Here is a 54,619-nt window from a genome sequence, read left to right on the forward strand (position 1 = left end):
GCACCCTGTTGCTGTCGCGTCTGGGACAGGCGTCGACGCTGCTGGCCCTCGTCGGCTGGGCGGTCGTCGCGGTGCAGGCCATGTCGTTCGCCGAGGTGTCGGCCGTCACCCTGCGGGTCCTCCAGGGGCTGCAGCTGCTCGGCGTCGTCGCGATCGTGCCGGCCGCCCTGGTCGCCTGGCGGGCCGTGCGCGACCGTCGCGGCTGGGCCGTGGTGACCGGACGCGTGCTCGTCCTCGCGTCGCTCGTCGTGCTCGCCGGCTTCGCCTTCGGCTTCCGCCTCATCGCCCCGAGCGTGAGCTTCTGATGACCCGCTCCCAGCGCGACACCCGGGCCGACGGTGCACAGCCGTCGTCGGCCCGGGGCCGGGAGGCCCGCGGCACCTGGCATGCTCGGACGGTGACCACGACCCCCGACACCTCGCCCGCTCCGGGCGGTCCGCGCGGCCAAGCCGGTTCGGCCGGGCAGGCCGGCCAAGCCGGTTCGGCCGGGCAGGCCGGGCAGGCCGGGCAGGCCGGGCAGGCCGGGCAGGCCGGTTCGGCCGGGCCCGGGATGGCGACGGTGCGCCGCGTCCTCGACCGGCTGGGCGTGCACACGGTGCTCGGCCGCGACGTCGCCCTCGCCGCCGTCTGGGCGCTCGTCACGATCGCCTTCCTCGCCACGCTGCTGGCCGCGGGCGAGTTCTACGGCGCGAACCGCAGCATCCCGACCGCCCAGATCGTCGCCGTGATCGTGCTGGCGCTCGTCCAGCACGTGCCCCTGGCACTCCAGCGCGTCCGCCCCGTCACGGCCCTGCTCGCGGTCGCCGTCCTGCAGGCCGCCCTGCTCACCGTGCTGCCGACCGGCCTCGCCCTGTGGACGGCCGCCCCCGTCGTCACGGCCTACACGGTCGCCACCCTGCGGCCGACCCGGGACGTCGTCGGGGCGGTGCTCGCCGCCGTGGGCATCGAGGCCGTCGGTGCCGCCGTCGGGGCGTCGGCGATCGTCAAGGACCAGCTGGGCGCCCCCGCCGGGCTCGGCGAGGTCGGCGTCGTGGTCGAGGCGCTCGCCCTCGTGGCCAGCGCCGTGCTGATCAACGGCGTGAGCGCCGCCGTCGGCTCGTGGGTGGCCCTGCGCCGCGCCCACGACCGCGACGCGCGGGCCCGCGCGGCCGAGAGCGTCGAGCACCAGGCGACGCTCACCCGGGCCGCGGTCGCCGCCGAGCGCACCCGCATGGCCCGTGAGTTGCACGACGTCGCCGCGCACCACCTCACCGGGCTCGTGGTGCAGGCCGGTGCCGCCGAACGCCTCGTCGACGGCGACCCCGAGCGCGCCAAGGAGTCCCTCCGCAGCGTCCGGGCCCAGGGCCGCGAGACCCTCGACGCGCTGCGGTCGATCGTGGGCATCCTCCGCGAGACCGGCGACGGACCGAGCGGCACCGTGCCGGTCCCCGGTCTCGGCGACGTGGCCGACCTCGTCGACCAGGCCCGCGCCTCCGGGGCCGTCGTCGCGTCGCACGTCGACGGGACGCTGCCCTCGCTGGCCCCGCTCGCCGACGTCACGGCCTACCGCACCGTGCAAGAGGCGCTCGTCAACGCCCGTCGGCACGCGCCGGGGGCGACGGTCGAGCTGCACCTGACCGCGACGGCCGGGTCCCTCGTGATCGTCGTCGAGAACGACCTGCCCGTGGCTCGCGACACGTCGGGGGGCGGCGGCTTCGGACTGGTCGGCATGCGTGAGCGGGCCGACCTGGTCGGTGGGCGGCTCGACACCGGAGCGACCGCCGAGGGGCAATGGCGGGTGCGGCTCGAGCTGCCGGTCGAGGCAGACGCCTCGGCGGCCGGGCCGTCGGCACCCGCTGCGGCGCCGTCTGCGACCACCGCGGCGACGCCCGGGCCCGGTGCGGGGCTCGCCGGCGGGGGTGCCGAGTGATCCGGGTCGTGCTGGTCGACGACCAGGCGATCGTGCGCACCGGCTTCCGGGTCGTGCTCGAGACGGCGGGTGGCATCGAGGTCGTCGGCGAGGCGTCCGGCGGGCGCGAGGCGGTCGAGGTCGTGCGACGCACCCGCCCCGACGTCGTCGTGATGGACGTGCGCATGCCCGGCGGCGACGGCATCGAGGCGACGCGGGCGATCGTCGACGCCCGGGTAGGGCCCGGTGCCGCCGGAACGGCCGCTGCCGGCGGCCTCGGCTCGTCAGCGCCCCTCGGCGGCGGTCCGGCTCTCGGCGGCGGTCCGGCTCCCGGCGGCGATGCGACCCTGGGCGGCGATGCCGTCGACAGGCAGGAGGCGCGGGTCGGGTCGGCGAGCACCCCCGCGGTCCTCGTCGCCACGACCTTCGACCTCGACGAGTACGTGTTCGGTGCCCTCGAGGCGGGCGCGAGCGGGTTCGTGCTCAAGGACGTCGAGCCCGACGAGTTCGTCGGTGCCGTCCGCGCCCTGGCCTCGGGCCGCGCGGCGATCGACGGCGCCACCACGCGGCGGGTGATCGCCGAGTTCACCCGACGCCGGCGGGCATCGGCGGTCGAGCCGTCGCCCGACGTCCTGACGGAGCGCGAGCGCGAGCTCGTCCGTCTGCTCGGCGAGGGGCTCTCGAACGACGAGATCGGCGAGCGCCTGGTGGTCGAGACGAGCACGGTCAAGTCACACCTCACCCGCATCACGACCAAGCTCGGCACCCGAGACCGCCTGCAGACCGTCGTCTGGGCCTACCGCTCGGGCCTGCTGCCCTGAGCCCGGGGCCGAGGCCGATCGGCCTCCCGTCATCGGCCCGGGTCGCACCACGAACCGGACGTCGCACCGCCGATCTCGACGGTGCGACGTCCGGTCCGCGGTGCGACGCGCGGGCCCGAGCAGCATCACGACCCGCTGGTAGCCTCGGGGCGTCGCGGGACCACGGGGGTGCCCGGACGGAGGGGACGACATGTCGATCAGGACCACGCTGCCCGTCGGGGCCGCCACTCTCGTGTTGCTGTTGACCGGGTGCTCAGGGGGTGCCGGCGACGAGCCGACCACGACGCCGAGCGCCACCACCACGGCGAGTCCGTCGGCCACGGCGACTGCCGACGCCTCGTCGGCCGCCCTCTCGGACGCCGAACTGGCGTCCGTCTTCACGGGCATCCAGTTCGTGCCCGACGAGTTCGACACGACCGACCAGCTGCTCGACTCGGTCTACCCGGGGCTGACCGCGAGCGACCCGAGCTGCCTCGCCCCGTTCGGCGTCGGCTGGGACGACGCCGCCCCCGACGGCGCGCTCGAGTTCGGCACGAGCAACGACCGCTCGATGACCACCGTCGTCGCGAGCACGGGTGACGACGACGCGGCTTCGGCCCTGGTCGCCGAGGCGTCCGACGCCCTGACCCGCTGCGCGGACGGAACCGCCCTCTTCACGATGCAGGGCCAGCCCGTGCAGACCACGGTCGAGACCACCGAGCCGACCCTCACGGGCACCGACGAGTCGCTCGGCTGGCGCGTCACGGGCACCGTCGGCGGCGGCAGCTTCACCCTGGTCGGCCTGACCGCCCGCGTCAGCGGGGAGGCCGTCGCGGTCGTCGGCTGGGACCCGTCGTCGAACGCCACGAACGTGCCGCTCGCGACCCAGATGTTCGTCGACGCCCTCTAGTCGGGCCTGCCCGGAGCCGTCACCGCACCGACGTCGGCCGTGCTGACGAGGCACCGCCGAGTGGACAGGACGCCGCGGCGTTCGGCGGTGTCCTGTCCACTCGGCGGTGTCGCAGGGGCGGGGCGGTCAGGCGACGGGCTCGACGAGCGTGACGTGCTGCGTCGCCACCCGCACGGGCTGGCCGGCGAACGCCGCGGCCCGCGCCTCGGACTGCAGGTAGGCGGCCTCGACCTCGGCGAACCGTGCAGCGTCGCCGGGGGTGCTGACGGCCCAGACGAACTGGTTGGCGTCACGGTCCGCGTAGGCGAACTCGATCGCGAAGCCCTCGGACAGCCGGGCGGGGATCAGCGTCGAGGTGAACCAGGCGACGAAGTCGTCGAGCACCCCCTCGACGAGCTCGTAGCGGCGCAACTGGACGGTCTTCGACGAGTCGGTCATGCCGCCACCCTACTGACGCCGCCCCTCTGCCCTGCCCCAGCCCCAGCCCCAGCCCCAGCCCCCACAGCACCACGAGATGGCCACCGCACCACGACTAGTCCTGGCGCTGTGGCCATCTCCTGGCGCCATGCCGACCCGGCCCGGCACGCCCGGCACAGCCCGGCACGGCGCAGCCCGGCCCGGCACGCCGGGTAGCGTGGCGGCGTGACCCCGCTGACGCTCGCCCTCGCCGCCGCGGCCATCGTGGTCGGCGCCCTCACGCAGCGCATGGCGGGCATCGGCTTCGCGCTCACCGCCGCACCCCTCCTCGTGGTGGTGCTCGGCCCCGAGGCCGGCGTCTCGGTCGGCAACGCCCTCGCCGCCGTGCTCGCGCTGGTCGTGCTGGCGAGCACCTGGCGCACGGTGCGGTGGCGGACGGCGGCCCTCCTCGTCCTGCCCGCCCTCGTGACGATCCCGATCGGCGCGTGGGTCGTGCAGACCGCCCCGACCGGTCCGCTGACCATCGCGGTGGGCGCCCTGGCCCTGGTCGGGGTGCTCGTGATGGCGTTCTCGAGCCGCGCGCGCCTCCTGCCCGGCCGCGTCGGCGCCGTGGCCGCGGGCGCCCTCGGCGGCTTCATGAACGTCACGGCCGGCGTCGGCGGTCCGGCGCTGACGGTGCACGCCACCAGCGACCGCTGGCCCCGGGAGGTCTTCGTCGGCACCGGCCAGGTGTTCCTGCTGGCGATCAACCTGACCTCGGTGCTGACGAAGGGCATCCCGTCCGAGCCGGTCCCCGTCTGGGCGGGAGCCCTCGGCCTGCTGTTCGTCGGCGCCTTCGTCGGACACCACCTCAGCAAGGTCGTCCCGGCCCGGGTCGGCCGCATCCTCGTCCTGACGCTCGCGGCCGTCGGCAGCGCCCTCGCCCTCGTGCGCGGCATCACCCAGCTCTGACCCGGCCGCACCCAGCCGAGGAGGCGCGGGTCGCCACCCCACGCCCCTCGCCTAGACTCGGCCCGCCATGCAGTGCGACTACTTCGACGCGGGGCTGTGCCGTTCGTGCACGCTCCTCGACCGCCCCTACCCGGTCCAGGTCGCCGAGAAGGAGGCGCGCGTCCGCGACCTCCTCGGCGAGAGCCATGCGCCCTCGGCCTGGCTGCCGACGCTGACCGGCCCCGAGTCGGGGTTCCGCAACAAGGCGAAGATGGTCGTCGGCGGCACGATCGACGAGCCGACGCTCGGCATCCTCGACGGCCGCGGGCAGGGCGTCGACCTGCGCGGCTGCGGGCTGCACACGTCAGGAATCCAGGAGGCGCTGCCGACGCTGGCGGCGTTCGTGACCCGGGCGCGCCTCCTGCCCTACGACGTCCCGCGACGCCGCGGCGAGGCGAAGTACGTGCACGTCACCGAGTCGCCCTCGGGCGAGCTGATGGTGCGCTTCGTGCTGCGCAGCGAGCAGGCCCTGCCCCGGCTGCGGTCCGAACTGCCCTGGCTGCTCGAGGCCCTGCCCCGGGTCGCGGTCGTGTCGGTCAACCTGCTGCCCGAGCACAAGGCCGTGCTCGAGGGCACCGACGAGATCGTGCTGACCGACCGCGAGACGCTCACCATGCACCTCGGCGGGGTCGACCTCGAGCTGCGCCCCCAGAGCTTCTTCCAGACGAACACGGCGATCGCGGCCGGGCTGTACGCGCAGGCCGCCGAATGGGTCGACGCGATCGACCCGGCCACCGTGTGGGACCTCTACTGCGGCGTCGGAGGCTTCGCCCTGCACGTCGCGCGCCCGGGCGCCGGCCGCTCGAGTCGACACGCGTACCGCGAGGTCGTCGGCATCGAGACCAGCGAGGAGGCGGTGGCCAGCGCCCGGGGCAGCGCCCGTCGCGCAGGCCTCGAGCACGTGCGCTTCGCGGCGGACGACGCGACCCGGTTCGCGACGGGCGCGTCCGCGGGGGCGGGGCCCTCGGGTACCGGCACCGCGCCTCCGGAGCTCGTGATCGTCAACCCGCCGCGACGCGGCATCGGGGCGACGCTGGCCGGCTGGCTCGAGGGGTCGGACGTCGAGCACGTCGTCTACTCGAGCTGCAACCCCGTCACCCTGGCGAGCGATCTCGACGCGATGCCGTCGTTCGACGTGGTCGCCGCGCGCGTGTTCGACATGTTCCCGCAGACGCCGCACCTCGAGGCGATGGCCCTGCTGCGCCGCCGCTGAGCGCTCCCCGCCTCCCGACGACGAACCCCGTTCACGAAGATGAACCCTGCTTGAACCGGGTTCGTCTTCGTGAACGGGGTTCGCGGCGGACGCCCTGCCGGGCCGGGGCTCAGAGCACGACGGTGCTGCTGCGCCAGCCGAGCGAGTCGTCGCCCGTCTGCCACACGACGGTGAGGCCGCGGCCGGCCCCGCTCGACTCGCCGATCTCGGTCGTGAAGCGCTTGCCCGATCCGGCCGACACGGCCTCGATCGACGGCAGCTGCTGACCGTCGAGGAAGGCCCAGAGCGTGTCGGGGTAGCCGACGACGCTCGGCTCGGTCTGGTCCTGGCTCAACGGGCTGGCGAACGAGATCGACGCGGGGGCCGTGGTGTCGTACACCGCGCCTCCTGCGCTCTGGTCCTCGGCCCCGACGGCCGGGTTGTCCCACTCGTAGACCGAGTCGCCGGTCGGCGGCACGCCGGCGTCGTCGACGCGCAGGCCGTCGGCCGTCTCGCGCACGATCCAGGCGTCGGCGAGGTCGTCGGTCGTGGCGCTCACCAGCGTGAACGCGCCCTCGGGCCCCTCGGCCACGGCCAGGTCGGCGTCGACCAGGACCGAGGCCTCGTCGGGCGTCACCGTGCCGTCCACCGGCGAGTACTCGGCGAAGGTCCGCTCGGCGCCGTAGAACTGCTGCGCCTCGGGGGTCAGCAGGGCCCAGGCCGCCGCCGTGTCGCCGCCCGAGATCGCGTCGAGGTAGCGGACGACGAGCGCCTGCTCGGCCGAGTCCTGTTCGGAACCGGCGGGGGTCGCGCTCGTCGCGGGGGCGCTCGGCACGCCGGTCGCCGCGGCGGTCGGGGCCGTCACGGCGGGGTCGGAGGTGCATCCGGTGGCGGCGACCAGCGCACCGACGGCGAGGGTCGAGGTCATGAGTAGCTCTCGTGTCTTAGCCATGCGTGGCACGGTAGCGACGGCCCGCCCGGGTTCGTCGCGACTCCCAGGGGATGCCCACGAGCGTCGGAGGGACCCCGGAGGCGCGGGCCGGGTCAGGCGCGCGCGACGACCGCCCAGCCGTGCGGCCCCACCGACAGGACGTCGCCGTCGAGGCCCGCGTCCCGACCGGCCACCCACTCGCCCGGGGCCGGGTCGGCCACGCGCAGCTCGTCGTCGCCGAGGTTCAGCGCGACGACGAGCGACCGGCCCGCCCCGGCGCCCGTGACCTCGAGCACGAGCGACTCGTTCGCGACCGACACGGTGCGGCTGCGGGCGGTGTGCAGCCACGGGTGCCGACGTCGCACGCCGATCAGCTCCTGGTGCAAGGCGAGGACCTCGGGGAGGGCGTCCGGGACGCCGGCACCCGGAGCCTCGGCCGGCGCCGAGGGGAACGCCGGACGCACCGCGTCGTCGCCGCCGACCCGCGCCTCCTTGACGGCCCGCAGGCCGAACTCGTCCCCGTAGTAGACCGAGGGCGTACCGCCGAGGGTGAGGAGCAGCACGATCGCGTGGGCGTGGTGGCGGTCGTCGTCGATCTGGCTGGCGATGCGCGTGACGTCGTGGTTGCCGACGAAGGTCAGCGGCACGAAGTCGTCGAGGAACCCGTCGTGGCGCTGCAGCGCCCACTCGAGCTCGAACAGGTTGACCTCGGCCAGGGCGTGCCAGACGCCCTGCCACAGTTCGTACTGGGTCACCGAGTCGAGGCCTCCGTCACGGACGGCCGCCGCGTAGTCGCCGTGCAGCACCTCGCCCACGACGTACACGTCGGGGTGCCGTTCGCGGAGCGGCGGCAGCACGGTCGCCCAGAACGACGACGGCACCGAGTAGGCGGCGTCGAGCCGCCAGGCGTCGGCACCACGGTCGGCCCAGTACGTCAGGACGTCCGTGACCGTGCGGGCGACCTCGGGCGACGAGTGGTCGAGGGCGATGAGCCCGCCGTGCCCCTCGAAGGTGCCCAGGCTGCCGTCGTCCTCGCGCCGGAACAGGGAGGCCGCGCTCGAGTCGGGGTCGCGACGTGCCTCGACCAGCGCGGGGAACTCGGGGCCGACGTGGTTGAAGACGCCGTCGAGCATGACCTTGACGCCCTTCGCGTGGGCGGCCTCGATCAGGGTGACGAGGTCGGCCTCGGTGCCGAGGCGCGGGTCGACCGCGAACCAGTCGATGGTGTCGTAACCGTGGGTAGACGACGCGAAGACCGGCCCGAGGGCCAGGCCGTTGGCGCCGAGGGCCACCAGGTGGTCGAGCCACGGCACGAGATCGAGGAGGCGCGGTGCCGGCGAGCGGTCCGCTCCCGTCGTGTCCGCCCCGACGAACCCGAGGGGGTACACGTGCCACCACACGACGTGCTCGGTCCAGGAGGGGCCCGGCAGGGCGGTGGCCGTCGTCGGGGACTCGTGTTCGCTCATTCGCGCCACCCTAGTGACGGGCGGTCGTGAGGTGTCCCCCGCTCAACTCGCGAGGCTCAGCTCGCGGGGCGTCGGCGTCAGCTCGCGGGGCCGAGGAGGACGGCGAGCAGGGCGGCCGCGCCGCCGACGATGAAGAGCATCGTGCCGGCCTGCATCGTGCGGGTCTTGTTGCGGTCGGCCGTGGGGACGTCGACCTCGAGGATCGGGCAGCCCGACCACCCGATGAGCCCGACGCTCAGGGCGACCAACGCGGCACCGACCCAGAACAACGTCGCGAGCCCGGCCGAGAGGAGGGCGGGACGCCAGCCGGTCGCGAGCAGCAGCCCCATGGCCACCGCCACGCTGCCGACCGCGGCGACGAACCAGATCGTGCCGGTCCACATGATGCGTTGGACGTTCTTCTCGGGGGTCATCAGGTCGTGCAGCTCGTGGGTCACCAGAACATCTTTCACCCTCTGCAGCGATTCGGCCCGCACGGGTGCGGCGACTACTCCGTGGCGCCCTCGAGCAGCGGCACCAGCTGGTCGAGCGCGTACTGGCGCGAGAGCGCCGAACCGAGCGAGTACGCCGCGGCGACGTCGCCGTCGATGACGACGGCGTGGCCGTCCTGCACCGCCGACAGGGCCTTCCACTGCGGGTCGTCCGTGATCTCGGTGGTGTCGATGTAGATCGGGAAGGCCACGATGACGTCCGCGTCGATCTGGTCGAGCTGCTCGCTCGAGATCGACACCGAGAAGCCACCGGCGTTCGGGGACAGCGCCGAGATGGCGGGGTTCTGCTCGAAGCCGAGCTCCTCGAGCTGCTCGACCCGCTCGCTGTCCTCGACGTAGGCACCCCAGCCCTCGCTGGTCTTCGTGGCGGCGGTGATCGTCTTGCCCTTCCACTCGGGGTGGGCGTCGGCGACGGCCTCGACGGCCTTCTCGTTCTCGTCGACGAGCTGCTCACCCTTGGCCTCTTCACCGAGAGCCTTCGAGACGAGCTCCATCTGGTCCTCGAAGTCGGTCAGGTAGCTGTCGCCTCCCTCGGGCACGCCCACGGTCGGGGCGATGCTCGACAGACGGTCGTAGCGCTCCTGGTCGCCCGAGCTCTTCGTGTCGAGGATGACGTCGGGCTCGAGGGCCGCGATGGCCTCGTAGGAGGGCTCGAGGGTGCCGATGATCTCGGGGGCCTGGTCGTAGAGACCCTGTGCCCAGGGGCCGACGCCGTCGGCCTCGTCACCGAAGGCGAGCCAGTCCGAGGCCCCCACGGGTTGCACGCCCAGCGCGAGCGCCGTCTCGGCGTCGCCCCAGCCGAGCGCGACGACGCGCGTCGGCTTCTGGTCGATGGTGACCTCGCCGAACTTCGTGTCGATCGAGACGGGGAACGCGCCCGATCCGCCCGAGGCTCCGCCGCCGGCGGCGTCGTCCGGGTCGGCGTCGGCCGAGCAGCCGGCCAGGGCGAGGGTGGCTACCGCGACGGCGGCGGCGATCGAGAGTGACTTGCGCATGTGTTCCTCAGGGCTGTGACGTCGGTGCTGTGACGTGGTGTCGGGCGGAAGGTCGGGTGCGGGGGCGGGCCTGGACGGCGACGTGCGCCACTCGGCCGGACTCCAAGTGAGGGTAGCCTAAGCTAATCGTCATGGCGATGCCCCGAGCGCTCACGGTCGGCCGTGCCCCGCGACCGACGCGGGGCTCCCGGCGCACCCGCACGCGCCTCCTCGCCCTCGTGGCCGCCCTGGCCCTGTTGGCCCTCGCCGTCGTGTTGGGCCTCGCCGTCGGCGCGCGGCCGGTCGCGTTCGACGAGGTGCTGCGCATCCTCACCGGCGCCGCGAGCCGCGACACCGCCGACGCGACCGCCGTGCTCGACCTCCGCCTGCCGCGGACGGTCGCCGCGATCGTGGCCGGGGCCGGGCTCGGGGTCGCCGGGGCCGTCGTGCAGGCCGTGACGCGCAACCCGCTGGCCGACCCGGGCATCCTCGGCGTCACCTCGGGCAGCGCCTTCGCCGTCGCCCTCGCGGTCGGCTTCGCCGGGGTCACCTCGGCGAGCGGCTGGGTCTGGTTCTCGTTCGTCGGTGCGGGCCTCGCGACGGTCGCCGTCGCCCTGATCGGCGGCGCCGGACGAGGAGGCGGTGGTCCCGCCCGCCTGACCCTCGCCGGCCTCGCGCTCGGGTCGGTGCTCGCGGGCATCACCTCGTCGATCGTGCTGGCCGATCCCCGCCGCTTCGACGCCGTCCGCGCGTGGGAGGTCGGCTCGCTCGCCGACCGCGGCTGGGAGCCCGTGCTCACGGTGCTGCCCTTCGTCGCGGCCGGGGTCGTCGTCGCCCTGATCGCCTCGCGCCCGCTCGACGCCGTCGCGCTCGGCGACGAACACGCCGCGTCGGTCGGCGTCTCGGTGCCGGCCGTGCGCGTCGTCTCGTTGGTCGTCGTCACCCTGCTGGCCGGAGGCGCGACCGCGGTGGTCGGGCCCATCGCGTTCGTGGGGCTCATGGTCGCGCACGCCGCCCGCGGCGTCGTCGGGCCCAGCCAGCCGTGGATCACCGCCCTCTCGGCCGTGCTCGGGCCGGTGCTGCTGCTGCTCGCGGACGTCCTCGGCCGCGTGGTCGCTCCCCCGGGCGAGCTGGCCGCTGGCCTCGTCACGGCCGCCGTCGGCGCCCCCGTGCTCATCGCGATCGCCCGACGCCGACGGGTGGGTGGCGCGTGACCGGGGGCACGGGGCCGGACACGCGCCCGACCCGGGGCACGGGCACGTCGTCGGGTACGCGGACGACGTCGGCCTCCCCGGGTGTCGGCCCGCGCCTCCTGCGCTCGTGGCGCTCGACCGGCGGGCGGCGACGCACGGCGACGCTGACGCTGGTCGTGGTGGCCGTCGTCGTCGCGATCGTCGCCCTCGGCATCGGCGACTACCCGCTCAGCCCGCCCCAGGTCGTGCGGGCGCTGTTCGGCGGCGACGGGTTCGCCTCGACCATCGTGCTGAACTGGCGGCTGCCGCGCGTCCTCGCGGCCCTCGTCTTCGGCGCCGCACTCGGCGTCTCGGGCGCCGTCTTCCAGTCCCTGACCCGCAACCCGCTGGGCTCGCCCGACGTGATCGGCTTCTCGACCGGCGCCTACACCGGGGCGATCGTCGTCATCGTGTCGGGTGCGGCCTCGACGATCGGCACGGCGGCCGGCGCCCTGATCGGCGGGCTCGTCACCGCGCTGGTCGTCTACCTGCTGGCCTACCGTCGCGGCGTGCACGGGCTGCGGCTGATCATCGTGGGCATCGGCGTCACGGCCCTGCTGCACTCGGTCAACAGCTGGTTGCTGCTGCGCGCGCAGAACGAGGTCGCCCTGACCGCGTCGTTCTGGGGGGCGGGCTCGCTCGCGCTGGTCGGCTGGAAGCAGCTCGTCCCGGCGCTGGTGCTGCTCGTCGTGCTGACCCCGCTGGTCATGGCGTTGTCGCGTCCCCTCCGGCAGCTCGAGCTCGGCGACGACGCCGCCCGGTCGCACGGCCTCGGCGCCGAGCGGTCGCGCCTGGCGCTCGTCGTCGTCGGCGTCGCGCTGACCGCCGTGGTGACCGCCAGCACCGGGCCGATCGCGTTCGTGGCCCTGGCCGCGCCGCAGCTGGCCCGACGCCTGGTGCGGTCGGCCGGGGTGCCGCTCGTCGCCGGCGGACTCGTCGGCGGGGTGCTCCTGCTCGTCGCCGACCTCGTCGCCCAGCACGTGGCCGCCAACCCGGTGCCGGTCGGCCTCGTCACCCTCGTGATCGGCGGGGTCTACCTGATCACCCTGCTCGTCTCTGAATCCCGGAGGTCCGCGTGAACGCCGACGACACCCGCCCCTCCCGCCTCGTCGCCCGCGGCGCGCACCTCGCCTACGACCGGCGAACGGTGAGCGAGGCCGTCGACGCCGACGTGCGCGACGGCTCGTTCACGGTCATCGTCGGGCCGAACGCCTGCGGGAAGTCGACCTTGCTGAGGGCCTTCGCGCGCCTCCTGAAGCCCCGGTCGGGGTCGGTCCTGCTCGACGGACGCGAGCTCGCGGGCGTGCCGGCGAAAGAGGTGGCGCGCATCGTCGGGTTGCTGCCCCAGACCTCGACCGCGCCCGACGGCATCACCGTCGCCGAACTCGTCGCCCGGGGCCGCTACCCGCACCAGGGGCTCTTCCGGCAGTGGACCGGCACCGACCGCGAGGCCGTCGACGCGGCCCTGGCCGAGACCGACCTCACCGAGCTGGTCGACGTGCCCGTCGACGAGCTGTCGGGCGGCCAGCGCCAGCGAGTGTGGGTCGCGATGGCGCTCGCGCAGCAGACCCCGGTGCTGCTGCTCGACGAGCCGACGACCTACCTCGACATCGCGCACCAGTACGACCTGCTCGACCTCTTCGCCCGGCTGCACGGGCAGGGCACGACCGTGGTCGCGGTGCTGCACGACCTCAACCAGGCCGCGCGGTACGCGACCGACCTGATCGTGATGGCCGACGGCGACGTGGTGGCGACGGGAACCCCGGCCGAGGTGCTGACCGAGCAGCTGGTGACCGACGTGTTCGACCTGCCCTGCGTCGTCGTGCCGGACCCCGTGACCGGGTCGCCGATGGTCGTGCCGCGCCGCCGCTGAGGTCGGGTGGGCCCCCGGGGCTCCTGCGAGCAGGATGGACCCATGAAGATCGAACTCGACGGCACCACCGCACTCGTCACCGGCTCGACCCAGGGCATCGGCTTCGCGATCGCCCGGGGGCTCGCCGCCGCCGGGGCCTGCGTCATCGTGAACGGACGCTCGACGGACACCACGGGGGCGGCCCGGGCGCGCCTCCTCGACTCGCTGGCCGGCGACGCCGCCTTCGCGGCCCTCGACGCCGGGACCCGGGAGGCGCGGGTCGTCACGCTCGCGGCCGACCTGGCCACCGAGGCGGGCGCGCAGGCGGCGGTCGAGGCCTTCCCCGAGGTCGACGTGCTGGTGAACAACCTCGGCGTCTTCGGCTCGGCCGACGCGTTGAGCATCGACGACGACGAGTGGCGCCGCTACTTCGAGACGAACGTGCTGTCGGCCGTGCGCCTGACGCGGGCCTACCTGCCCGGCATGATGGAGCGCGGCTGGGGCCGGGTGCAGTACATCGCGAGCGACTCGGCGATCGTGACGCCGGTCGAGATGATCCACTACGGGGTGTCGAAGACGGCCCTGCTCGGGGTGTCGCGGGGGTTCGCGAAGGCGGCCGCGGGTTCGGTCGTGACGGTCAACAGCGTCATCGCCGGGCCGACGCACACGGGCGGCGTCGAGGAGTTCGTGCGCGAGCTGGTCGGCGACGACCTGCCCTGGGACGAGGCCCAGCACGAGTTCATGCTGAAGCACCGACCGCAGTCGCTCATCCAGCGACTGATCGAGCCGGAGGAGATCGCCAACATGGTGGTCTACCTCAGCTCGCGCTTCGCCTCGGCGACGACGGGCGGGGCGCTGCGGGTCGACGGCGGCTACGTCGACGCGATCGTCCCGTAGGGCGGGAGGCGATGTCGAACCACCGACGTGGTGTCGAACCACGCACATCGGCGGTTCGACACCACCTCGGTGGTGCGACCCGGGGGCACAGGCGTATGCAGGCGGGTCAGGCCTGGGCTTCGGCGATGACCTCGGCGCTCCAGCCGTCGTACCGACCGCCGGATCGCTGCACGACGTCGAACACCTCTCGGGTGAAGGTCACGGCGCGGTCGTCGTCGAGCGCGTCCTCCCGGCTGGCCCGGAGATCTGCCCCCAGCAGACCGTGCCGGGTGACCGTCGCGTCGTAGCCCGCCGTGCGGAGTTCGTCGGCCGCGCGTTCGGCAGCCGATCGGCGCGAGAAGTCGGCCGCGTGCGTGACGGTCCGTGCGAGGTCGAACCGATCACGGAGCTCGTTGCGGGTGACCAGCTGGGCGGCGCACCGCTGGAGGTGGACGACGAGTCCCTCGTCCATCGTCGTACCCCGGGCCCCGACTAGCGGGTGCGGGCGGCGGGACGTCCGCCGCGGCCCCGGCGGTCGGCACGGGGCGCACGGGTGGGCAACACCGCCGCGACCAGGAAGAAGACGATGCCGAAGATGACGACGATCGACCCGATGACCATGAGGGCGATGATGACGGTTTCCATCCGCCCATCCTCCCGGGCGGGCGGGGCGGGCACAAGGCGCGACTCCTGAGCATCCGCCGCCCGCGCCTCCTCGGGGTACGCCTCCCAGCGTCGGGACCACCCGCGGTGGGCAATCAGTCGTACCACCGGCACGGTCCGCACGCCCTCATTCGGCCCGATGACGGTGGCGCGCCGTAGCGTCGAGTCCGCCGGGACGACGGGGGTCGTCGCCCGGCCCCACGTCTTCTCCGAGGAGTCCGAGTGACCAGCGACACCACCACACGCCCCACCCTGTTCTGCCTGCACGCGCTCGGCATGAGCCGGCTCGAGTACGGTCCCGTCACCGAGGCGCTCGGCGACGACGTCGAGGTGGTCGCCCTCGACCTGCCCGGCTTCGGCGACGCCACCACGGCCGACGGGGTGACCGTCGACGACATGGTCCGTCAGGTCACCCGGCAGATCCGCCGGCACGGCGCCACCCGCTGGCTGCTCGTCGGTCACAGCATGGGTGGCAAGATCGCGTCGATCGTCGCCGCGCGCACGCTCGCCGGGCAGGGCGGGCTCTTCGGCCTCGCCGGGGTCGTGCTGCTCGCGGCGTCCCCGCCGTCACCCGAGCCCATGAGCGAGTCGAACCGCGAGCAGATGATCGCCGCGGCCGCCGACGGCCCGCTCGACGCCGACACGGCCCGCAGCTTCGTCGACGACAACGTCGGCGCTCCCCTGGCCACGCCGCTCGACGACCAGGCCCTCGCCGACCTGCACCGCACCTCCCCCGAGGCGTGGACCGCATGGTTCGACCGCGGCAGCCGCGAGGACTGGTCGGCCGAGGTCGGCACCCTCGACGTGCCCGCCCTGATCGTCGCCGGGGGCGCCGACGGGCCGTTGGGCGAGGACGCCCAGCGTCGCCTGAACGGCGCCGTCTACCCGCGTGCCACGCACCTCACCCTGGACGGCGCGGGGCACCTCTTGCCGCTCGAGCGCCCGACCGAGGTCGCTTCGGCCATCCTCGACTTCTGGCGCGACGACGCGGGGCGGGCGCCGGTCATGTCGGACGACTTCGCCCGCGTCATCGCCTCGAGCCGCACCGCCTCGAACACCCGCGGCATCCTCGCCCGGCGCGCCGTCGCCGACGACCCGCGCTACGTCCCACAGGTGCTGACCGAGGCGCAGCTGACCACGTTGCGTGCCGTGGCCTCCCGCGTCGTGCCGCAGGACGACCCCGACCACTCGGTCGACCTCGCCGCGCGGGTCGACGCCCAGCTCGCCGCCGGCTACGGCGACGGCTGGCGCAACGCCGACCTGCCGAGCGACCCCGAGGCCTACGCGCTGGGCCTCGACGCCCTCGCCGACTTCACCGGCCTGACCTACGAGCAGCAGGACGAGCGGCTCGCCGCGATCGTCGCGGGCGATCCCGACGACGCCCTCGGCACCGTCGGCGACAGCGGTGGCGGCGACTCGCACCACGGCGGCGACCAGGACGACGCCGGGATGACCGGCGGCACCCCCGGGCGCACGGGGCAACCCAGCCCCGACGAGGCACACCCCTTCTCGGTCGAGCAGCTCACCGCGTGGTTCGAGGACTGCCGCGTCGACTTGGTCAAGCTCTGGCTCGCCCACCCCGCGACGATGGAACGCATCGGCTTCGACGGTTTCGCGAACGGCCGTGCCGGTCGCGCCCTGCAAGGATTCAGCCGGCTCGGTGCCGGCCAACGAGAGGGCTGGGAACCAGCCATGGAGGTCACCCGATGAAGCTCGACGGACAACGCACCTACGACGAGTCCGAGGTCGTCGACGCGGTCGTGATCGGAACCGGCGCCGGTGGCGCCCCGATCCTGGCGAAGCTCGCCCTGCAGGGCCTCTCGGTCGTCGCGCTCGAGGCCGGCCGCAACTTCGAGCCCGACGAGTACACGCAGGACGAGATCGAGGCCGTCAAGATCAACTGGATGGACGAGCGCCTCAGCGGCGGCGAGACCCCGACCGCGTTCGGCCAGAACAACAGCGGCAAGGGCGTGGGCGGTTCGACCCTGCACTGGGGCGCCTTCACCCCCCGTCCCGACGAGCGCGACCTCAAGCTCAAGTCCCTCACGGGCAAGGGCGAGGACTGGCCGGTCGACCACGCCGAGCTGATCGGGTACATCGAAGAGGTCGAGCACTTCGTCGGCGTCTCCGGCCCGACCGACTACCCGTGGGACCCGTCGCGGTCGTACCTGATGCCGCCGCCCGCCCGCAACGCGTCGAGCGACATGATGATCCGCGGGTGTGAGGCGCTGGGCATCCGCGCGACGGACGCCCCGGCGGCCCTGGTCAGCCGTGACTGGCGCCAGGAGCACGTCGGCACCCGCCCGGCGTGCGTCGGCTGCGGCAGCTGCCACCAGGGGTGCCGCAGCGGCGCCAAGGTCAGCATGGACACCAGCTACCTGCCGATGGCCGTCGCGAACGGGGCCGAGATCCGCCCCGAGTCGATGGTCACGGGGATCGAGCTCGACGAGGCCGGCGAGGTGTCGGCCGTGGTCTACGTCCGCGACGGCGTCGAGCACCGCCAGCGCACCGCCGCGCTCTTCCTCTGCGCGGGCGGCGTCGAGACCCCGCGCCTGCTGCTGCACGCCGGCATCGCCAACAGCAGCGACCAGGTCGGTCGCAACTTCATGGCCCACGGCGCGACGCAGGTCTGGGGCACCTTCGACACCGAGATGCGCGGCTACCGCGGGTACCCGTCGTCGATCATCACCGAAGACACGATGCGGCCCGAGGGCGTCGACTTCGTCGGCGGCTACCTGATCCAGAGCCTCGGCGCCATGCCGTTGACGCTGGCGACGACCCTGGCTCGCGGTGCCGGCCTCTGGGGCCCCGAACTCGTGAAGGCGCTCGACGACTACCGCTTCATGGCCGGCGTCGGCATCAACGCCGAGTGCCTGCCGAGCGAACAGAACCGCCTGACGCTGTCCGACGAGGTCGACGAGTTCGGCATGCCCAAGGTCGTCGTCACCTTCACGCCCGGCGACAACGAGAAGGCGATCGACGACCACGCCGTCGAGACGATGACCGCGATCGTCGAGGCGGCCGGGGGCCGCGACATCCGCGTCCTGGCCCGCACGGCGCACACGATCGGCACCTGCCGCATGGGCACCGACCCGGCGACGGCCGTGGTCGACCCCGACGGGCGCAGCTTCGACGTGCCGAACCTCTGGGTCGCCGACAACTCGGTCTTCCCGAGTGCCGTCGTCGCGAACCCCGCCCTGACGATCATGGCCCTCGGCCTGCGCACCGCCGACCGCTTCCTGGCGAGCGCCGGGCTGACGGGCACCGTCGCCGGCGAGCGCGTCGGCGCGGACGTCTCGCGCGTCGTCGACGCGGCCTGACCTGCAGCACGCGACCCGCGCCTCCTGAGCTCCACCGCCCAGGAGGCGCGGGTCGCGTCGGCGAGGAACGCCCCCGTGGCGCCGTCGTTCGGCTGGTCGGGGTCGTCCTCCCGGCGCGCGGCGTGGTCCCCGAGACGGACGCGACCCGGCTCGCCCGTTCGTAGGCTCGAGAGATGGCCTCTCCCACGCTGCACCGGGCGATCGCGGCATCGGTGGCGACCGTCGTCGTCGCGTGCGGCCTCACGTCGTGCTTCTTCGCCGAACCACCGCCCGAGGGGTCCGAGCAGTCCCTGGCCGAGCTCGCCGATCGGATCGCAGCCGTCGACGGTGTCGCCTCGGTCGAGACCCGCCTGCAGCAGCGTGACGCGAAGGACGACCCCTTCACCTGGGACGCCTACGTCGAGGTCACCGCGGACGGCCCCGACCTGGCGGTCGCCGCCCTCGTCGACGGCGTGGTGGGCGACGGCGTCACGGGTACCACCCTCGACATCGACCTCGACGTCCCCGGCGGCCCGGGCCTCGCCCCGGTCACCGTCGATCCGACGTCGGAGGTCCAGGTCGGACTGGCGGGCGACCTGCGCGGCGAGAGCACCCTGGCCTCCGTCGACACCACCCGCTACGCCTACTCGGCGGTCGTCGCACCCGGGAACTCGTTCGCGGACGCTGCGGCGGCGGTCCAGCCGCACCTCGGCACGGCTGGCCCGACCTTCTCCCTCCACCTCGGCCAGGCGACGACCACGACGTCCGTCCCTTCGTCGGTGGCCCTGAGCCCCACCTCGCCGGCACCGACGATGCTCGCGACGATCGACGCGGTGCTCGCGCTCGACGGCGTCACCGGACTGGCCTTCACCCCTGGTGACGTCACCGCGAGCAGTCGACCTTCGCTCGACGTCTCGACCTACGAGCCCGATCCGGTGCTCGCCGTCCTGCGGGGTGCGGCCGACGAGCAGGCCGATGCCGGGGTCGCCCGCCGCACCGAGTTCTGGGTGCGGAAGCCTCGGGCGACCACCCCGGAGACCGGCTGGATCGGCCTGCCGCTGGGCGCACCCGAGCCCGACGACGGTCCGGAGCCCCAGCCGGGCGACATCGGTGAGAGCCCGTTCGTCAACGAGGGCCCGCTCGCCGAACTGCCCGAGCAGGAGGCCGCCGTGCGCGCCTACGTCGAGGCATCCGTGGCGGCGACGGGCGTGCCGGCCGAGGTCGAGACCAGGCGCGAACTGTGCGAGACCGAGTACGGCACCCGGGTGGTCGGCTCGGTGGTCGTGCCGGTGTTCACCGTCCACGACGACGCCCAGGGCCCGTTCGACGCCGTCGTCGACGGTTGGTCGGCCGACGGGTTCCACCAGGCCGGTCGCGCCATGGGCCGGGACTACTGGTCCGCGCCTCCCGGCCGTCCAGACGGCATCGAGTCGGCGAGCATCCGCGGCACGGCCGACGGCCTGTCGTTCGGCGTCCAGACCGGGTGCCTCTCGTGACGCCGCCCGTCGAGTGGTCGCGAAGCGTCCCTCCCGCTGTGCGGAAGGACGATTCGGGACCACTCGACCCGCGGGCCGCAGATCCGGGGGATGCTCGACGACTGCGGATGCGGCTGCGGCTGCGGCTGCTGACGGCGGTCGCGGCGGCGGCGACCGTCGCCCTCGGCGTCGTCGCGGAGCTCGCCGTCCCCGGGCTGACGGGCGACCTGCTCGGCTCGGCGCTCTACACCGTGCTGCTCGCCCTGCTGCTCGCCCTCGTCGCCCCGCGCCTCGTCGCCCCGCGCCTGGCCGCCCCCGTCGCGGCCGGGGCCGCCACCGCGGCGTCGGTCGGCATCGAGCTGCTCCAACTGACCGGGCTGCCCGCCGCCGCCGCCGACGCGTTCCCGCCCGTCGCGTGGGTGCTCGGCTCCACCTTCGTGGCGACCGACCTGCTCGGGTACCTGGCGGGGGGCGTCGCGGGGCTGGTGCTGCTCCGGGTGCTGCGCCGCGCCTCCTGACGTCCCGACCCCGGGAGGCGCGGGTGGAGTGGGCAGAAAACGTCCTTCGTCGAGGCGGGAAGGACACCTTCTGCCCACTCGACCGGCCAGGGCGTCGGGGCCCCAGGGCGCCGGGCGTCAGGGCGCCGAGGCGTCAGCTCGCGGAGGCCCGCCCGCGCCAGAGCAGCCAGACGAAGTACGGCGTGCCGATCACGGCGGTCAGCAGGCCGGCGCCGAGCTGTGCCGGGGCGATCAGCGTGCGGCCGAGCACGTCGGCGGCGCAGACCAGCACCGCGCCGAGCAGCACGGCCACGGGCAGCACCCGCGCGTGCCGCCGTCCGACCAGCGACCGGGCGGCGTGCGGGGCGACGAGTCCGACGAATCCGACCACGCCCACGGCGGCCACGGCCGTCGCCGTGAGCAGCACCGCGAGCGACAGGAAGACCAGGCGCGACCGCGAGAGCGAGACCCCGAGGAGGCGCGGGGTGTCGTCGTCCACCCCGAGCAGGTCGAGGCGACGGCGCAGCAGCACGACCACGACGAGCGCGGCCACGAGCACCAGCGACACCGGCAGCGCATCGTCCAGCGTGCGGCCGTAGGTCGAACCCGACAGCCAGGTCAGCGCCTTCGCGCCGTTGAACGGGTCGGTCAGGACGATCAGCAGGCTGATCGCGGCCGCCGTCGCCGTCGAGACGCCGATGCCGATCAGCACGAGCCGGTTCTGCGGGAAGCCACCGCGGGAGGCGAGGCCGAACACGACGACGGCCGCCACGACGGCTCCGGCGAACGCCGCGCCGGCCATGCCCCAGCCGGTCGCGAGCGGCACGGTGGTGACGAGCAGCACGGCCCCGAGGCCGGCTCCGCCCGTCACGCCGAGGATGCCCGGCTCGGCGAGCGGGTTGCGCGTGACGGCCTGCACGAGCGTGCCGGCGAGCGCCAGCGCCGCCCCCGCGGCGAGGGCGGCCACGACCCGGGGGACGCGGGTGTCGAGCACGTAGGTGACGACGCGGCCGGACCGACCGGCCACCCAGTTGGCGACGTCGCCGAGCAGCAGCTTGGCGTCGCCGAGCAGCACCGAGCCGAGGACGACGGCGACGAGGGCGGCGAGCACGACCACGACGACGACCACGAACCGCAGGCGGGAGACCACGGGGTGCCGGTCGGTCGGGGTGACGCCTCCGTGGTCGCGGGCACGGAAGGCCAGCACGACGAGGACGACCGCCCCGAGCAGCGAGGTCACGACGCCGGTCGGCACCTGGACCGACGTCTCGGCACCGACCAGGGCGCGCAGCAGCACGTCGGCGCCGAGCACGAGGGCGGCGCCCGCCAGGGCCGCGAGGGGCAGGAAGACGACGAAGCGGCGGACGGAGGGCACGGCCCGACGCAGCAGGCGGACGAGGGCGGGGGCGCAGAGGCCGACGAAACCGATCGGCCCCGCGAGGGTGACGGCGGCGGCCGAGAGCAGCACGGCGGCGAGGACGGTGACCACGCGGGTCGTGCGGACGTCGACGCCGACGCTGCGGGCGGCGTCGTCCCCGAGCGCGAGGGCGTCCACGCGGACGTTCATCGCGACGAGCACGAGCAGCCCCACGACGATCACCGGGGCGAGCTGGACGACGCCGTCGAAGCCGTTCTGCGAGATGCTGCCCTGGCCCCAGGCGTAGAGCCCGGCGGTCTGCTGCGGGAAGAGCAGCAGCAGGGCGCTCGTCACCGAGGCCAGGCCGAGGCCGAGGGCGCTGCCGGCGAGCACGAGCCGCACGGTGCCGGCGCCCAGCCCGGACACCGCGAGCACGAGGCCCGCGGCGAGCAGCCCGCCGACGAACGCGACGCCGGACGAGGCGAGCAGGGGCAGGCTGAGCCCCGTGACGGCCGCGAGCGCGAGCGCCGCGTAGGCGCCGGCGTTGACGGCGAGGGTGTCGGGCGAGGCGAGCACGTTGCGGCTCATCTGTTGCAGGGCCGCCCCGGCGGCTCCGAGGGCGACGCCGACCAGCAGGCCGGCGACCATCCGGGGGAGGCGCGAGGCCACGACCACGGACGCGTCGCCTGCCGTCGCGGTGCCGGTCAGCGCCTGCCAGACCTGCCGGGCGCCGACGTCGGCGGTGCCCTGCGTGACGTCCACGAGGGCGAGCACCACGACCACGGCGACCAGCGGGACCGTCACGCCCACCGACCCGAGCGTGACCCGGCGGGGGGCGGCGAGCCGCGCCTCCTGGGCTCGCGCCGCGCGGAGCGCCCGCTCGTCGGGCACGGCGGCGGGCTCGCCGAGCCGGGGCGGCGCGGGGTCGGTGGGGGTGACGGTCGTGCTCACGGTGCCGGTTACTTCGTCAGGGTCGACACCAGCGAGTCGACGTAGGCGGTCATCGCGGCGGGGCCGCCGAACATCCAGATGCCGTCGTCGAGACGGTGCACGTCACCGGACTGCACGAAGGGCAGCGACGTCCAGACGGCGTTCGAGGCGAGCGACACCGCGAACGGGTCGTCGGCACCGGCGGCGGTGTTGTCGATGTAGAGGAACTGCACGTCGGCCGGCAGCTGCGTGAGGCCCTCGACGTCGGTCGTGGCGAGGCCGTACGCCTCGTCGCCCTCGACGGTCCAGGCGTTCGTCAGGCCGAGCTCCTCGGTGACGTCGGACACGAGCGAGCCCTTGGCGTAGGGCCGGATGCTGACCTGGCCGGCGTCGACGTAGGCGTCGGCGAAGGCGAAGGGCTGACCTGCGAGACCGGCGTCGGCGAGGGCCTGCTTGCCCGCCTCGACGGCGTCGGTGAACTCCTTCTTCACCTCGGCCGCCTTCTCCTCGGTGCCGGTCGCCTTGGCGATGAGGTCGAGGTTGTCCATGCTGTGCTCGATCTGGCGCGAGGCGTCGGCCGAGGTGATCTGCAGCACGGGAGCGATCTCCTTCAGCTGCTCGACGGCGTCGGCGCTCAGGCCGTCGGTCGCGACGATCAGGTCGGGTGCGAGCGACGCGACGGTGTCGAGGCTCGGCTCGCCGCGGGTGCCGATGTCGGTCGGCTCGTTGGTGAGCGGCACGGCGGCGTCCCACTCGTTGTACCCCTTCACGTCGGCGACGCCCACGGGTTCGACGCCGAGGGCGACGAGGTCCTCGACGACGTTCCACTCGGTGCCGACGACCTTCGTCGCGGGACCGTCGAGGGTGATCTCGGCCCCCGTGCCGTCGGTCAGGGTGATCTGCTCGCCGCTGCCCGAGGTCGAGCCGGCGTCGGCCGACTCGGTGGTGCCGCAGCCGGCGAGGGTCAGGGCCGCGGCCGCGGCGACGGCGGTGACCGTCAGCAGTCGGCGGGCGGGGCGGCGGGCGGGGCCGCCGGTGGTCGGGGTGTGGCGGGGCGTCGTCATCAGGCGCTGGGTCACGGGTGGTGTCTCTCTCATCGGACGGGCGTCTCGGCCCGGGTGTGGTGTTGGCCGATCGCGCGGGTGCGCAGGTGGCCGGTGGTGGGGTCGGTGTCGACGTCGATGCGGATGCCCCAGACGTCGGTCAGGAGGCGCGGTGTCAGCACGTCCCCGGGGTCGCCCTCGGCGACGATGCGGCCTTCGCTCAGCACGACGATGCGGTCGGCGAGCGCGGCGGCCTGGTCGAGGTCGTGCAGCACGACTCCGACCGCGATGCGGCCCGAGTCGGCCAGGTCGCGCACGAGGTCGAGCAGCTCGACCTGGTAGCGCAGGTCGAGGTAGGTGGTGGGCTCGTCGAGCAGCAGCACCCCGGTGTCCTGCGCGAGGCAGCTGGCCAACCAGACGCGCTGCAGCTGACCGCCCGAGAGCTGGTCGACGCCGCGGTCGGCGAGGTCGGCCACGCCGGTGAGCCCGAGCGCCCGGTCGACGGCGGCGGGGCCGTCGGGGTCGGAGCGCCCCCAGCGGCCGCGGTGCGGGTAGCGGCCGAACTCGACGACGTCGCGCACGCTGAGGCCACCGGGGGTCGGGCGCCCCTGCGTCAGCAGCGCCACGCGCCGCGCGAACTGCCGCAGCGACAGCTCGAACCCGTCGACCGTCTCGTCACCCGGGCCCGCGTCCTCGCTCGCGCTCGGGCGGTCGAGTGGTCGCGAATCGTCCTTCCCCGGGGCGCGAACGACGTTCTCGGACCACTCGACCCCCGCAGGAGGCGCGGCGAGGGTCAGCGAGCCCGTGCGCGGCTTCTGCAGCCGGGCGAGGGTGCGCAGCAACGTCGACTTGCCGCTGCCGTTCGGGCCGACGAGGGCGGTGACGCAGCCGGGGCGCAGCTCGAGGCGGGCTCCGCGGACGACGTCGACGCCGTCGTAGGCGACCGAGACGTCGTCGGCACGGAGGGTGGCCGAGGCGGGTGCGGTGGCCGCGAGGGGCAGGTCGGTGGTCACGCGCTTAGGTTAGCCTAACCTCACCCCGGTGCCGCAACCCGACCTCTCGACGTCGAGCCGACCCGCGCCTCCGGGGCGTCGGCGAGACTGGACCGATGACCTCCCGGACGACGAAGACGACGACCCTCCTGACGGCCACCGCGCTGGGCCTGGGCCTGGCGCTGACCGCCTGCTCGACGCCCGGGGCGTCGGCACCCGCCCCGAGCCCGACCGCGACCCCGGTCCCCCTGCCCAGCCCGATCGCCGCGCCCGACCTCGCGACCCCCGAGGTCGAGGCCGCGCTGACCGACCTCGAGACGCGGTACGACGCGCGCGTCGGCCTCTCCGTGCTCGACAGCGGCTCGGGCGCGACCCTCGACCACCGGGCCGACGAACGCTTCGGGTACGCGTCGAGCCTCAAGGCGTTCGCCGTGGCGGCCCTGCTCGACGCGACCGACGACGCCGACCTCGACCGCGTCGCCACCTGGACCCAGGCCGAGGTCGACGCCGCGGGGTACTCGCCGCTGACCAGCGAGCACGTCGCCGACGGGCTCCCGCTGCGCCAGCTCGCCGAGGCGGCCGTCCGGCAGAGCGACAACACGGCGCTGAACCTCGTGCTGACCGAGCTCGGCGGCCCGGCCGGGCTCGACGCCGCCCTCGCGGCGCAGGGCGACGACGTGACCGACGTCGTCCACGGCGAGCCCGAGCTCAACCGGCTCACCCCGGGCAGCACGGCCGACACGACCACGCCCGCCGCCTTCACCGCCACCCTCGCCCGCATCACCGACGGCGACTGGCTCGCCGCCGACGACCGCGCCACCCTGCTCGAGTGGATGTCGGGCAACGCGACCGGCGACACCCTGATCCGGGCCGGCGCTCCCGACGGCTGGCAGGTCGCCGACAAGTCAGGAGGCGCGGGCGGCATCCGCAACGACGTCGCGATCGTGGTCCCCCCGTCGGGCGACCCCGTGGTGATCTCGGTGCCCACCACGCGCAACGACCCGGCCGCGACCTACGACGACGCCCTCGTCGCCGCCGTGGCCGAGGTCGCCCTCTCGGCCGTCGCCGCCGCCCGCTGACCCGGCCGACCCCGCCCGCCCCCTCGACCCCCGCCCCCGTCGGCACGCCCACCCCGCCACCACCTGTTCGCCCCTCGTTCACGCGGCCTCCCCCGGGACGTCGTCGCGCCTCCTTAGCGTGCCCAGCGGGCCGTCCGGTCCCCCGTCGCCGTCCCCGGCGAACCCCGGCCCCGCACCCGAAGGACTCCACCGCATGATCGACAAGCGCCTGCTCGTCTCGGCCGCCACCCTCGGCATCGCCGCCCTCGCCCTGACCGGCTGCTCGGCGAGCGCCGACGCCGACAGCTCGGGAGGCGCGGCGAACGGCACCGACGCCGCCACCGCCACCAGCGCAGAGGACTTCGGCGGCATGGACGCCCTGGTCGAGGCCGCACAGGCCGAGGGCGAGCTCAACGTGATCGCCCTGCCCGACACCTGGGCGAACTACGGCAAGATCATCGACGGGTTCGAGGAGAAGTACGACATCACCGTCAACTCGGACAGCCCCGACGTCTCGAGCGCCGAGGAGATCACCGCCGCCCAGAACCTGAAGGGGCAGGACACCGCCCCCGACGTGTTCGACCTCGGCTCGGCCGTGACGCTCGCCAACCTCGACCAGTTCGCGCCGTACGAGGTGTCGACCTGGGACGACATCGCCGACGACCACAAGGACGCCGACGGCAGATGGGTCTACGACTACACCGGCCTGATGTCGGTCGGTTACGACGCCGACGCCGTGCCGGCCCCCGAGAGCCTCGACGACCTGCTCGGCTCGGACTACGAGGGCAAGGTCGCGATCAACGGCGACCCGACCCAGGCCGGTGCCGCCGCCGCGGCCGTCGAGTGGGCCGCGCTGCAGTCCGGCGGCAGCGCCGACGACGTCAGCACGGGCGTCGACTGGTTCTCGAAGCTCGCCGACGCCGGCAACTTCCTGCCCACCGACCCCACCCCGGCGACGATCGCCTCGGGCGAGACCCCGGTCGTCTTCGACTGGAGCTACAACAACCTGGCCGCCGCGGCCGACGCCGGCGGACGCGACTGGAAGACGGCCGTGCTGCCCGGAACCGCCCTCGGCAGTTACTACAACCAGGCGATCAACGTCGACGCACCGCACCCCGCCGCGGCCCGCCTGTGGCAGGAGTACGTCATGGGCGACGACGCGCAGAACCTGTACCTCGCGGCCGGCGCCTACCCCGTGCGCCTCGCGGCGATGACCGAGGCCGGCACCGTCGACCAGGACGCCCTCGAGAAGGTCGGCGAGCAGCCCTCCGACACCGTCCAGTTCACGGCGGAGCAGACCGAGGCCGCCTCGAAGGTCCTGGCCGACACCTGGGCCACGGCGATCGGCTGATGGTGACGACGTCGACCCGCGCGGCGGACACGACCGCCGACGTGCGGTCGGCGCACGAGGGGGACGGCGGCGGCCTGCCGACCCGCGCCTCCTCGTCCTCCGACGGCGTCGGCCCCTCACGGGGTCGGCGCCGTCCGGCGGCCTGGTGGGGGCTGACCCCGTTCGCCGTCTGGGTGCTCGCCTTCTTGATCGTGCCGTGCCTGCTCGCGCTCGGGACGGGCTTCGTCGACGGCGACGGCGCCCTCACCCTCGACAACCTCGCCGCGCTCGGCGACCCGCTGATCGTCCGGGCCTTCGCCAGTTCGGCCGCCGTCTCGGCCGTCACCGCCGTGGCCGGAGCCGTCGTCGGCGCCGTCGTCTGCTGGGGCCTCACCTCGCTGCGCCCCGACGGAGCCGTCCGCAACGCGATCGACGCCGCGTCGAGCGTGCTCGCCCAGTTCGGCGGCGTCATGCTGGCGTTCGCCTTCATCGCGACGATCGGCATCCAGGGCGTCGTCACGCGGCTGCTGATCGACGTCGCCGGCGTCGACCTCTACGCGGACGGGGTCTGGTTCTACCAGGTGCCCGGGCTGCTGCTGCCCTACCTGTACTTCCAGGTGCCCCTCATGGTGATCACCTTCATGCCCGCCGTCAGCGGCCTCCGCCCGCAGTGGAGCGAGGCCGTGGCCACGCTCGGCGGCACCCGGTGGCAGCACCTCGTCCGCGTGGTCGTCCCGGTGCTCGCCCCGGCGTTCGTCGGCAGCCTGCTGCTGCTCTTCGCCAACGCCTTCTCGTCGTACGCGACCGCGGCCGCCCTGATCAGCCAGGGCGCCCAGATCGTGCCGCTGCAGATCCGCGCCGCACTGATCAGCGAGACGGTGCTCGGCCGCGAGAACGTCGCCGGCGCGCTCGCGCTCGGCATGGTCGTCGTCATGGCCGTGCTGATGACGGGTTACTCGCTGCTGCAGCGCCGCACCGAGCGGTGGCAGCGATGAGCGCCCGGACGACGAGCGCTCCGCGGTCGACGGGCGCTCCGCGGTCGACGGGCGCTCCGCGGTCGACGAGCGCAGGAGGCGCGGGCACGGTGGCGCGCCGCACCGCCCTGGCCGTCGTGGGGGCCCTCTTCGCGGTGCCGATCGCGGCGATGGTCGCGTTCTCGCTGCGCAGCGCCGACGGCACGGGTCACGACCTGAACCACTGGCTGGCGATCGTCGACCCCGAGAACGAGCGGATGTACCGCAACCTCGTCGAGGGGGTCACGAACTCGCTGCTGCTCGCCGTCGTCTCGGCGCTGCTCGTGCTCGTGCTGCTGGTGCCGGCGATGGTGCTCGTGCACCTGCGCCACCCGCGCCTCGTCCGGCCGCTCGAGTTCGTCTGCCTCGTGCCGATCACGGTGCCCGCGATCGTGCTCGTGGTCGGGCTGGCACCGGTCTACTCGGTCGTCTCGCGGGTGGCCGGTTCGGGCGCCTGGACGCTCGCGCTCGCGTACGGCGTCACGGTGCTGCCCTACGCCTACCGAGCGGTGCAGTCCGACCTCGCGGCCACCGACCTCCGCACGCTGACCGAGGCCGCGCGCACGCTCGGCTCGAGCTGGCCGCGCACGATGGCCCTCGTCGTCGTGCCGAGCCTCCGCCGGGGACTGCTCGCGGCGGCGTTCATCACCGTGGCCGTGGTGCTGGGCGAGTTCACCATCGCCTCGCTGCTCAACCGCGTGAACCTGCAGACCGCCCTGGTGCAGGTGTCCCGTTCCGACCCCTACGCGGCCGTCGTCCTCGCCCTGATCTCGTTGGCCTTCGCCTTCGTGCTGCTGCTCGTGATCGGGCGGGTCGGAGCCCTCGGGGCCGCCCGCCCGATCCCCACCCGGAAGGCCCTCTCGTGACCGCCACGCTCCCCCGCCCCTCCGTCACGAGTCCGACCGCCGCCGGTGCGGGCGCGGGCGCCGCCGTCGCGTTCCACGACGTGACGAAGCAGTTCGCCGGCCACCGGGCCCTGACCGGGCTCGACCTCGAGCTGCAGCCCGGCGAGCTCGTCGCCGTGCTCGGCCCCTCGGGCTGCGGCAAGACCACCGCGCTGCGCAGCCTCGCCGGGCTCGAGGACGTCGCGGGCGGCAGCATCACGATCGACGGCCGCGACGTGGTCGGCGTGCCGACGCACCGCCGCGACGTCGGCATGGTCTTCCAGGCGTACTCGCTGTTCCCGCACCTGACCGTGCGGCAGAACGTGGAGTTCGGGCTGCGGATGCGTCGGGTCGACAAGGCCGCCCGCGCCACCCGGGCGGGCGAGATGCTCGACCTGGTCGGGCTCGGCGACCTCGGCGAGCGCTACGCCCACCAGCTCTCTGGCGGCCAGCAGCAGCGCGTCGCGCTGGCCCGGGCGCTGGTCACGCGACCCCGCGTGCTGCTGCTCGACGAGCCGCTCAGCGCCCTCGACGCCAAGGTGCGGGTGCAGCTGCGGGACGAGATCCGGCGCATCCAGCGCGAGCTGTCGATCACCACGCTCTTCGTCACCCACGACCAGGAGGAGGCCCTCGCCGTCGCCGACCGCGTCGCCGTCATGCGCGCCGGGTCGATCGAGCAGGTGGGCACGCCCGAAGAGCTCTACTCGGCCCCCGCGACGGCGTTCGTGGCCGAGTTCGTCGGGACGAGCAACCGGGTCTCCGGCGAGGTCATCGGCGGGCTCGTGCGGCTGGCGGGCTGCCCCGAGGTGCCGGTCGTGGGGACGCCGGCCGAGGGACCGGTCTGGGCGTACGTGCGTCCAGAGGACGTGTCGTTCGTCGCGCAGGGCGGGCTCGCGGGCGTCGTCGAGTCGGTGTCGTTCCTGGGGGCCGTGTGCCGCACCCGCGTGCGCGTGGACCGCGAGACGCTGCTCGTGCTGGACCACCGGGCCGACGAACGGCGCGAGCCGGGGTCGTCGGTGCGCGTCTCGTTCACGCCCGCCCGCGTGGCCGTGACGAGCCGCGCCTCCTGACCCACCCGACGGCACCGGGTCTCCCGGGCGACGGAGGCGGCCCGCACGGTCCCGCCGTTAGCCTCGGGGCATGCCCCCGGTGACCGACCCCGACGACGTGCCCCGCGCCTCCTCGGTGTGGCAGGCCGAGATCGTCACGACCCGGCGGCCGCGGCCGCTCGTCGCCGGGCGCTGGCTCGTCTCGGTCGTCGTCGGGTTCTTCCTCGGCTCGGTCGAGGGCGAGTGGCCGGGCTTCGACGTCGTGGTCCGCGAGCGCTCGACCGGTCGCGAGATCCACCGTCTGCCGCCCCAGGGCCTCACCGGCGCCGACGAGTCCAAGGTCGAGATCGAGGCGGACCTCGACCGGCTCACCTGCGACGAGTTCCGCGCCGAGTGGGCGCTCGCTTGACCCACATCTGATACTTCAGACGGAGGCGCACCATCACCGCGGGGGACGACCGGGAGGCGCGGGTCGGCTTGGCTGGGCACATGACCTCCGCTGCGCCCGCCGTCGACTCCCCACCCACCACCGGCACCCGCTGGAGGTTCGTCGACTCGCTGCGCGGCTTCGCGCTGTTCGGCATCCTGCTGGTCAACACGCTCGACATCACCCGCCTCGGCATCGACCTGGCGATCGAGAACGCCGGCCCGGTCGACGACCCGGTGCGCGACCTGCTGTACCTCACGGTGCAGACCCGGTTCGTGCCGATCTTCGTGTTCCTCTTCGGCATGAGCCTCTGGTTCGTGCTCGCCGGTGCCCGGGCGCGCGCTCCCCGGCCCGGACTCGTCATGGTGCGCCGGCTGATCGGGCTCGTCGCGATCGGGGGGCTGCTCATGCTCGTCTACCCCGGCAACGTGCTGCTCGAGTACGGCGTCGTCGGCCTCGTCGTGCTGCCGATCGTCGTCTTCGCCCCACGCTGGGCGACCCTGACCCTCGGTGCCGCGCTGACCGTCGCGGCCTACGCCCTGACCGGTGGCGGCCTCGCCTCGACCCCCGGCCTCATGCTGCTCGGTGCCGGCGCCGCCGCGTACGGGCTGCCCCGGGTGCTCGAGTCCGCCGGGCGCGGCGTCGGCCTGGTCTTCGCCGCGGCCGCGGTGCTCACGGTGCCGGCCCTGCTCTGGCAGGCCACGACCCCGGGCGACCCGCGCTTCTCGACGCCAGGCGGCATCGCCGGGCTGGTCATGGCCGTCGCCTACGCCACCGCCCTCGCCCTGCTCTGGCGCACCCCCGCCCGCCGCGTCGTCGCCGCCGTGTTCGAGCCGCTGGGCCGCATGGCACTGACCAACTACGTCGTCGCGGCGATCGTCGTGGCAGGTCTCGCCCTCGTGATCGACTTCGGGCACCTGACGAGCGTCGTCCCGGGGCTGGCGATGAGCGTCGCCCTGATCGCCGTGCAGTCCGTGCTGAGCCGCCTCTGGCTCGCCCGGTTCGTCTACGGCCCGGTCGAGTGGGCCTGGCGGGGCGTCACCTGGTGGCGGCCGGCCGCGCTGGTGCGCCGGGCGTCCTGACCGACGGGAGCCGCGCCTCCTCGGGTCGGCGGCGGTCCCGGCCGATCGGAGCCGCGCCTCCCCGGGTCAGCGACGGTTCCAGGAGGCCCGCACGACGGTGTCGAGGGCGCTCGAGAGGTCGGTGCACCAGAGGCGGCGACCGGGGGTCGCGGCGAGGGTGAGTTCGTAGCCCGCCTCGGTCTGGGCGACCGATCCGATGACCACCGGGGCTCCGCGCTCCGACCGCCGCACGTCGACGATGCGCCAGCGGCCACGGCCGATCACGTCGAGCCTCAGGTCGAGGGCACTGGCGAGCGGGCCCCGTCCCGGCCAGGCCGTGCCCGACCGGCGTCCCCCACCGTCGTTCAGCATGGTCGCCCCTTCTCGCGGGCCGCCCCGATGCGACCCGACGAGGTGCACGTTAGACACGCGACCTGACAACGGGAGGGGTTGACTCCGAGGGCCCGGCGTGATCCTTGTACCCCACCCCGGGCCCCCGTTGCCTCCTGCAGGCCCGGACGCACGGGCCCCGGCCTGTCAGGGTGGGACGATGCCGTCCCCCATCCCGTCGTCCGACGCCGCGTCCCTGGAGGCCCTGCGCGCCTCCGTCCTCCCGACCCGAGGAGGCGCGGTGGACGACAGCATCCCCCAGCTAGCCGAGGCCGACCCCGAGCTTTTCGGGGTCGCCGTGGTGCGGTCCACCGGCGAGGTGGTCGCGTCCGGCGCCTCGGGCCACGCGTTCTCGATCCAGTCGGCGGTGAAGCCGTTCCTCTTCGCGCTCGCCCTCGCCGACACCGGCGGAGCGGCCCTCGACGCGGTCGGCATCGAGCCGACCGGCGAGGCGTTCGACGCGATCAAGCTCGAGGGCGGCACCGGCCGACCGCCGAACCCGATGGTCAACGCCGGAGCCCTGCTCACGGCCGCCCTGGTCGACGGCGACACCTGCGACGCCCGCACGACGCGCATCCTGGCGGGCCTCGGGGCCTTCGCGGGGCGCGAGCTCGACTACGACCGCGAGGTCAGCGAGTCCGAGCAGCTGCACGGCGACCGCAACCACGCGCTGGCCCACCTGATGCGATCCGAGGGCAGCCTCGAGCACACGGCCGACGACGCGGTCGCGCTCTACGCTCGGGCCTGCTCGGTGCTGGTCGACACCGAGGCCCTGGCCGTGATGGGCGCGACGCTCGCGTTCGGCGGCCGCAACCCGGTGACGGGTGAGCAGGTCGTCGACGCTCGCGTCGCCCGCGACGTGGTGTCGGTCATGGCGACCTGTGGCGTCTACGACGGATCGGGCCGCTGGATGCGCGGCATCGGGGTGCCGGCGAAGTCGAGCGTGTCGGGGGCGATCGTCCTGTCGGCGCCGAACCGGCTCGGGGCGGCGGTGTTCAGCCCGCCCATCGACGAGCAGGGGACGAGCGTCCGCGGTGCCGAGTGGAGCCGCCGACTGAGCGAGGAGCACGGGCTGCACTCGTTCGGCTTCGGCGGCTGACACGGACGAGGCCCCCGGTGGGCGTCCTGCGAACAGGAGCCGACCGGGGGCCTCGTCGGGTGGAGCCGGGGCTCAGGCCTGGACGTCTCCGCGCCAGGCGCCGTCGACGTTGCCCTCGCGCTCGATGAACTCCTTGAAGTTCTTGAGGTCCTTCTTGATGGCGTGGTTGTCGGCGCCGAGCGTGTTGCCGACCTTCTCGAGGAAGCCCTCGGGGGTCCAGTCGATCTGCACCGTGAGGCGCGTCACGTCGTCGCTCAGCTTGTGGAACGTGATGACGCCGGCGTGGTCGACCTCGCCGCCCGTGCTGTTCCAGGCGACGCGCTCGTCGGGGTGCTGCTCGGTGATCTCGGCCTCGAAGGTCTTCTCGACCGGTCCGACCTTCACCTTCCACACCGTGAGGGTGGGGGTGGTCTGGGTGATGGACTCGACCTCGTCGAGGAACTTCGGGAACGACTCGAACTGGGTCCACTGGTTGTAGGCGACGCTGACGGGGACGTTGACGTCGATGGTCTCGATGGCCTGTGCCATGGTGCACTCCTTGCTGACGGTGTTCAGAATTGTCGGGCGACGCCGTGTCGGCGTCGTGCCCTGCCGTGAACGGTAGGAGGCGCGGGTCGGCTTCGCCCACGTGCGGAGGCAACGGTCAGGTGCCGGGTGACACGGCCGACCGGGGCACCGCACGGTACTCGCGTGCCGGCCCGATGTGTGCACGCCCGCGACCGACGACGGGGCGGTCGAGCGCCGGCGTCCCCGGAACGACGACCACCCCGCCACGACGGATCGTGACGGGGTGGTGGGGCCGACGGCGTGGCCGGGGTCGACGGCCAGACCGCCTGAGGGGTCAGCTCGTCGTGTCGCGGGCGGGTGAGGCGTCGATCGCGTCGACGGTCTCGTGCGCCTGGCCGGAGACGACCTCGATCTTGCGCGGCTTCGCCCTCTCGCTGACCGGGATGACCAGCGACAGCACGCCGTTGTCGTAGTGGGCCGTGATGCGGCTCGAGTCGATGCCCTCGCCCACGCTGAACTGGCGGAGGTACGAGCCGTGCGGCCGCTCCTGCGCGAGCCACTTGACGCCGTCACGGGTGTCGGGCGTGCGGTTGGCCCGGATGGTCAGCAGCTGACCGTCGACGTCGACGTCGACCGACCCCGGATCGATGCCCGGCATGTCGGCGTTGAGCACGTAGCGGTCGCCGTCGCGGTAGAGGTCGACCGGCATGACCCTGGGCCCCTGTCGCATGCCCGTGAGAGCCCCGGTGAGGCGGTCGAGCTCGGTGAAAGGATCGAAAGACATGGCCATGATGAAGAGTCCCCTTTCGGTTGATCGGTGTGACCCGGGACCCCGTGGCCCCGGCTCGTTGACGACACGAATGTACCTCTGACCAGCGTTTCGTACCTCAAACCCAGCTTGAACGCCGCCGAGAGATCACTGAGGACGCTGTGCCTGCCGTCGGGCGGCCAGCTCGGCATCGATCTCTTCGATGCGGGCCAGGTTGCCCAGCAACCGGAGGAAGTCGGCTGCGGCTGCCTCGACGTGGTCGTAGGTGCGGATGCTCTGTTCGTCGACGAGGCCTCGCTCGTCGAGGAAGTAGGTGCTCCACACCTCGTCCCGTCGAGCGAGGACGAGCGCGAAGGGCTTCTGTGTCGAGGCGTCCCCGATGACGGCATTCAGGTGGCCGAGTCCGCCGGCGTCGACCTGGGTTCGGAGGGCGGCCAGGGTGCGCGCGACCATCGTCATGACGGTTCTCCTGCTCGTCGGCGTCGGTCTCGGAGTTCGTCCCGGATCTCGAGCTTGCGATGCTGGGACCTCAGACGGTCGAGGAAGTCGGCCACGGCCGAGACCTCGTCGGGGAACGTATGCAGGCTCCGTTCCTCCACGGCAGCTCGTTCGTCGACGTGGAAGGTGCTCCACACACCGTCACGTCGCGCCACGGCGAAACTGTCCGGGCGCCTGAGGTACACGTCACCGAGAGCGAAACGGACGCGGTTCAAGCCCTCCGCCTCCATCTGCGCAGGCAGCGATTCGAGGCTCATCGCCGCGCGCTCGAGGTCGCGCTCCCGTTGCAGGTCGCGGAGGAGCTTCTTCAGCCGGAGCAGGACGAGGAAGTCCTCCAGGGCCTCGGACTCGCTCGGGTAGGTCCGTACGCTCCCGTCGACGACCGCCGCGCGCTCGTCGGTGGAAAAGGACACCCAGGCATCGTCGCGTCGGGTGACGACGAGGCAGTCCGTCCTGTTCGCGGGGTCACCGTCGATGACATGCGCCAGGTCGTCGAGTCCCTCTGCCGCCATGACGGCGCGCACCGAATCGATCGTCGCCATGTCAGGCCTTCTCCGGTCGATCGTCTCGTGACGCCTGCCACGTCTCGTGGGCACGCCTGTTCTTCTCCCTGATGCGCGACATGAGTGCGTCCTCGTCGGCCCTCAGCCTCATGAGACGCAGGAAGTCGTCCAGAGCGTCGGAGAGTTCCTCGTACGTGCGAACGCTGGTCTCCTCGACACCGGCACGTTCATTGGTCGCGAAGGAGGTCCAGACGCCGTCCCGTCGGGTCAGGACCAGGGCGTCCGCCGAAATGGCGTGATCATCACCGATCACGTAGGCGAACCTGTCGAGCCCCTCGGCCTCGATCGTCGCGACCGTTTCTTGGAGTGTCGTCATCCTCTGGGGCCCCTCGGCGGTCACCGATCCTCTTCCTCGAGGACGGCCAGGGTCTCGTGACATGGCTGCACGACGTCCGCTCCTTCTCGCCGGGCACGCTCAGTCATGGGGCTCCAGGCCCTTGTCGAGGAGGGCCTCCAACTCCTTCAACCGGGCGAGGTTCCGCAGCTGCGACATGAACTCCGTCACGGCAGAGCGTTCATCCGGATGCTCGACGAGTGTCCGCTCTTCCACGACCCCTCGTTCGTCGCGCAAGAAGGTCACCCACAGCCCGTCGATCTGCCCGATCACGTGCGCGCCGGAGACGGGCAGGGACGTGTTCCCGATGAGGAAACGGAGGTGCCCGAGCCCGGCCGCTTCCACTTCTGCTCTCAGTCCGTCCACGTCGGTCCTACTCATCAGCCCTCAAGCACCGGCTAGACGTCCTTCTCAGCCGTGGCCTCGGAACGAAGCCGCTTGACGAGCGCGATGCCGTCGAGCAGAACGAGGAACCCCTCGACTGCCGACCGCTCGTCCGGATACGTCCGGACGCTCTTGACCCTGGTTAGCCCTCTTTCATCCCTGACGAAGGTGCTCCAGCCATCTTCGCCCTGGGCGATGACGAGTGCGTATGGACGCTGTGTCTCCCCGTCACCGATCAGAAAGTTCAGATGCCCGAGCCCGAGTTGGTTGACGCGGTTCGGCAACGAGGCGAGAGTGTTCGAGTCGTCATCAGTCATGGATCTCCTCGAGGAGGCGGTTGATCCTCTCGTGTAGTCACCATCGATGACGTGGTCCAAGCGAAGGAGACCCTCAGCCTCGAGGACGGCCCGCAGCTCGTCCAAACGGGCGAGGTTCCGCAGCTGCGACATGAACTCCGTCACGGCAGAGCGCTCATCCGGATGCTCGACGAGAGTCAGCTCTTCCACGAGACCTCGTTCGTCGCGCAAGAACGTCACCCACACCCCGTCGATCTGCCCGATCACGTGCGCGCCGGAGACGGGCAGCGACGTGTTGCCGATGAGGAAACCGAGGTGCCCGAACCCGGCCGCTTCCACTTCTGCTCGCAATCCGTCCACGTCCATCACGCTTCGCGACGCGATGGCGACCGACGTCGCTCGACCGGCCACACCATCACGCGTCCGTGGGCCGACCGAGACGTTCCGCATCTCGTTCTCGCTGCAACGTGGCAAGTAGGCCTTTCAACCGCATGAGCTCGAGAAAGTCGTCCAAAGCTTCGGACTCGCTGGAGTACGTTCGGACGCTTTCCTCCATGACTGCGGCACGTTCGTCCCGAGAGAACGACACCCACCCCTCGTCTCTACGGCACAGGACGAGGCAGTCGATCTCGTTCGTACCGTCAGAGCCGATGACATATTTGAGACGGTCGAGCCCTTCCGCTTTCAATGCCGCGCGTGTCTCATCGATGGTGGTCATCTCGCTCCTAGTTCGGGACTCTCTTGAGCAGACCGAGCTCGACCATGACATCGGCTCCGAACGGCAGCTGGTACTGGGTACCACCGCCGACTTCGCCGAAAGCCTTGTCGATCTCGCCCGCGAAAACGCGGATGTTGTTCCAGTCCGGATTGAAGAGCTTCATCGTGACATCGATCTGCATTTTCAGCTTCGTGTTGGTCGACGCGTCATACGCGGCCCGGATGTTCTTGAGGTCGCCGACGACCTCGTACGTGTGCAAATCGTCTTCAACCCAGGGCAGCGCTCGAGTTCCATGGGCGGCGTGCGTACCGTCCGCGTTGAGCGGAGAGGTGAACCGCCCCGTCTCTGGGCCCTCTCGATCAAGTCGCGTGCCGAGGGGGATGTCGGGGTCGGGCGTCTTGATGGGGTCGCCGTCCTCGTTCAACGTGAATCCGTCGCGGGGCGCCTCGTCTTTCCAGTTGACCTTGCCGTCCGCCCCGAGGACGCTGGCGTCCTTCGGCACCTGCTGATCGGCCGGCCACGTTCCCTTCTCGCGGAACACCGCGCCGGCGTCGGGGTCGACAACGTCCAGGTAGTTCGCGAGTTGCTCCCGAGTCATTCCGCTTCGATCCACGGCGCTCGGTGTGGTCGTGCCATTCGAGCCGGGGGCGTCGCCGCCCGAGCCACCCGTTCCGGCATCGCCGTCGGCGTGACCGGGCTGGTCGGCCGCGGGGGCGTCGTCGGCGTGACCCGCGCCTCCTGCGTCCTCACGGACCGGCGGGGCCGACGCGTCGTCACGGACCGGCGGGGCGGACGCGTCGTCACGGACCGGCGGGGCCGACGCGTCGTCGCGGACGGGCGGGGCCGACGTCTCGTCACGGACCGGCGGGGCGGACGCGTCGTCACGGACGGGCGGGGCGGACGCGTCGTCGCGGACGGGCGGGGCGGACGCGTCGTCACCACGGACCGGGCCGGGCGTCGTGTCGGGGCCGTCGACGCGCGTGGGCGGTGGCGCGAGGCCGTCGGCGCGGACGCCGACGACGTCGTCGAGGCGGGTGAGTTGCTCGTCGAAGCGCGAAGGCGCGGCGTCCGGCCCGCGACCGGCCGAGCCGTGCCCTCCGGTCAGGAGACGCGTGGTCTCCGACATGGCGTTCAGGGCGTGACCCGCGTGCGTCAGGCCGATCCGCGACAGGGAACCTTCGGGGGCACGGAGCGCAGCTCGTTCCGCGGCGCCACCGAGCCGTGCGAGGCCCGTCGCCGCCTTCGTCCCGCCGACGGCTGCGCCTCCGACCGGGACGAAGAACGAGGCCACGCCGAGGGTGGCGTAGGTGCCGGCCGCGACCGGGTCCTCGTCGTACATCTCGGGCGTGCCCACGATGCCCTGCGTGACGCCCTCGATCGTGGTGCGGTACCAGTCGACGGCCGGCTGGGCGGCCGCCGGCACCGTGCCGGGAGGTGCGTACGCCAGCGCGATCGTCGCCGGACTCGTGATCGCGATGGCCCCGAGCCCCTGGAGCAGGCCGCCCCAGGCCTTGAGGCCGAACTCCTTGGTGACGCCCGTGCCGCCCTGGATGTCCCAGCCGACCAGGGCACCGGCGCCGTAGGCCGCCTCGGCGATGAACATGCCGAGACCCGTGCCCATCGACTCGGAACAGGTCTTGTGCGGGTCGCCCGGGGCGCCGTAGGGCAGGTCCTTCATCGAGTCGAGCTGCTCGGCCGACAGGCCGACCTGCTCGGGGAAGCACATCGGGTCGGTGCGCAACGCGTTGATGCCGTTCTCGCACTCGGCTCGGGCGGCGTCGATCTTGGCGACCTCGGCGTTGACCTCGCCGAGCAACTCGTCGTTGCGGTTGCGCGAGGGGATGTGGTCGTACCACTCGACCGTGGTCTCGTCGGGGCCGCTCGAGATGTACGAGTTGTAGCTCTCGGTGCTGTAGGTGACGCCGCCGGACACCTCGGCGGTGAAGGCCTCGGCCTCGGTGACGAGCTCCTTGAGCCGGGCGACGGGCGCGGCGACGGCCGTGGCGAGGTCGTCGAGCAACGTCGCGACCTGGCCGAACGTGTCACCGAGGGTCTGCGTGCTCGTGCCGACCGGGTCCATGGCGACGAACAACTGCTCGGCCTCGGGCGCCGCGTAGACGCCCGACAGCCCGGACCAGGAGGTGACGACGCCCGCACCCTTCTCGGCGATGGCGGTCGCCGTGCTGCGGAAGGTGGCGGCGGACGTCGAGATCGCCGCCGGGTCGATGGTAACGCCGGGGATCGCACCGGGGACGATCAGCGAGGGGCTCATCGCGGCACCCTCGGGGTGGAGACGGGCGGAATGCCGGCGGCGCTCTGCTCGCTCGCCAGCGCGGGTGCCTCGGCGGCCGCCGTCACGGCGGCGGACTGGGCGTTCGCCGCCATCTCCTCGTCGCCGGCGACGTAGGCGATGGTCGCCTCGGCGGCACCGGTGCCGCACGACTCGATGCGGTTGACCACCGACGTGAGGGTCGTCGCCTCGGACTCGATCAGCCCGAGCACCGCGTTGGCCACGCCGACGAGGAGGTCGCCGACACCGCCGCTCAGCTCTTCGTGACCGGTCTCCAGGCCTCCGGCCGCGGTGCCGAGGTCGCCGGCCGAGACCTGGACCTCGGCCAGGACCGACTGCACCCCGCTGGGCGAGATCGACCACGAACTCATGAGCGTGCCCCTTTGTCGGTCGTCGCGGGCGCAGCCGTCGCGGGCCTCGGCCCACCCGGGACCGCCTCGACCACGACGCGCCCCCCGGTGTTGCGGACGAGCGCCTGCACGACCGCGTCCGACACCGGGTCGGTCCCCGGCGCGTACGCCTCGGTCAGCCAGCTGCCCGCCTCGACGTCGACCCCGAGCAGGACGGAGGCGTCGGCCGGGTCCTCGACGTAGGTGCTGCGCACGATCGCCAGCACGAGCCCGTCGTCGGTCGCGATCTGCAGCCCGCCGCCGTTCCAGAGCTTGCCCAGCCCGAGGTACGGGTCGATCTCGGCGGCCGCACGGGCACCGTCGACGGCGGTCACGGGCTCGGGCGTCACCACGGTGTACTCACGAGGCACGGTGCACCCCCGGCGGGGTCATCGCGGCGAGGATCTCGTCGGCGCCGACGACCTCGACCGCGTCGGCGAAGCGGTGCCAACGGGCTGCGGCCGCGGCACCGTCGACAGCACCAGCACCAGCACCAGCACCGACCTCGGCGTCACCGGCCGGCCCCTCGTCGAACGACACGAGCACCGACGGCGTCCGCGACGACCCGAGCACCCGTCCGCCGACCCGACGGACCAGGCCCTCGACGTCCAGCTGCATGCCCCGGACGCTCCGGGCCCCGACGACGGCGGCGAGTGGCTGCGGTGCGACCCGGTCGTGGGCGGACACCGTCCCGTCGGCCCGGCCGGACATCGACCACGCCGTGGCCAGGAGGACCTGCTGTCGACCGGCCACGTCGGCGAGCGCGTCCGCGACGACGCCCGGCGCGACGGCTCCGGTCACGACGATGCGGGTCTCCTCGATCACGCCGTCGTCGCTGCGCGCGATACGCACCCAGCCCCGGTACCTCGGCCCGGAGGCGTCGCCGCCGGCCACGTGGAACCGCGTCTCGGAGGGCATGCGGCTGCGCGCGGCGGCCGTGAAGAAGTCCCGGTCCCAGACCGTGGTGGCCGGCTCGGTCGTCCCCCACAGGGTGCGCGTGCCGGGAGCGAGTGACTCGACGAGTCGTTCGAGCGTGCCACCGAGTCGGGCCTCGGCCCGCGCCCGGTGGTGGGTGACGACGGCGAGCTGCGTCCACGGGACGGCGTCGGGGTCGACGGTGCGTCCCTCGTCGAGCCGGACCGACGACGGCGCCTCGTCCTGCGGCAGCGGGTAGCCGTCCTCGGTCACCCCGAGGCCGTGGGCCGGTGAGCGCACCGGCTCGAGCGTGACCGCCCGACGCAGCGAACCGTCGGAGGCGCGGGTCAGCCAGACCCCGCCGAGCACGTCGAGCAGGTGGAACAGCGAGTACGTGAGCCGCGATGCGGGATCGGTGACGAGGGCGACGCGGGTGCCCGGCCCGGCACAGTCGACGAAGAGGGCCGAGAGGCCACTGGACACCCCGACGACGGGCTTGCTCGACCGCGACTCGACCCAGCCGGGCCCGTGCGTGTCGAGCATCGGGTGCAGCAACGAGACGGTCGTCGTGGCATCGTCGGTCATGGCTTCCCCCCGGTAGCGGCGACGACCATCGTACGGGGGCGGCGCTCCCGGCCGCCGTCGGCCGAACGCCCCACGAGCGCGTACCCCGATGACGTGGGAAGAGACCTGACGGCGGTGGCGACGAGGCCGTCAGCCCGGCCGTCGCATCACGTCGCCTGAGAGAAGAAGAGAGCGAGTGACGGGAATCGAACCCGCGCTATCAGCTTGGGAAGCTGAAGTTCTACCATTGAACTACACTCGCGCGGCGCCTCGGAGGCGCGTCAGACCATTATAGCGGCCCGCGCCTCCCGTGCTCCCTCCGCCCTGCCGAGCGTGGGGCACCGCCGAACGGACATCGCACCGCCGCGTTCCGCGGTGCGATGTCCAGCAGGCGGCGCGACTCCGCGCACCACCGGCAGGAGGCGCGCTCAGGCCCCGGTCGCGACCGAGACGATGCGCAGGTCGACCGATGCCGGCGGAACGGGCTCCCCGCTCACGCGGTCGAGCAGCGCCTGGGCGACCGCACGGGCCACGAGCGGGCCGGAGCCGCTCTCGTCGACCGCGATGTCGAGGGTGATGCGGGTCTCGAGGTCGGCCACGGCGATGCCGACGAGGGGCACGGGACGGCCGGGGGCGGCGGCCTCGGCGGAGGCCGGGTCGGCGCGCTCGGCGTCGGGGATGTCGGAGGCGGGGACGCCCGGGGCGGCCGACGTGGCTCCGGCGATCGAGGCGTCGCTCTGCACGGTCGAGCCCACGACCCCTCCGCCACCGACGACGGCGCTCAACCCCTGGAGGGCCGAGCGGACGACGCTGCCGAATCCGGGCCGGGCCCGGACGTGCACGACGCCGTCGACCGACGCCGCGATCTCGCCGAGCTCGGCGGCGAGCAGGGACAGGTCGGCCGGGCTGATCGGGGCCCGCAGGCCGTCGTCGTCGCTCACGCCGCGCCTCCTTCGCTCTGCAGGTGGACGTCGTCGACGACCACGTCGACGCTCTCGAGGGTCAGCTCGGTCTGACGGGACAGGCTCGACGACACCGCCGACTTGACCGCCTCGGCGAGCGCGGGCAGCGGTTCGCCGAAGAGGCCGCTGACGACGACCTCGACCCGGACGAGCGCCCCGGGCACGCTGACGTCGCCGTGGATCGTGCACGAGATGACCATGGCGCCCTCGACGCCGTCGCCCGCCTCGCGGATGAGTGACCGCACGGCGCCCTCGGTGATGTGCAGGGTGGAACGCTCGTCGATCGAGGCGAGCGGGATCTGCCTCCCGGCCCGCGACTCGAGGCGCACGCGGTCCATCACGCCCGAGATCCAGCTCGGGTCCGGTGCGGGGCTCGCCGCGGCGTCGGACTCGAGCAGTCGGGCCCCCATCGCCCGGAGGCGTTCGAGGGCGGCGAGCTGGGCCCGGGCCTCGGGCGACTCCTCGATCTCGGGGTCGTAGGGCTGCCGGCCGGCGTCGAGGTAGTCGACGAGACGCTCGGGCGAGACCCCGTCCTCGGCACCGTCGACGAGCTCGTCGCGCGACGGGTCGGCGTCGCCCGGCGCACCCGGGTCGACGGACCCACCCGGGTCGACGGACCCACCCGGGTCGACGGACCCACCCGGGTCGACGGACTCGCCCAGGGCGACGGGCACGTCAGGTGGGGTCGGGTCTTCGTGGGCGTGGTCGGTGCCGTGAGGACGGTCACTCATCGCCAGGCCTCCATCTCGCGGGTCAGGGTCTCTCGGGCCCGGGCCAGTTGCCCCCGGACCGCGGTCACGGTGGTGCCGGTCCGTTCGGCGATCTCGGTGTACGACTCGCCACCGACCTCACGCAGCGCCCACACCTGCCGTTGGCTGGCCGGGAGCCGCGCGAGCGCCGCACGCAGCGCCTCCATGGCGTCGTTCGAGGACGCCCGGCGTTCCGGATCGGTCGTGGGCGTCGCCGCCGGCAGCTCGAGGTCGTCGACGTCGTCGGTGAGGCGTCGCGACCGGATCAGGTCGAAGGCCTTGCGCGACACGATGCGCATCATCCAACCCTTGACCGCCGCGGGCGTCTGCAGCGTCGGCAGTTCGCGCCAGATCGTGATGGACGCCTCCTGCACCGCGTCGGTCGCGTCGGCTCGTGAACCGGTGAGTCGGGTGGCGTACGCCGTCATCAGCCCCAGATGGCGTCGGAGCAACACCTCGAAGGCCCGCTCGTCACCCTCGGCGGCACGCGACGCGAGCACGGCGTCGGTGGCCTCGGTCAGGTCCGCCGCCATGTCCGCCTCCTCTGCTGCTGCGTCCGCCCGGGCCCCCAGGACGAGGAGGCGCGGGTCACGACCCGTGGACGAGTCACGACCTCTGGATGAATGGTGACGCATTCCGTGACGTTCGGGCCACGGAAGGCGTCTCATCCCTGGATACACCGGAATCGGTGCGCGCGGGAGACCGTGACCGGACCCGTCGGCGGCGCGTCCGGTAAGACCGAAGGGCGACGCGGACCCGTCGCACATCGTCCGATCAGAAGGAGACACCGATGGCCACCACCGACGAGACCCCGACGAGCACCGTCCCGAGAGGCACCGTCGGGGTGCCCGGCAGGACGGTCGTCGCCGACGGCGTCGTCGCCACGATCGCCGGAATCGCCGCCCGTGGAGTGCCCGGCGTCTTCGCCCTCGGTGGCGGCACCGCGCGGGCGTTCGGCGCCCTGCGGGACGTGATCGGCACGACCGACCTCGGTCAGGGCGTGCGCGTCGAGGTCGGCGAGACCCAGGTCGCCGCCGACGTCACGATCGTCGTCGGGTACCCGGCCCCCCTGCACACGGTCGCCGAACAGGTGCGTGCCGCGGTGGCCGGGGCGATCGAGCAGCTCGTCGGCATGGAGGTCGCCGAGGTGAACGTCGCGATCGTCGACGTCCACATCCCCGGTGACGACGACGTCGACCCCACCAGCGAGAGCCGCGTCTCGTGACCGCCACCACCACGGGCATGGCCATCGGCGCCGTGCTCGCCGTCTCGGCCCTGGCCTTCGGGTTCTGGGGCTTCGTGCTCGTCGCGGTCTTCATCGCCGTCGGCGCGCTCGTCGGGCGCGTCGTCTCGGGCAGGACCGACGTGGCCGGGCTGCTGGACGCCCTGCGCGGACGGCGCTCGTCGTCATGACCACCGCCGGCACGGATCTCGCCGAGACGGGACGCGTCGTCGCGGGGCACGTCGGCATCCCCGCCAAGGTGCTGCAGAAGGTGGCGGTGGCCGTCGTCGCCGAGACCCTCCACGTGCGTCGGGCCGACGTCCGCGTCCTGGCCGAGGACGACGCCGGCCAGCTCGCCCTTCGCGTCTCGACGCCGGTCCGCGTCCCGATGCTCTCCGAGGCCGCGACCATGCCCGAGGGCGGGGTCGTCGCCGTCGTCCGCGACCTCCAGTCCACCCTGACCCGTCGGCTCTCCGAACTCGCGGGGCGCACCGTGTCCCGCGTCGACGTCACCGTCAGCGGCAGCCGCACCGACCGGACGGGGCGCACCTCGTGAGCGGGATCGACCCCGGCCTCCACCGCCGCGTCCTCCGACGCGAGCAGCACTCCTCGCGCTCGGGCAGCGCGATCGTCGTGCTCGTGCTGCTCACGCTCGTCGTCGGGTACGTCGGCGTGGAGGCCGTCTACGCCGCGCTCGGTCGACGGGCCCTGCTCTTCTCCCCGCTCGACGTCCTCGCGACGCTGACGTCGTCGGTCGACGGCGGCGGCACCTCGGGCCTCGTGCTCGGCGCCGGCGTCGTCGCGGCGATCCTGGGCCTCGTCCTGATCGGCCTCGCCGTGACGCCCGGCCGTCGCGGACGCCACACCATCGACGACGACCGCGTGGCGGTGGTCGTCGACGACCGGGTCATCGCGTCCTCGCTCGCCCGGGCCGCCCGTGTCTCGGGGCGCCTCTCGGACCAGCAGGTCTCGGCGTGGGTGTCCCGTCGTCGGGCCCAGATCGACCTGACGCCCGCGTCCGGCCTCGCGGTCGACGAGCAGTCGGTCGAGGCCGCCACCCGCTCCGAACTCGAGTCGGTCGCCTACCGGCCCGAGCTCACGGCTCGCGTCCGCACCACCGACACGGGGAGGGTCGGCGCATGACCTCGAGCAACCGGTTCGCGAACCGCCTCCTCCTGTTCGTCGTCGGCCTCGTCGCCCTGGCCGTCGGAGCGTTCCTCGTGATCGTCGCCCTGCCCGGCGGCGGCGTCCTGCGCGACCTGCTGTCACCCGCGTCCTCGGCCCTCGACGACGCCGTGGCGGCGACGCCGATCGACCCGTCCGGCGCGACGGGCGGCAGCTGGCTACCGGTGGCCCTCGCCCTGCTCTGCCTGTTGCTCGTCATCGTCTTCGTCGTCGCGATCCCCGCCCACGGGCACGGTCGCACCGACAGCGTCGTCGTCCAGGACGACCCGGCCGGCTCGATCGCCGTGTCGAGCTCGTTCGCCGACACCGCGATCACCGACGCGCTCCGCGACCGCCGCGACGTGGCCTCGGTGGGCGTCTCGGCGTGGACGGTCGCAGGTCGGCCCGCCCTCAAGGTGCGGGTGCGGCTGACCGCGGGATCGTCCCCGGCACCCGTGGTCGCGGCGGCGTCCGACGTCGCCCGCGGTCTCGACCGCGTGCTGGGCGAGACGGTGCCCGTGCTCGTCGAGATCACCGGCGCCTCGGCCGTGCGCAAGGGGGCCGACAGCCGCGTGTCCTGACGACCCGCGTCTCCTCGGCTCCGCGACCCGCGCCTCCTCGGCTCGGCCTCAGCGGACGGCGAGCAGGATCTTGCCGCTGTGCCCGCCGGACTCCATGCGCTTGTGGGCCGTGGCGACGAACTCGAGCGGGTAGACGCTGTCGAGCACCGGTCGCACCGACCCCGCCTCGACCAGCGGCCAGACGTGCTCGCGCACCTCGGCCATGATCGCGCGGCGCTCGTCGAGGGGGCGGGCGCGCAGCGTGGTGGCCCAGACCCGACCGCGCTTGGCCATCAGGCGCGACAGGTCGATCGTGGCCGACGGGCCGCCCTGCACGGCGATCACCATGATCCGGCCGTTCACGGCGAGCGCCTCGACGTCGCGGGCGATGTAGTCGCCGCCGACCAGGTCGAGCACGACGTCGACGCCGCGGCCCTCAGTCAGCTCGTCGACGACCGCGACGAAGTCCTCGGTCTTGTAGTCGATGCCGCGCGCGGCGCCGAGCTGTTCGCAGAACGACGTCTTGTCGGCCGTCCCGGCGGTGGCGTAGACGGTCGAGCCGAGCGCCACGGCCATCTGGATCGCGATCGAGCCGACGCCGCTGGCGCCTCCGTGCACGAGCAGGGTCTCGCCCGGCTTCAGCCCGGCGCTCATGAAGACGTTCGACCAGACGGTGGCGACGGCCTCGGGCAGGCCCGCCGCCTCGACGAGGTCGACACCGCGCGGCAGGGGCAGCACCAGGCCCTCGTCGACCTGCACGCGGTCGGCGTAACCACCGCCCGGCAGCAGGGCCACGACGTAGTCGCCGACGGCCGCGGCGGTGACGCGCTCGCCGGTCGCGACGACGGTGCCGCTGACCTCGAGCCCGGGCCAGCCGGGCGCCCCGGCGGGCGACGGGTAGTGCCCCTCGCGCTGGTTGACGTCGGCGCGGTTGACGCCTGCGGCGGCGACGTCGATCACGACCTCGCGGGGGCCGGGCACCGGCTCGGCGACCTCGGAGACGACGAGGGCGGAGGGCCCTCCGGGCACGGGGACGGTGATGGCACGCATGCGTCCATCCTCCCCCCGTGGCCCGGCACGCGCTGACTAGTCTTGTCGCGTGCTGCTCTCCGACCGCGACATCAAGCTCGAACTCGACGCCGGCCGAATCGGCCTCGACCCCTACGACCCGACGCTGATCCAGCCGTCGAGCATCGACGTGCGGCTCGACCGGTTGTTCCGGCTCTTCGACAACCACAAGTACCCGTTCATCGACCCGGCCGCGGACCAGCCCGAGCTGACCCGCCTGGTCGAGGCGAAGGCCGACGAGCCGTTCATCCTGCACCCGGGCGAGTTCGTGCTGGGCAGCACCTACGAGTTCGTCACCCTGCCCGACGACGTCGCGGCCCGCCTCGAGGGCAAGAGCTCGCTCGGGCGCCTCGGCCTGCTGACCCACTCGACCGCGGGCTTCATCGACCCCGGCTTCGGCGGGCACGTCACGCTCGAGCTGTCGAACGTCGCCACCCTGCCGATCAAGCTCTGGCCCGGCATGAAGATCGGCCAACTCTGCTTCTTCAAGCTCAGCTCGCCCGCCGAGCACCCGTACGGCTCGTCCGAGTACGGCTCGCGCTACCAGGGCCAGCGCGGCCCGACCGCCAGCCGGTCCTTCCAGGGCTTCGTGCACACGGACGTCTCCGCCCGCGACTGACCGCTGCGCGCTCGCGGCGCGCGTTCGCCCCGCGCTCGCGCCGCGTTGGCCCCGCGCGTTCGCGCCGCGCTCGTCGAGAACGCAGGAGGCGCGGGCCGCGTCCCCGACGGACGCCCCCTCCGGAGACGAGAAAGGGGTGCGGAAGGAACCCGACTCCCTCCGCACCCCGGCGACACGAGAGAAACCCGACGTCGATCTCGTGCGCTGTGACTCGCGGTCCTGAACCTGTCACCGCGAGGCCATTTCATTCTGCGGCTCTCCGCTCCTCGGGCAAACCCGGCATTGTCCGAAAAACGAAATGAAAGCTCAGGTTGCGAAGCGGTGGCGAAAAGTCACCCGTCACCCCTCGAGGGTGTCGCGGGGTGACCGCCCGAACTCGGCCGTGTACTGGGCCGCGAAGCGGCCCGCGTGGGCGAAACCCCAGCTGAGCGCCACGCCCGCGACGGTGTGGCCGAGGGTCGGATCGGCCATGACGAGGTCCCCGTGCGCGCCGCGCAACCGCGCCCGCCGCAGTTCGGCCATGGGCGTCGAGTCGAGGTGGCGACGGAAGGCCAACTGCAGGGCGCGGGGGGTCACCCGAGCCGCCTCGGCGATCTCGACGACGCCGATGTCGTCGTGGGCGTGCTGCTCGATGTAGTCGCGAGCCCGACGCACGGTCGACGGGAGGGGCGAGAGGCCGTCGGCACCGCCGACGCCGACCACGTTCGTCTCGAAGGCCTCGAGGTAGGCGGCCACGAGCGACCGGAACGCCGAGCCCCGCACCAGCTGACTGGCCATGGCGGCGTCGTTGCGGATGACGTGCTCGTGCACGTGCCGGACGAGGTCGGACCAGTAGCGGCCGAGCGAGGGCGAGACCGCCTCGGCCGCGGTCGACCGGAGCCCCCCGGGGGCGGTGAGCCGCATGGCCTCCAGCTCGCGTTCGACGGCGGTGCGGTCGAGCATCACCTGCCCGAGCACGAGGTCGTACGACAGCATGACCTTGGCGTCGTGCGACGGGAACGAGAACGGTGCGCCCGGCTCGACCCTGAGCTCGTGGTCGCGGGTCCGCAGCGACAACCGGCCGGCCATCACGCCGCCGGCGACGAGGAACCCGGTCGGATCGCTCTCGGACAGCAGGCGTCCCCGCCGGTACTCGAAGCGACAGAGGGCGAAGCGCGTGTCGCCGGACACGGCGCGACTGTAGGTGAACGGCTCGGGGCCTTCGCCTTCGAGTCGCGTGATCTTGTAGTTCTTGCGGATCAGCGCGTGCGCGACCTCGCGATCCGTGGTCGAGACGCTGCGGACCCGCGGGTCGACGAGCGCCTCGAAGGTCTGCGCCCTGGGGGGCGCCGCGGTCGGATCGGTGGTGGCGTCGGTCGGCGCGGTGTCCGTGGGCGTGGTGTCCGTCGGCGCGGTGTTCGTCGGCGCGGTGTTCGTGGGCGTGGTGCGGAGTGCAGCTGATCCGGCGACTGGTGAGGCCGCCTGCGGTGTGGACGTCACGGTCGTTCCCCTCGGGTGGGACGGTGATCCGGGGTGGTTGGTCCCGGGTGGTCCTCCCGACGTCGGTGTCGAGTGACCTACCCGAGAGTATCCAACAGACGAACTGGACGCGCGCCGCATCCTGGGGCAGGGCACCGCCCGGTCGGGTGCGGTCGCAGTCCGCGTAGCGTCGGGTCATGGACTACAGAACCCTCGGAAACAGTGGAGCCTCGGTGTCGGAGCTGACCCTCGGCACCATGACCTTCGGCGCCGAAGCCGACGAACCGACCTCGCACGCCATCCTCGACGCCTTCGTGGCCGGAGGCGGCACGCTCGTCGACACCGCCGACGTCTACAGCGCCGGCACCAGCGAGACCATCATCGGCCGGTGGCTGGCGAGCCACCCCACGGACGCCGACCAGGTGGTGCTCGCGACCAAGGGACGCTTCCCCATGGGCGACGGGCCCAACGACGTCGGGCTGTCGCGTCGTCACCTCGCGAAGGCCCTCGACGCCTCGCTGACCCGGCTCGGCGTGGAGCACGTCGACCTCTACCAGATGCACGCCTGGGACCACCTCACCCCGATCGACGAGACGCTGAGGTTCCTCGACGACGCGATCAGCGCGGGCAAGATCGGCTACTACGGCTTCTCGAACTACCTCGGGTGGCAGGTGACGAAGGCCGTCGGCCGGGCCGAGGCCCTCGGGTTCGCCCCGCCCGTCACGCTGCAGCCGCAGTACAACCTGCTCGTCCGCGACATCGAGCACGAGGTCGTCCCGGCCTCGCTCGACGCCGGCATCGGCCTGCTGCCCTGGTCGCCGCTGGCCGGCGGCTGGTTGAGCGGCAAGTACGTCCGCGACCAGGCGCCCACCGGTGCCACCCGCCTCGGCGAGGACCCGAAACGCGGCATGGAGGCCTGGGAGGCGCGCAACGCGGACGAGCGCACCTGGACCGTCCTCGACGCGGTCACCTCGATCGCCTCGGCACACGACGCCTCGGCCTCGCAGGTCGCGCTGGCCTGGTTGCTGCGTCAGCCCGCGGTCACCTCGGTGATCCTCGGCGCCCGCACGGTCGAGCAGCTGGACGACAACCTGGGTTCGTCGGCCCTGGCCGCGGCCCTCACCGACGACGAGGTCGCCCGGCTCACCTCGGCGAGCGCACCCCGGGTCGACGACTACCCCTACGGCACGGCGGGCGTCGCCCAGCGCGACCGGAAGATCACCGGCGGCCGCTGACCAGGAGGCGCGGCGCGCCTCCTGCGGGCACCGCGCCTCCTGCAGTCCCCGCACCTCCTGCGGGCACTGCGCCTCCCCATGCTGCTCATCCCGCACGACACCGCGAGATGGTCACCGCGCCAGGTTTTCCCCTGGCGCCGTGACCATCTCGCGGTGCTGTGCGGTAGAGCGGCACGCGTGACCCAGCATCCCGCCACGACGTAAACGTCCCGCCACGCAATCCTGTGGCGGGACGTTTACTTCGTGGCGGCGTGCCCGGGGCCCGGGGCCCGGAGGCAGGGCGGTGCCGTGCGGGGCGGGGCGGGGCGGTGCGGGCGGTGCAGGGCGGTGCGGCGGGGGCTCAGCGCTGCAGCGAGGCGGTGGCGCCGACGCGACCGCGGGCGACCCGCACGGCGATCGTGACGACCAGCACGACGGCGGCGGCGACGATCGCGGCCACCCCGGCGACGACGTTCTCGGGTTCGCCGGTCAGGCGGCCGACCGCGATCCAGGCGAGTCCCCACGAGAGCGACAGGGCGGGGGCGAGGCGGCCGCGCCCGGCGAAGGCCAGCACGACGCCGACGAGTGCGGCCACGGCGAGCACCACCGACGACCAGAACCCGGCCGCGAAGCCGAAGCCGTCGAAGCCCGCGTCGACCAGGCCTGCGGCGATGTTGGCGACCGTCGCGACGCTGACCCAGCCGAGGTAGAGGCCGAGGGTGCCGTCGGTGACGACCGCGTCGACCCACCCGCTCGACGCGGTGTGGAACAGGATGACGAAGATGCGCGCGAGCACCAGCAGCAGCGCGACGATCACGACGGCGCCCAGCCAGACGCTGCCGAGCTGCACGGCGGCGAACAGCCAGGCGGCGTTGAGCAGCAGCGAGGCCGCGACCCAGTAGCCGAGCCGACGGTGTCGGGTCACGGCGCGCTGACCGGGCAGGGCCTGGTAGATCGCGTAGGCGACGAGGCCGAGGTAGATGACGCTCCAGATGCTGAAGGCCGTGGTCGCCGGGGCTACCGTCGTGGCCGTCGCGCTGAGGGCCCCGCCCGCCGCGTCGGACACCGCGACGCCGCCGAACGCGCCCGATCCGTAGGCGGCCAGCACGATCGCGAGGACCGCGGTCACGACCACGACGATCTGGCGGACGACGTCACGCGACGTCGCGGTCTCGGCAGGGGGTCGGGTGCTCGTGTCGGTGCTCATGAGGGGGACGCTAGTCGTGCCCGCCGGTCGATCTCTTAGTTGCTAAGAGGATTGTCAGGGAAGGGGCGGCGAGGGAGGGGCGGCACAGCCGAGGAGGCGCGGTGCGGTCGGGCGGTCAGCCCACCTGCACGGGCGGCCCCGCGATCAGCAGCACCACGAAGACGACCACCACGGCGACGACCAGCAGCACGACGGCGAGGACGAGGTGCCCGAGCATCCAGCGCAACAGGCGGTCGAGGGGGCGTCGGTCGCGCGGGTCGTCGGTCGCCGTGCGGCGCCAGGCACCGGCGAGGAGGCCGCGGCGGTCGATCCAGCGCTCGACGGGCAACGAGGCGAACGGCACGACGGCGCTGGCGAGGGCGGCCAGGGTCACCCCGCCCGACCAGCGCTGGTTCACCGCGACGACGACGCCCGCGACGAGGTACGCGAGGAACACGAAACCGTGGATCGGCCCGGCCACGCTGACCGGCCAGTCGCCGACCCCCACCGCGTACTTGAGGATCATGCCCGCGATGAGCAGCGACCAGGTCACAACCTCGGCGACGGCGAACGAGCGGAAGAGGGTGCGAGGCGACACGAGCTGCTCCTGGTGAGGGGCCGACGGGGACGCGCCCATGCTCGCAGCCCCCTGCTGAGCGCCGGCCCTGCCCGCTCGCCCCGGTGACTCGGCCACGCGGCCCTGCCCGCTCTACGCGGCCACCCGGCCACGCGGCCACGCGGCCACGTGGCCCGCGTACCCCTCCGGCTGGGTGCCGGCCCGCGCCTCCTCGGTTGGATGGGTCCCATGACGACACTCGCGATCATCGGTGCAGGCAAGGGGCTCGGCGCTGCCGTGGCCCGACGATTCGGCGCGGAGGGCTTCAGCGTGGCCCTCATCTCCCGCCACCAGGGCAGGCTCGACGCCCTCGCGGCCGAACTCAAGGCCGACGGCGTCACGGCCCAGGGCTTCACCGCCGACGTGCGCGACCCGGCGAGCATCGCCGCCGCGCTCGAGCAGGCGACCGAGCAGCTCGGACCGATCCAGGTCATGCAGTACAGCCCGCTGCCGCAGAAGGACTTCATGCGTCCCGTGCTCGAGACCATGCCCGCCGACCTGGTCGGTCCGGTCGAGTTCTCGATCTACGGGCCGGTCGCGGCCGTGCACCAGGTGCTGCCCGGCATGCGGTTCCTGCCCGACGGCGGCGGCACCATCCTCTTCGTCAACGGCGGCTCGGCCGTCACGCCCGGCGCGAAGGTGACGGGCACCTCCATCGCCTTCGCCGGGCTGACCGCCTACGCGCAGCTGCTCCACGACGAGCTCGCCGGCGAGGGCATCCACGTCGGTCAGCTGATCATCCCCGGCGGCATCGAGCCCGAGAGCAGCGACAAGAGCCCGGAGGCGCTGGCCGAGTTGCTCTGGCAGCAGCACGTCACGCGCGGCGACTTCCGGACCACGGCGCCCGAGAAGGGCACGCCCGCCTGACGCCCGACGTTCGGGTGGGGGCTGGTGCCTCCGCCGGACGGCCATGAACCCCGTTTCGAACGATGCACCCGCTTTCTTCTGGGTGCATCGTTCGAAACGGGGTTCTTCGCTGGTCCCGTAGGCCCGGGCCAGCACGGCGCAGGACCGGGCCAGCACAGCGCGGGACCGGGCCAGCAGCGGGCGGCCTCAGACGCCGCCGAAGCGTTCGGTCCGGACGCGGGTCGGCGCGTGCCCGAGCTCGACCAGCCAGCCGGCGACGACCGCCACGAACGAGTTCGCCCCGCAGACGTAGACCAGCGAATGCTCGGACGCGGGCAGCACGAGCCGCTCGAGTTCGTCGCGGGTGAGTCGGCCCGCCGGCCGAGCGTGCCCCTCGGGAGCCGTTCGGCTGAAGACCCAGTCGACCACGAGGGGCGCTCGAGGCCCGGTCGTGTCACGAGCCGAGGAGGCGCGCGCGGCCTCGGCCAGCTCGCCGACGTACCACCGAGAACCCGGGTCGCGCACCGAGGCGAGCAGACGCATCGGGGGTGCGTCCCGGCCTCGGGCCCGCACCATCGCCATCAGCGGTGCGACGCCCGACCCCCCACCGATCAACTGCACGGGGGCCGCCGTCGGCGGGGTCGCCCCCTCGGGCTCGGGCAGCACCGCGTGGACGGCCGAGTCGGGCTCGAACTCGGTCGGCGGCCAGACGAACCAGCCGCCGATCGGGCCGCGCACCTCGATCGGATCGCCGGGTTCGGCCGCGTCGACCAGGTAGGGCGAGACCTCGCCGTCGTCCAGGCGCTCGACGGTGACCTCGATCTGCGGGATCGGGCCCGCCCCTCCTGCGCCCCGCGCCCCGTCGCGGCCACCGGAGGCCCTGACGTCGCTCAGCGAGTACGACCGCACGGCCGTGTACCCGTCGTCCGCGGTCAGCCGCAGGTCGACGTGCTGGCCGGCTCGCGCGGGCCGGAGGCCGGGCACCGCGAGGGTCAGCGACCGGGCCCGCGGCGTCTGCGCGACCGACGACACGATCGTGGCGGGCAGCCAGGCGTACGGATCACCCGCAGGGTCGAGCCCGGTGACGCCGCCGACCCCGGGGTCGGGAACGGGGTCGCTCACGCGTACCGTTCTTCCTTCCACGGGTCGCCGTGCGGGTGGTAGCCCATGCTCTCCCAGAAGCCGCGACGATCAGTGGCCATGGTCTGGATGCCCTGCAGCCACTTCGCGCTCTTCCAGAAGTAGAGGCCGGGCACGAAGAGGCGCGCGGGGCCGCCGTGTTCGGCGTGCAGCGGCTGCCCCTCGTAGGTGTCGACCACCCAGGCCTTGCCCCCGAGCAGCTCGCCGAGCGGCAGGTTGGTCGTGTACCCGCCGTGGCTGGTCGCCATCGCGAACTCGTGCGTGGTCTCGAGGCCGTCGAAGAGGGTGTCGAGCGAGACGCCCCGCCAGTGGGTGCCGAGCTTCGACCAGCTCGTGACGCAGTGGATGTCGGTCTCGATCGCCTCGTGCGGCAGGGCCTGGAAGTCGGCCCAGGTGAGGGAGCGCTGCCCGGTCTCGGTGGCGACCTGGAGCTCCCACCGCTTGATGTTCGGCGTGGGGCCGGCCGACAGGACCGGGAACCCGCTCTCGAGGTACTGCCCCGGGGGCAGTCGCGGGTCGGCCGCGCGTCGCCTGCCGAAGCCGGTGAATCCTGCCATGGTGCGCCTCCTCGGGGTGGAGCGGGGTCGTTCGCGGGTGCGTCGTACGCCCGTCAGCCTACGCACGACCCCCGACGGCGCCGGGCCCCGAGGCTGCGTCCGCGCTGGGAGAACGTTGACCCCGGCATGGGTGGAGGTCGTACGGTGGATGCAGGTCAATTCGAAAGGACCCCACATGGCTGAGTACACCCTGCCCGATCTGCCCTACGACTACTCCGCTCTGGCGCCGCACATCAGCGCGAAGATCATGGAGTTGCACCACTCCAAGCACCACAACACCTATGTCACCGGCGCGAACACGGCCAACGCCGCCCTCGCCGAGGCCCGCTCGACGGGTGACCTGGCGAACGTCAACAAGCTCGAGAAGGACCTCGCCTTCAACCTCGGTGGCCACGTCAACCACTCGATCTTCTGGACGAACCTCACCCCCGAGACCAGCGAGCCC

At 73.3% G+C, this 54,619-nt stretch carries 63 protein-coding genes and 1 tRNA gene (2 of these 64 only partly in view); 31 read left to right on the forward strand and 33 right to left on the reverse strand.

Translation table 11 applies throughout. From position 1 onward, the window contains the following. The 4 genes from OVA02_RS01080 to OVA02_RS01095 all read left to right on the forward strand — a co-directional run. Positions 1-305 carry the final stretch of a serine hydrolase domain-containing protein gene (locus OVA02_RS01080; RefSeq protein ID WP_267659038.1) on the forward strand. The gene continues 1,834 nt to the left of window position 1, outside the view, so only the last 305 of its 2,139 coding nucleotides appear in the window; its start codon lies beyond the left edge, outside the window; it ends in the stop codon at positions 303-305. Between the two features lie 92 nt (positions 306-397). Beyond that, complete coding sequence (locus tag OVA02_RS01085; RefSeq protein ID WP_267659039.1) at positions 398-1,909, forward strand: sensor histidine kinase; 1,512 nt, start codon at positions 398-400, stop codon at positions 1,907-1,909. Continuing rightward, positions 1,906-2,709, forward strand: a complete 804-nt coding sequence (locus tag OVA02_RS01090; RefSeq protein WP_267659040.1) for a response regulator — start codon at positions 1,906-1,908, stop codon at positions 2,707-2,709. The genes OVA02_RS01085 and OVA02_RS01090 overlap by 4 nt, the downstream gene beginning before the upstream one ends. Positions 2,710-2,899: 190 nt before the next feature. Beyond that, complete coding sequence (locus OVA02_RS01095; RefSeq protein WP_267659041.1) at positions 2,900-3,598, forward strand: hypothetical protein; 699 nt, start codon at positions 2,900-2,902, stop codon at positions 3,596-3,598. Positions 3,599-3,724: 126 nt separating this feature from the next. Here OVA02_RS01095 and OVA02_RS01100 read toward each other — a convergent pair whose 3' ends face one another. After that, positions 3,725-4,036, reverse strand: coding sequence for a hypothetical protein (locus OVA02_RS01100; RefSeq protein WP_056044453.1), 312 nt, complete (start codon positions 4,034-4,036; stop codon positions 3,725-3,727). Between the two features lie 204 nt (positions 4,037-4,240). On the opposite strand from OVA02_RS01100, the gene OVA02_RS01105 reads away from it, so the two are divergent. Further along, positions 4,241-4,966, forward strand: a complete 726-nt coding sequence (locus tag OVA02_RS01105) for a sulfite exporter TauE/SafE family protein (RefSeq protein ID WP_056044452.1) — start codon at positions 4,241-4,243, stop codon at positions 4,964-4,966. 67 nt (positions 4,967-5,033) lie between these two features. After that, positions 5,034-6,218, forward strand: coding sequence for a 23S rRNA (uracil(747)-C(5))-methyltransferase RlmC (gene rlmC, locus OVA02_RS01110; RefSeq protein WP_056044450.1), 1,185 nt, complete (start codon positions 5,034-5,036; stop codon positions 6,216-6,218). 109 nt (positions 6,219-6,327) lie between these two features. Here rlmC and OVA02_RS01115 read toward each other — a convergent pair whose 3' ends face one another. The 4 genes from OVA02_RS01115 to OVA02_RS01130 form a co-directional block, all read right to left on the reverse strand. Beyond that, positions 6,328-7,149 (reverse strand): hypothetical protein, encoded by an 822-nt coding sequence (locus tag OVA02_RS01115; protein WP_157485224.1) that lies wholly within the window; start codon positions 7,147-7,149, stop codon positions 6,328-6,330. Positions 7,150-7,241: 92 nt separating this feature from the next. Continuing rightward, complete coding sequence (locus tag OVA02_RS01120) at positions 7,242-8,594, reverse strand: alpha-amylase family glycosyl hydrolase (protein WP_056044446.1); 1,353 nt, start codon at positions 8,592-8,594, stop codon at positions 7,242-7,244. Positions 8,595-8,671: 77 nt separating this feature from the next. Beyond that, on the reverse strand, positions 8,672-9,031 hold the full coding sequence (locus OVA02_RS01125; protein ID WP_056044444.1) for a hypothetical protein: 360 nt from the start codon (positions 9,029-9,031) through the stop codon (positions 8,672-8,674). Positions 9,032-9,081: 50 nt separating this feature from the next. Further along, positions 9,082-10,080 carry an iron-siderophore ABC transporter substrate-binding protein gene (locus tag OVA02_RS01130; RefSeq protein ID WP_056044441.1) on the reverse strand — a complete coding sequence of 333 codons (999 nt, stop codon included), beginning with the start codon at positions 10,078-10,080 and terminating at the stop codon, positions 9,082-9,084. Between the two features lie 131 nt (positions 10,081-10,211). Between OVA02_RS01130 and OVA02_RS01135 the strand changes: the two genes are divergently transcribed. The 4 genes from OVA02_RS01135 to OVA02_RS01150 are packed head-to-tail and all read left to right on the forward strand — an operon-like array spanning position 10,212 to position 14,040. Next, a complete protein-coding gene (locus OVA02_RS01135) occupies positions 10,212-11,273 on the forward strand; it encodes a FecCD family ABC transporter permease (protein WP_123570988.1) in 1,062 nt (353 codons plus the stop codon). Further along, positions 11,270-12,370 carry a FecCD family ABC transporter permease gene (locus OVA02_RS01140; RefSeq protein WP_267659042.1) on the forward strand — a complete coding sequence of 367 codons (1,101 nt, stop codon included), beginning with the start codon at positions 11,270-11,272 and terminating at the stop codon, positions 12,368-12,370. Before OVA02_RS01135 ends, OVA02_RS01140 begins: the two co-directional genes overlap by 4 nt. Beyond that, complete coding sequence (locus OVA02_RS01145; RefSeq protein WP_056044437.1) at positions 12,367-13,164, forward strand: ABC transporter ATP-binding protein; 798 nt, start codon at positions 12,367-12,369, stop codon at positions 13,162-13,164. Before OVA02_RS01140 ends, OVA02_RS01145 begins: the two co-directional genes overlap by 4 nt. 42 nt (positions 13,165-13,206) lie before the next feature. Continuing rightward, positions 13,207-14,040 (forward strand): SDR family NAD(P)-dependent oxidoreductase, encoded by an 834-nt coding sequence (locus OVA02_RS01150; protein ID WP_267659043.1) that lies wholly within the window; start codon positions 13,207-13,209, stop codon positions 14,038-14,040. Positions 14,041-14,146: 106 nt separating this feature from the next. Here the strand turns inward: OVA02_RS01150 and OVA02_RS01155 are convergent, their stop codons facing one another. Next, complete coding sequence (locus OVA02_RS01155; RefSeq protein WP_192122843.1) at positions 14,147-14,491, reverse strand: ribonuclease E inhibitor RraB; 345 nt, start codon at positions 14,489-14,491, stop codon at positions 14,147-14,149. Between the two features lie 20 nt (positions 14,492-14,511). Continuing rightward, positions 14,512-14,664 (reverse strand): hypothetical protein, encoded by a 153-nt coding sequence (locus OVA02_RS01160; RefSeq protein ID WP_157485223.1) that lies wholly within the window; start codon positions 14,662-14,664, stop codon positions 14,512-14,514. 240 nt (positions 14,665-14,904) lie between these two features. Between OVA02_RS01160 and OVA02_RS01165 the strand changes: the two genes are divergently transcribed. The 4 genes from OVA02_RS01165 to OVA02_RS01180 all read left to right on the forward strand — a co-directional run bounded on the left by OVA02_RS01165 (position 14,905) and on the right by OVA02_RS01180 (position 19,974). Further along, positions 14,905-16,392: an alpha/beta hydrolase gene (locus OVA02_RS01165; RefSeq protein ID WP_173154352.1), complete on the forward strand. Its 1,488-nt coding sequence runs from the start codon at positions 14,905-14,907 to the stop codon at positions 16,390-16,392. After that, positions 16,389-18,002, forward strand: a complete 1,614-nt coding sequence (locus tag OVA02_RS01170) for a GMC family oxidoreductase (RefSeq protein ID WP_267659044.1) — start codon at positions 16,389-16,391, stop codon at positions 18,000-18,002. The genes OVA02_RS01165 and OVA02_RS01170 overlap by 4 nt, the downstream gene beginning before the upstream one ends. Before the next feature lie 173 nt (positions 18,003-18,175). Further along, positions 18,176-19,477, forward strand: a complete 1,302-nt coding sequence (locus tag OVA02_RS01175) for a hypothetical protein (protein WP_159828281.1) — start codon at positions 18,176-18,178, stop codon at positions 19,475-19,477. 107 nt (positions 19,478-19,584) lie between these two features. Then, complete coding sequence (locus OVA02_RS01180) at positions 19,585-19,974, forward strand: DUF2809 domain-containing protein (RefSeq protein ID WP_267659045.1); 390 nt, start codon at positions 19,585-19,587, stop codon at positions 19,972-19,974. A 133-nt stretch (positions 19,975-20,107) separates the two neighbouring features. On the opposite strand, the gene OVA02_RS01185 is transcribed toward OVA02_RS01180, so the two are convergent. Genes OVA02_RS01185 through OVA02_RS01195 form a run of 3 tightly spaced genes read right to left on the reverse strand, consistent with a single transcriptional unit; the run spans position 20,108 to position 24,296 of the window. Further along, positions 20,108-22,261 (reverse strand): iron ABC transporter permease, encoded by a 2,154-nt coding sequence (locus OVA02_RS01185; protein ID WP_324289760.1) that lies wholly within the window; start codon positions 22,259-22,261, stop codon positions 20,108-20,110. A gap of 8 nt (positions 22,262-22,269) precedes the next feature. Beyond that, positions 22,270-23,319, reverse strand: coding sequence for an ABC transporter substrate-binding protein (locus tag OVA02_RS01190; protein ID WP_420709619.1), 1,050 nt, complete (start codon positions 23,317-23,319; stop codon positions 22,270-22,272). Positions 23,320-23,333: 14 nt separating this feature from the next. After that, positions 23,334-24,296: an ABC transporter ATP-binding protein gene (locus OVA02_RS01195; protein ID WP_324289761.1), complete on the reverse strand. Its 963-nt coding sequence runs from the start codon at positions 24,294-24,296 to the stop codon at positions 23,334-23,336. Positions 24,297-24,391: 95 nt separating this feature from the next. Between OVA02_RS01195 and bla the strand changes: the two genes are divergently transcribed. The 7 genes from bla (at position 24,392) to OVA02_RS01230 (ending at position 31,118) form a co-directional block, all read left to right on the forward strand. Then, a complete protein-coding gene (gene bla, locus OVA02_RS01200; protein WP_267659046.1) occupies positions 24,392-25,354 on the forward strand; it encodes a class A beta-lactamase in 963 nt (320 codons plus the stop codon). Between the two features lie 193 nt (positions 25,355-25,547). Next, entirely contained in the window at positions 25,548-26,684 is a 1,137-nt protein-coding gene (locus OVA02_RS01205) for an ABC transporter substrate-binding protein (protein ID WP_200413124.1), read from the forward strand. Then, on the forward strand, positions 26,684-27,658 hold the full coding sequence (locus OVA02_RS01210; protein WP_157485222.1) for an ABC transporter permease: 975 nt from the start codon (positions 26,684-26,686) through the stop codon (positions 27,656-27,658). Before OVA02_RS01205 ends, OVA02_RS01210 begins: the two co-directional genes overlap by 1 nt. Next, positions 27,655-28,542 carry an ABC transporter permease subunit gene (locus tag OVA02_RS01215; protein WP_267659047.1) on the forward strand — a complete coding sequence of 296 codons (888 nt, stop codon included), beginning with the start codon at positions 27,655-27,657 and terminating at the stop codon, positions 28,540-28,542. Before OVA02_RS01210 ends, OVA02_RS01215 begins: the two co-directional genes overlap by 4 nt. Beyond that, positions 28,539-29,630: an ABC transporter ATP-binding protein gene (locus OVA02_RS01220; protein ID WP_420709620.1), complete on the forward strand. Its 1,092-nt coding sequence runs from the start codon at positions 28,539-28,541 to the stop codon at positions 29,628-29,630. Before OVA02_RS01215 ends, OVA02_RS01220 begins: the two co-directional genes overlap by 4 nt. Positions 29,631-29,700: 70 nt before the next feature. Next, complete coding sequence (locus OVA02_RS01225) at positions 29,701-30,018, forward strand: hypothetical protein (protein ID WP_267659048.1); 318 nt, start codon at positions 29,701-29,703, stop codon at positions 30,016-30,018. Positions 30,019-30,098: 80 nt separating this feature from the next. Further along, positions 30,099-31,118: a DUF418 domain-containing protein gene (locus tag OVA02_RS01230; RefSeq protein WP_267659049.1), complete on the forward strand. Its 1,020-nt coding sequence runs from the start codon at positions 30,099-30,101 to the stop codon at positions 31,116-31,118. 66 nt (positions 31,119-31,184) lie between these two features. On the opposite strand, the gene OVA02_RS01235 is transcribed toward OVA02_RS01230, so the two are convergent. Further along, the gene (locus OVA02_RS01235; protein WP_056044422.1) at positions 31,185-31,469 is read right to left on the reverse strand and encodes a hypothetical protein; all 285 of its coding nucleotides are present in this window, start codon (positions 31,467-31,469) and stop codon (positions 31,185-31,187) included. A 178-nt stretch (positions 31,470-31,647) separates the two neighbouring features. Here OVA02_RS01235 and glsA point away from each other — a divergent pair, with 178 nt between their 5' ends. After that, positions 31,648-32,586, forward strand: a complete 939-nt coding sequence (gene glsA / locus OVA02_RS01240; protein ID WP_267659050.1) for a glutaminase A — start codon at positions 31,648-31,650, stop codon at positions 32,584-32,586. 72 nt (positions 32,587-32,658) lie between these two features. Here glsA and OVA02_RS01245 read toward each other — a convergent pair whose 3' ends face one another. The 16 genes from OVA02_RS01245 to OVA02_RS01320 form a co-directional block, all read right to left on the reverse strand. Next, on the reverse strand, positions 32,659-33,114 hold the full coding sequence (locus OVA02_RS01245; RefSeq protein WP_056044418.1) for an SRPBCC family protein: 456 nt from the start codon (positions 33,112-33,114) through the stop codon (positions 32,659-32,661). A 313-nt stretch (positions 33,115-33,427) separates the two neighbouring features. After that, entirely contained in the window at positions 33,428-33,883 is a 456-nt protein-coding gene (locus OVA02_RS01250; protein ID WP_056044415.1) for an Hsp20/alpha crystallin family protein, read from the reverse strand. Between the two features lie 126 nt (positions 33,884-34,009). After that, on the reverse strand, positions 34,010-34,321 hold the full coding sequence (locus tag OVA02_RS01255) for a hypothetical protein (protein WP_267659051.1): 312 nt from the start codon (positions 34,319-34,321) through the stop codon (positions 34,010-34,012). Further along, positions 34,318-34,902, reverse strand: a complete 585-nt coding sequence (locus tag OVA02_RS01260; RefSeq protein ID WP_267659052.1) for a hypothetical protein — start codon at positions 34,900-34,902, stop codon at positions 34,318-34,320. Before OVA02_RS01260 ends, OVA02_RS01255 begins: the two co-directional genes overlap by 4 nt. A gap of 1 nt (position 34,903) precedes the next feature. After that, the gene (locus OVA02_RS01265) at positions 34,904-35,263 is read right to left on the reverse strand and encodes a hypothetical protein (protein WP_267659053.1); all 360 of its coding nucleotides are present in this window, start codon (positions 35,261-35,263) and stop codon (positions 34,904-34,906) included. A gap of 75 nt (positions 35,264-35,338) precedes the next feature. Continuing rightward, entirely contained in the window at positions 35,339-35,623 is a 285-nt protein-coding gene (locus OVA02_RS01270) for a hypothetical protein (protein WP_267659054.1), read from the reverse strand. A 32-nt stretch (positions 35,624-35,655) separates the two neighbouring features. Next, positions 35,656-36,297, reverse strand: a complete 642-nt coding sequence (locus tag OVA02_RS01275) for a hypothetical protein (RefSeq protein ID WP_267659055.1) — start codon at positions 36,295-36,297, stop codon at positions 35,656-35,658. 55 nt (positions 36,298-36,352) lie between these two features. Further along, complete coding sequence (locus tag OVA02_RS01280; protein ID WP_056044404.1) at positions 36,353-36,655, reverse strand: hypothetical protein; 303 nt, start codon at positions 36,653-36,655, stop codon at positions 36,353-36,355. A gap of 7 nt (positions 36,656-36,662) precedes the next feature. Continuing rightward, positions 36,663-38,927, reverse strand: a complete 2,265-nt coding sequence (locus OVA02_RS01285) for a hypothetical protein (protein ID WP_267659056.1) — start codon at positions 38,925-38,927, stop codon at positions 36,663-36,665. Beyond that, complete coding sequence (locus tag OVA02_RS01290; RefSeq protein WP_173154305.1) at positions 38,924-39,316, reverse strand: DUF6507 family protein; 393 nt, start codon at positions 39,314-39,316, stop codon at positions 38,924-38,926. The genes OVA02_RS01285 and OVA02_RS01290 overlap by 4 nt, the downstream gene beginning before the upstream one ends. Then, entirely contained in the window at positions 39,313-39,705 is a 393-nt protein-coding gene (locus OVA02_RS01295; protein ID WP_267659057.1) for a hypothetical protein, read from the reverse strand. The genes OVA02_RS01290 and OVA02_RS01295 overlap by 4 nt, the downstream gene beginning before the upstream one ends. Further along, entirely contained in the window at positions 39,695-40,834 is a 1,140-nt protein-coding gene (locus OVA02_RS01300; RefSeq protein WP_267659058.1) for a DUF6177 family protein, read from the reverse strand. The genes OVA02_RS01295 and OVA02_RS01300 overlap by 11 nt, the downstream gene beginning before the upstream one ends. A gap of 170 nt (positions 40,835-41,004) precedes the next feature. Continuing rightward, positions 41,005-41,075, reverse strand: a tRNA-Gly gene (locus tag OVA02_RS01305). Positions 41,076-41,241: 166 nt separating this feature from the next. Continuing rightward, complete coding sequence (locus OVA02_RS01310) at positions 41,242-41,754, reverse strand: hypothetical protein (protein ID WP_267659059.1); 513 nt, start codon at positions 41,752-41,754, stop codon at positions 41,242-41,244. Then, on the reverse strand, positions 41,751-42,506 hold the full coding sequence (locus tag OVA02_RS01315) for an Asp23/Gls24 family envelope stress response protein (RefSeq protein WP_267659060.1): 756 nt from the start codon (positions 42,504-42,506) through the stop codon (positions 41,751-41,753). The genes OVA02_RS01310 and OVA02_RS01315 overlap by 4 nt, the downstream gene beginning before the upstream one ends. After that, positions 42,503-43,057 (reverse strand): RNA polymerase sigma factor, encoded by a 555-nt coding sequence (locus OVA02_RS01320; protein WP_056044391.1) that lies wholly within the window; start codon positions 43,055-43,057, stop codon positions 42,503-42,505. Before OVA02_RS01320 ends, OVA02_RS01315 begins: the two co-directional genes overlap by 4 nt. A gap of 257 nt (positions 43,058-43,314) precedes the next feature. Between OVA02_RS01320 and OVA02_RS01325 the strand changes: the two genes are divergently transcribed. Genes OVA02_RS01325 through OVA02_RS01345 form a run of 5 tightly spaced genes read left to right on the forward strand, consistent with a single transcriptional unit; the run spans position 43,315 to position 45,491 of the window. Further along, the gene (locus OVA02_RS01325) at positions 43,315-43,749 is read left to right on the forward strand and encodes an Asp23/Gls24 family envelope stress response protein (protein WP_267659061.1); all 435 of its coding nucleotides are present in this window, start codon (positions 43,315-43,317) and stop codon (positions 43,747-43,749) included. Next, positions 43,746-43,937, forward strand: coding sequence for a DUF2273 domain-containing protein (locus OVA02_RS01330; RefSeq protein ID WP_056044388.1), 192 nt, complete (start codon positions 43,746-43,748; stop codon positions 43,935-43,937). Before OVA02_RS01325 ends, OVA02_RS01330 begins: the two co-directional genes overlap by 4 nt. Then, the gene (locus tag OVA02_RS01335; protein WP_267659062.1) at positions 43,934-44,302 is read left to right on the forward strand and encodes a hypothetical protein; all 369 of its coding nucleotides are present in this window, start codon (positions 43,934-43,936) and stop codon (positions 44,300-44,302) included. Before OVA02_RS01330 ends, OVA02_RS01335 begins: the two co-directional genes overlap by 4 nt. Next, on the forward strand, positions 44,299-44,889 hold the full coding sequence (locus OVA02_RS01340) for a DUF6286 domain-containing protein (RefSeq protein WP_200413279.1): 591 nt from the start codon (positions 44,299-44,301) through the stop codon (positions 44,887-44,889). The genes OVA02_RS01335 and OVA02_RS01340 overlap by 4 nt, the downstream gene beginning before the upstream one ends. Continuing rightward, positions 44,886-45,491, forward strand: coding sequence for a hypothetical protein (locus tag OVA02_RS01345; RefSeq protein WP_200413280.1), 606 nt, complete (start codon positions 44,886-44,888; stop codon positions 45,489-45,491). Before OVA02_RS01340 ends, OVA02_RS01345 begins: the two co-directional genes overlap by 4 nt. Positions 45,492-45,539: 48 nt before the next feature. Here the strand turns inward: OVA02_RS01345 and OVA02_RS01350 are convergent, their stop codons facing one another. Continuing rightward, entirely contained in the window at positions 45,540-46,520 is a 981-nt protein-coding gene (locus OVA02_RS01350) for an NAD(P)H-quinone oxidoreductase (protein WP_056044379.1), read from the reverse strand. A gap of 49 nt (positions 46,521-46,569) precedes the next feature. Between OVA02_RS01350 and dcd the strand changes: the two genes are divergently transcribed. Next, complete coding sequence (gene dcd, locus OVA02_RS01355; protein ID WP_159828230.1) at positions 46,570-47,157, forward strand: dCTP deaminase; 588 nt, start codon at positions 46,570-46,572, stop codon at positions 47,155-47,157. A 339-nt stretch (positions 47,158-47,496) separates the two neighbouring features. Here the strand turns inward: dcd and OVA02_RS01360 are convergent, their stop codons facing one another. Further along, positions 47,497-48,636, reverse strand: a complete 1,140-nt coding sequence (locus OVA02_RS01360; protein ID WP_123571019.1) for a helix-turn-helix transcriptional regulator — start codon at positions 48,634-48,636, stop codon at positions 47,497-47,499. Positions 48,637-48,812: 176 nt separating this feature from the next. Here OVA02_RS01360 and OVA02_RS01365 point away from each other — a divergent pair, with 176 nt between their 5' ends. Continuing rightward, complete coding sequence (locus OVA02_RS01365) at positions 48,813-49,850, forward strand: aldo/keto reductase (RefSeq protein ID WP_056044374.1); 1,038 nt, start codon at positions 48,813-48,815, stop codon at positions 49,848-49,850. Positions 49,851-50,190: 340 nt separating this feature from the next. Here the strand turns inward: OVA02_RS01365 and OVA02_RS01370 are convergent, their stop codons facing one another. Both OVA02_RS01370 and OVA02_RS01375 read right to left on the reverse strand, forming a co-directional pair. Further along, positions 50,191-51,036, reverse strand: coding sequence for a tryptophan-rich sensory protein (locus OVA02_RS01370; RefSeq protein ID WP_267659063.1), 846 nt, complete (start codon positions 51,034-51,036; stop codon positions 50,191-50,193). Positions 51,037-51,151: 115 nt separating this feature from the next. After that, entirely contained in the window at positions 51,152-51,613 is a 462-nt protein-coding gene (locus OVA02_RS01375; RefSeq protein ID WP_236556980.1) for a DUF3817 domain-containing protein, read from the reverse strand. A gap of 207 nt (positions 51,614-51,820) precedes the next feature. Between OVA02_RS01375 and OVA02_RS01380 the strand changes: the two genes are divergently transcribed. Beyond that, positions 51,821-52,498, forward strand: a complete 678-nt coding sequence (locus OVA02_RS01380; protein ID WP_267659064.1) for an SDR family NAD(P)-dependent oxidoreductase — start codon at positions 51,821-51,823, stop codon at positions 52,496-52,498. Positions 52,499-52,684: 186 nt separating this feature from the next. On the opposite strand, the gene OVA02_RS01385 is transcribed toward OVA02_RS01380, so the two are convergent. Both OVA02_RS01385 and OVA02_RS01390 read right to left on the reverse strand, forming a co-directional pair. Further along, positions 52,685-53,599, reverse strand: a complete 915-nt coding sequence (locus tag OVA02_RS01385) for an oxidoreductase (protein ID WP_267659065.1) — start codon at positions 53,597-53,599, stop codon at positions 52,685-52,687. Continuing rightward, on the reverse strand, positions 53,596-54,174 hold the full coding sequence (locus OVA02_RS01390; RefSeq protein WP_056044367.1) for a molybdopterin-dependent oxidoreductase: 579 nt from the start codon (positions 54,172-54,174) through the stop codon (positions 53,596-53,598). Before OVA02_RS01390 ends, OVA02_RS01385 begins: the two co-directional genes overlap by 4 nt. 175 nt (positions 54,175-54,349) lie before the next feature. Here OVA02_RS01390 and OVA02_RS01395 point away from each other — a divergent pair, with 175 nt between their 5' ends. Further along, positions 54,350-54,619, forward strand: the 5' portion of a protein-coding gene (locus tag OVA02_RS01395; RefSeq protein ID WP_055976080.1) for a superoxide dismutase. 351 nt of this gene lie beyond the right edge of the window; 270 of the gene's 621 nt are visible here — the first part of the coding sequence; it begins with the start codon at positions 54,350-54,352; the stop codon falls past the right edge of the window.

Source organism: Frigoribacterium sp. SL97 (genome assembly GCF_026625765.1).
Classification (GTDB): domain Bacteria; phylum Actinomycetota; class Actinomycetes; order Actinomycetales; family Microbacteriaceae; genus Frigoribacterium.

Coding starts and splice junctions, on each gene's coding strand:
- OVA02_RS01095 (WP_267659041.1), top strand. CDS start 2,900: ATGTCGATCAGGACCACGCTGCCCGTCGGGGCCGCCACTCTCGTGTTG.
- OVA02_RS01100 (WP_056044453.1), bottom strand. CDS start 4,036: ATGACCGACTCGTCGAAGACCGTCCAGTTGCGCCGCTACGAGCTCGTC.
- rlmC (WP_056044450.1), top strand. CDS start 5,034: ATGCAGTGCGACTACTTCGACGCGGGGCTGTGCCGTTCGTGCACGCTC.
- OVA02_RS01115 (WP_157485224.1), bottom strand. CDS start 7,149: ATGGCTAAGACACGAGAGCTACTCATGACCTCGACCCTCGCCGTCGGT.
- OVA02_RS01120 (WP_056044446.1), bottom strand. CDS start 8,594: ATGAGCGAACACGAGTCCCCGACGACGGCCACCGCCCTGCCGGGCCCC.
- OVA02_RS01130 (WP_056044441.1), bottom strand. CDS start 10,080: ATGCGCAAGTCACTCTCGATCGCCGCCGCCGTCGCGGTAGCCACCCTC.
- OVA02_RS01135 (WP_123570988.1), top strand. CDS start 10,212: ATGGCGATGCCCCGAGCGCTCACGGTCGGCCGTGCCCCGCGACCGACG.
- OVA02_RS01150 (WP_267659043.1), top strand. CDS start 13,207: ATGAAGATCGAACTCGACGGCACCACCGCACTCGTCACCGGCTCGACC.
- OVA02_RS01155 (WP_192122843.1), bottom strand. CDS start 14,491: ATGGACGAGGGACTCGTCGTCCACCTCCAGCGGTGCGCCGCCCAGCTG.
- OVA02_RS01160 (WP_157485223.1), bottom strand. CDS start 14,664: ATGGAAACCGTCATCATCGCCCTCATGGTCATCGGGTCGATCGTCGTC.
- OVA02_RS01170 (WP_267659044.1), top strand. CDS start 16,389: ATGAAGCTCGACGGACAACGCACCTACGACGAGTCCGAGGTCGTCGAC.
- OVA02_RS01175 (WP_159828281.1), top strand. CDS start 18,176: ATGGCCTCTCCCACGCTGCACCGGGCGATCGCGGCATCGGTGGCGACC.
- OVA02_RS01180 (WP_267659045.1), top strand. CDS start 19,585: ATGCGGCTGCGGCTGCGGCTGCTGACGGCGGTCGCGGCGGCGGCGACC.
- bla (WP_267659046.1), top strand. CDS start 24,392: ATGACCTCCCGGACGACGAAGACGACGACCCTCCTGACGGCCACCGCG.
- OVA02_RS01205 (WP_200413124.1), top strand. CDS start 25,548: ATGATCGACAAGCGCCTGCTCGTCTCGGCCGCCACCCTCGGCATCGCC.
- OVA02_RS01210 (WP_157485222.1), top strand. CDS start 26,684: ATGGTGACGACGTCGACCCGCGCGGCGGACACGACCGCCGACGTGCGG.
- OVA02_RS01215 (WP_267659047.1), top strand. CDS start 27,655: ATGAGCGCCCGGACGACGAGCGCTCCGCGGTCGACGGGCGCTCCGCGG.
- OVA02_RS01225 (WP_267659048.1), top strand. CDS start 29,701: ATGCCCCCGGTGACCGACCCCGACGACGTGCCCCGCGCCTCCTCGGTG.
- OVA02_RS01230 (WP_267659049.1), top strand. CDS start 30,099: ATGACCTCCGCTGCGCCCGCCGTCGACTCCCCACCCACCACCGGCACC.
- OVA02_RS01235 (WP_056044422.1), bottom strand. CDS start 31,469: ATGCTGAACGACGGTGGGGGACGCCGGTCGGGCACGGCCTGGCCGGGA.
- glsA (WP_267659050.1), top strand. CDS start 31,648: ATGCCGTCCCCCATCCCGTCGTCCGACGCCGCGTCCCTGGAGGCCCTG.
- OVA02_RS01245 (WP_056044418.1), bottom strand. CDS start 33,114: ATGGCACAGGCCATCGAGACCATCGACGTCAACGTCCCCGTCAGCGTC.
- OVA02_RS01250 (WP_056044415.1), bottom strand. CDS start 33,883: ATGGCCATGTCTTTCGATCCTTTCACCGAGCTCGACCGCCTCACCGGG.
- OVA02_RS01255 (WP_267659051.1), bottom strand. CDS start 34,321: ATGACGATGGTCGCGCGCACCCTGGCCGCCCTCCGAACCCAGGTCGAC.
- OVA02_RS01260 (WP_267659052.1), bottom strand. CDS start 34,902: ATGGCGACGATCGATTCGGTGCGCGCCGTCATGGCGGCAGAGGGACTC.
- OVA02_RS01280 (WP_056044404.1), bottom strand. CDS start 36,655: ATGACCACCATCGATGAGACACGCGCGGCATTGAAAGCGGAAGGGCTC.
- OVA02_RS01285 (WP_267659056.1), bottom strand. CDS start 38,927: ATGAGCCCCTCGCTGATCGTCCCCGGTGCGATCCCCGGCGTTACCATC.
- OVA02_RS01290 (WP_173154305.1), bottom strand. CDS start 39,316: ATGAGTTCGTGGTCGATCTCGCCCAGCGGGGTGCAGTCGGTCCTGGCC.
- OVA02_RS01300 (WP_267659058.1), bottom strand. CDS start 40,834: ATGACCGACGATGCCACGACGACCGTCTCGTTGCTGCACCCGATGCTC.
- OVA02_RS01315 (WP_267659060.1), bottom strand. CDS start 42,506: ATGAGTGACCGTCCTCACGGCACCGACCACGCCCACGAAGACCCGACC.
- OVA02_RS01320 (WP_056044391.1), bottom strand. CDS start 43,057: ATGGCGGCGGACCTGACCGAGGCCACCGACGCCGTGCTCGCGTCGCGT.
- OVA02_RS01325 (WP_267659061.1), top strand. CDS start 43,315: ATGGCCACCACCGACGAGACCCCGACGAGCACCGTCCCGAGAGGCACC.
- OVA02_RS01335 (WP_267659062.1), top strand. CDS start 43,934: ATGACCACCGCCGGCACGGATCTCGCCGAGACGGGACGCGTCGTCGCG.
- OVA02_RS01345 (WP_200413280.1), top strand. CDS start 44,886: ATGACCTCGAGCAACCGGTTCGCGAACCGCCTCCTCCTGTTCGTCGTC.
- OVA02_RS01350 (WP_056044379.1), bottom strand. CDS start 46,520: ATGCGTGCCATCACCGTCCCCGTGCCCGGAGGGCCCTCCGCCCTCGTC.
- OVA02_RS01365 (WP_056044374.1), top strand. CDS start 48,813: ATGGACTACAGAACCCTCGGAAACAGTGGAGCCTCGGTGTCGGAGCTG.
- OVA02_RS01370 (WP_267659063.1), bottom strand. CDS start 51,036: ATGAGCACCGACACGAGCACCCGACCCCCTGCCGAGACCGCGACGTCG.
- OVA02_RS01380 (WP_267659064.1), top strand. CDS start 51,821: ATGACGACACTCGCGATCATCGGTGCAGGCAAGGGGCTCGGCGCTGCC.
- OVA02_RS01390 (WP_056044367.1), bottom strand. CDS start 54,174: ATGGCAGGATTCACCGGCTTCGGCAGGCGACGCGCGGCCGACCCGCGA.